Here is a 46,000-nt window from a genome sequence, read left to right as displayed (position 1 = left end):
GATGGCACTGATGAGCGCTTGCGCGAAGAAGCGATGGCACTGATGAGCGCTTGCGCGAAGAAGCGATGGCACTGATGAGTAGCCCTGGTGCCACGATGGAATGTCCGGTCTGCGAGACCGACGTTCCCGCAGGCGAATTCTGCGGGCTGTGCGGCGTGCCCTTGGCAGAACACCGCAGCGGAGACGGACCACACTGGTTGCGCGCCCGCGCGTTCAGTGCGGCATCAGGCCAGCGGCTGATCACACCGGCGCTGACCAGTTCGTTGTTCCCGCACCTGACGCCGCGAGCACGCAGGGTGTTCCTGATGGGCCTCGGCCTGCTGGTGGCCTGCTTGACGATCGCCACCCTGTGCCGTATGCCGGCTGCGCTGATCGCCGTCGCCTCGCTGGGCCTCCCCCTGATTTTCGCCCTCTACTTGCGTGAATCCGGTGTTTCCCATGACATTCCGTGGCGCACTCTGCTGCTGACGGTCTCCCTTGGGGTGATACTGGGAGTGGGCTGGGTGCTGCTCACCGGGGCCGCGGTTGCCCGCGCGTACGGCGTCCCCCTCGGTGCCGGTATCGCCGGGGGACGCATTCTGCGCGACGGCATCGGGGTGCCGTTGGGAAGCATGCTGCTGATGCTCGTTCCGGCTCTGGCGGCCCGCTTCACTTGGCGGGGTCGGCGAGAAGCGTTGGACGGCTATGCCATCGGCGCGCTGGGTGCCCTGACGTTCACCGCGGCGGCAACGCTCACTCGCCTGGCACCCCAGTTCACCACCGGGATGATCAACCGGGTCCGGCCCCTGGAGGGGTTACTTGTCGAGGCCGGCATCCGGGGTATCGCGATGCCGCTGACCGCCGCGGCTGTGGGCGGCCTGATCGGAACGGCGTTGTGGTTCACCCGCCCGGCCAACAAGGTCGACCAGGGTCGCGGATTCGTTCGCGCGACTCTTGTGCTGATCGCGGTCGTGGTGGTTGCCGTCTACGCGGGTCTGGGCTTGATCGACGTCGTCCGTTTACCGCAGTGGTTCCAGTTGGCGTTGCATCTGACACTCACCGGCCTCGCCCTCTTCGCGCTCCGGGTGGGTCTGCACCTTGCCCTGTTGCACGAGGCGCACGACGAGGTGCGTACCGGCGAACCCATCCTGTGTGTCGAGTGCAATCACGTCGTGCCCGATGCACCGTTCTGCGCCAGATGCGGAGCTGCCATGGGGGCATGCTCGCGGCGGTCACGGCAGACGCGCAGAGATAATCGCCCCGTCCGGATTTCCGAGGAGCCGGCGACGGGTCAGATCGTCGTCGGACTGTTGCCGGGGTATTCGACACAGACCGGCACGTTCGAGGCGACCCAGCCACCGAAGACGTCGTTCCGCACGGTGGCGCTGGCTCTGGGTGTCACCATCGTCGTGGTGGCGGTCGGTCTCATCGGCCTCTCCGGGCTCATCTCCACGCCTGCGGCCAAGTACGTCTGCCCGCCCGAGTGCGGCAGCCCGCCGATGAATCGTGCCGTCGAGATCAACCCTCGCTTCACGTCGGCCGACGGGGCGTTCTCGGTGTCCTATCCCGTCGAGGGGGCCGCCTACAAGGTTTCGAGGCGGGCAGACGGTGTCACCGCGGTGCTCGAGGCGGGCGACGGCGGCACGATGCAGTTGTTCAGCCGCCCGGCCGAAGGCCGGAGTGCTGAGGAGATCGCCTACGCGCTGCTGAACCAGACCTACCCCGACACCAAGACGGCCTATGAGATACCGAACACCATGGTCGGCTATCAGCCCGGCTACGGTTTGGCGGCCGACGTCTGGCCGCAGGGTGCGATGAGCAGTTCAACGCGAATGCGCATCATCGTGATGGTGGCCGTCAAGAACGACCTCGCGCTGATCGCGGGGGCTGTCGGCCCATACCGCGCCTTCGGACCGGATTTCGGGTCCGGCAAGCCCTCCGCCGCCAATCTTCAGCTGGCGCTGGACATGGGCAAATACGTCAACAGCTTCAGTTGGCGCGGCGATCCACCCCGCTAGACGGTCCAGCCGTCCGAGATCGTTGCACAAGCAATTTGCCTGTTTGGAGGACTTCGATTTCAGCAACCGCGCATATTCCCCCGGGAGAAGCACATAGCCCAAGAGTGAGTGCGATCTCCCACACTTGGGAACCTCTCAACGGCTAATTAGCTCGTCTGCGCAGGCCTGTCGCCGCTGAGGCCTTTTCGGAAGTTACTGTGCGCCTTTGGTTTTCACCGCCAACCGCCAGGGAAGACGTGGCTCGGGAAGCAGTGGCGTACGTCACGTCAGGCAGGCCGATCCTGCCGCCGGGTAGGCGTTTCAGTCCATGTCGGGGGCCGGAACGCTGCGTCCTGAACCGGATAAGGAGAAACCCCATGACGTCACGCTTATCGAGGCTGCTTGCCCTCACGGTCAGCGTCACGCTGATCGCCTTGATCGGCAGCCTCACCGCCGGCACCGCCTCGGCGCAACCGCGCCCGGGAGTCGGGAAACAGAACACAGTTCAGGTACAGGGCACGGGGCCGAACGGAGCGAAGTTCAACGGCCAGTTCACCGCCCAGAGCGCCAAAGAAGGAGAGTCCGCGACAGGCGCCGTCGTGTCCGGCCAGCTCACAGGAAAGCTGATCAATCCCGGGCAGGGACCGACGACAGCCCAGGACGTCGCGCAGACCGTTGACATGCCGGTGCAGAGCCTGCAGGCGACGTGCCAGGTTCTGAATCTGGTTCTCGGGCCGCTCGACCTCAACCTGCTCGGCCTCAACATTCACCTCGACCAGGTGGTCTTGGATATCACCGCTGATCCCGCAGGTGGCCTGCTCGGCCAGCTGCTGTGCAGCCTCGCTGGTGGCATCGGTGGTCCGCTGGCGCCGATCATCAGTCTGCTCAACCAGATCCTCGCCGCACTCGGCGGGCTCTGACCGCTCTGACGCCACCGTCTGTACCCCTCGGGGTGCAGACGGTGGCTCAGAGCTCCACCTGCGGTGCCGCCGATCGGCGGCGACGGTCACTGTCTCGCATCGGCGACTTCGATCCGGTCTCCACCCGCGCGTTTCGCAAGGTACATCGCGTGGTCGGCAACATCGAGCAGGCGTTCGGTGAGTCGAATGGAGTCAACCGCAGCCTGCGGCGGCAGGGTGATGGTCGCGACGCCGAAACTGGCTGTGAAACCGGCGGGTTCGGCGCGAAGTGCCTCCCGCAGGTCTTGGGCAACCCGCACCGCGCCGCCGGCGTCGCAGAAAGCGACGATCGCGAACTCCTCACCCCCGATCCGCGCGATGACCGAATCATCGGGGCTGACTGCGCGCAGGGTGTCGGCGAGATCCACCAGGACACGATCACCGGCCGCATGCCCCCGCGTGTCGTTGATGGATTTGAAGTCGTCGATGTCGATCATCGTCGCGCAGACCTGGCTGGGACCGTCGGCCGGCACGGTGCCCGCCAGTTGCCGGACCGCCCGTGTCAACCCACGCCGGTTGGCCAACCCCGTGAGCGGGTCGATGTCGGAGACGACCGCGGCTTCACCGAGCAGGTCCACCAAGGTCCGTATGGTCATCGGCACGACTGTGACCGATGCGAGCCGAAGTAAACCGTCTGCCAAGCCGCTTGCCGGGTCGCCCGCCATCCCGACCGTCACGATTCCGACGATGTTGATCGCGGACGCCAGGGTCAACAGGGCCACCAACTGGGGCAGGGTGTGGACACATGCGACATAGCTCGCCGTGACGGCGAAGGCCAGCGTGCCGGTGACGGGTCGGCCAGCGAGCGTGTACGCGATGCAGCAGATGGCGATGCCGGTGTTCAGTACGACGACAATGAACGTCGACTGCCTGCGGGTGGGCCACCCGACAAGCCAGCAACACCCGAACAGCAGCGCGAGAACGCCGCAGATGACGGTGACGATGCGCGTGGCGGTGTCAGGCACTCTCTCAGGGCTCACCGCCAGCAGGATCGGCCACGCGCCGATTGCCACGCATGCCATCGCGACGCCATACCGGGTCAGCCGCCCGTACCCGTTGGCCTCGACGAGCTGTATCAGCCAGTCATAGCGACCAGGTTCGCGCCAGGACCGCGCCAGGGCGGCGAACAAAGAAACACGGCCCCCCACCCGGTCCCCCCATCCCGACTCGACTGCCCATTCCCCGCGGAGTCATTGGAGCACGCGTCACCGGTCACGTTCCGCAGAAATCTGTATCCCAGTACCCGATATGCCGGAGGTTGCGCTATCGGAATCCGATCCGCGCTGAGGCGGACCATGTGCAGGTGGCGACAAGAACGGCACAGGTGACGGAGCCGTCTCGGTCGGGTGGCGATGTGGTGTCGCAGAGTTTCTGGCCGGCCCGCCTGCTGCCATCATCGGACGAGTGGCGCAGCAGACGGTGGAGAAGACCGACAGCAGACTGGCGGCCCGCCTCGCATCGCTGGCTTCGCTGGGCGCGTCGGTCATTCATTTTGCGGTGGTTCCGGCCCACTGGCAGGAGTGGGCCCCCGCGGGCGTGTTCTTTCTGTCGGTCGCGATGTTCCAGTTGGCGTGGTCCTGGATTGTGCTCGTCCGGACGACCACTGCGGTACTCGCCGCAGGAATTCTGCTCAACGTCGGCGCCATTGCGCTTTGGGCACTGTCGCGCACCGCGGGTGCGCCCGTCGGCCCGCACGCCGGACAGGTCGAACTCGTCGCAGGCGCCGACCTGTGCACCCTGATGCTTCAGATCTACGTCGTGATGGGCGCCGGCTGGGTGTGGTATCGCGGACTGCGCGGAGGATCGGTACCGGCAGTAGCCAGTGCGGCGATCCTCCTGGTCGCGGTGGGCGTTGTCACGTTGGCTTCGACGGTCGGCGCTGCATCAGGACTCCGCCACGGCGAGAACGGGCACGGCGAGCACGGGCCGGGGGGCAACCACGCCGACGATCATCACGGTCACGACGCCGAACCCGCCGCTCCCCCGGCCACCATTCGCCGCGTGGAAGTGGCGGTGCCCGCGCCTGCCGGGGCCTCGCCGACGCCTGTCGGCGAGCCGATTCCGGCGGCGGATCCCTTGACCGGTCACGAGGACCACGACCACGCGCACTGACGGCCCTGTCGTCCCGGAGAACTCGGTGGCGGTTCGACGTCGGTGCGAACTCCCGTTGATACACCGTTCTCTTAATTCAGATATTGCTGTACTTTGAGTCCATGGAAACGCTGGTTCAGCGGGATGCGCTCGCCCGGTTCGGTTACGCGCTGTCGGACGCAACGCGGGCGTCGATTCTGCTCAGCCTCCGCCGCGGCGGCCGCTACCCGTCCGACCTCGCCGACGAAATGCAGGTGTCGCGCCAGATCGTGTCCAATCATCTGGCCTGCCTCCGCGGCTGCGGTCTCGTGGTCGCGGTGCCCGAGGGCAGGCGCAGCCGCTATGAACTGGCAGACGCACGGATAGGACACGCGCTGGGCGATCTGCTCGGTCTGGTACTTGCCGTCGACCCGAACTGCTGCCCGGCCAGCGGTGCGCAAGGTTGCTGCTGATGACCTCCCACCAAGGCCTGCCTTCGGGGACAGCCGTCTCAGTCGAGCGGCGCCGCCTTCTGGCGAGACGAATCCGCCTTTTCGTGGCGCTCACCATCAGCTACAACATCGTCGAAGCGGTCATCGCGCTGACCGAAGGCGCCCGCGTCTCCTCCACGGCGCTGGTCGGCTTCGGACTGGACTCGGTCATCGAAGTGTCCTCGGCCGCGGCTGTGGCGTGGCAGTTCGCCGGGCGCGATCCCCAGGCACGCGAGAAGGTCGCGCTGAAGATCATTGCCGCCTCGTTCTTCGGGCTGGCCACGTTCGTCACGGTCGACTCGGTGCGATCACTGCTCGGTTACGGGGTCGCCGAGTCCTCGACGATCGGGATTGCCCTGGCGGCAGTGAGTCTCGCGGTGATGCCGGTGCTGTCGTGGGCACAACGCCGCGCCGGAACGGAGCTCGGTTCGTCGTCGGCGGTCGCCGATTCGAAACAGACACTGCTGTGCACGTACCTGTCCGCCGTTCTGTTGGTCGGACTTCTGTTGAATGCGACGTTGGGATGGTCGTGGGCCGATCCCATCGCTGCGTTGGTCATCGCCGTGATCGCGGTACGGGAGGGCATCAACGCGTGGCGGGGCGATCTGTGTTGCGCTCCCCCGTCAGCCGTCGCATCCGCCGGCGATGCCTGCGATTGCTGCCGGGAGCGAACGGAGCTCATGTGATGCGACTCAACACAGAGGCCAAGCGCCTCTACCAATCCGAGATGACCGCGGCACGCGTGGCGCCGTCGGCTGACCTGCGATGGCACCACCTCGAGCGGGCACACATCGTGTCTCAACCTGACCCCTGGCTGCATACGTGCAACCACGCGGCGATGCTCAAACTCGCACTGGCGCAACGTGACCGCCGCGAATCGGTCGGCCAGGTCCTTCGTTTGATCCTGGCTGCGCCCGGCTCATTCACGGGGCGCTATCCGGAAGGCAACAGCGGCCGGGTAGCCGCCGGACTCCTGACGCCGATGCCGGTTCCGGCCGATCTTGCCGCAGGACTGCGGGACGCCCAGCGCTAGGGACCGGCCTGCAGCGTCCGAATGACTTGCTGCAGTGGCTCTGGAACTGTGGAGACCGCGCCGACGTACGGGTGGGACAGTTCGACGACGAGAAACAGTTGTGCCCCGACGAGCGTGCCGATGATGGCCACCATGGCGTAGTGGTTGGCGGCCTTTTCGACGCCGTAGATGATGGCGCAGCCGAGCAGGAGTCCGCTGGTGACGAAGATGACCGCCCACAGCGACCACGGCGGTCCCGTGTCGGTGCGGGCTTGGAGGATGCGTTCAGCGCGGTTCTTGCTGACATCGTTCAAATTGCTGAATGACGTTGACAACAAGGTCTTCTGCGTCTCTGTGCGCGGCTCTATCGCTTCGTAGAAGGCATACAGTCGGTTCAGCGCGTCGTCGGCCGCCGGATAGGACCGGCCTTCGTTGACTTCGTCCCACTCGGCGATCGCCGCCTGCTCGTACTCGAGCAGGCTCTGGCGAATTCGGTCCCTGTCGGACGGGTCGAAAATGTGGGAGTCCCTGGCCAGTTGGGCGCCGGCGGTCCCCTCGGTGCGCACCAGGTCGTCTGCGTGGCTGATCTGGCCCCACATGGCCGAAACGACGAAACCGATGAAGAAGGCGAAGACGAAGCCCACGACGCCGAAGGCGAACTTGGTGACGTCGTTGTGTTCCTCACCGCGTAGACCGGGAAATCGACGGCGCACCACGATCTGGATGAGGATGGCTACACCGGCGGTGAAGGTGACGATCAGTATCAGCAGCAGCCAGGACGGGACGTGCGAAACCAACCACTGACTCACATGCCCCCCTGGTTTCCTGCGCAGTCGTCCGCTCGATCGACGTGCGGCGTTCCGACTCTAGACGCGAGGCGTCCGTAATCAGAGGCAATCCCGTCTTCTCGGGCGGCAGTCCTGGCGCGGCACGGTCATCGAGGCGGCGCCGTGACCCCGAGTTCGGACAGCAGTCTGCGCACTCGTTCTTCGATGTCGTCGCGAATGGGCCTGACATCGTCGATGCCTCGCCCGGCCGGATCGCTGAGTTCCCAGTCTTCGTAGCGCCTGCCGGGGATGTAGGGGCATTGATCCCCGCATCCCATGGTGACCACCACGTCGACCGCTTCGACGACCTCGGCGGACCAGCGCTGTGGTTGTGCCTCGGAGATGTCGATGCCTCGCTCCGCCATGACGGCGACGGCGGCGGGATTGACGCAGCAAGCGGGCTCTGAGCCTGCCGAGTAGACGATCGCCCGATCACCGGCGAGGTGGCGGAAAAAGCCCATCGCCATCTGGGAGCGCCCCGCGTTGTGCGTGCACAGGAACAACACCGCGGGCAGAGGGTCAGTCACGGGTCAGCGTCCATCCGCGGTCGCGTTGACATCGAATCGTGTTCGTAGACGAAGTGATACGTACACCAGCGCGACCAGGACAGGAACCTCGATGAGCGGCCCGACGACCCCGGCCAGCGCCTGGCCGGAGGTGGCGCCGTAGGTTGCGATGGCCACCGCGATAGCGAGCTCGAAGTTGTTGCCGGCCGCGGTGAAGGCCAGCGTGGTCGTGCGCCGGTAGCCCAGGCCGAGGGCGGCACCCAGGAGGTATCCCCCGCCCCACATGACGGCGAAATAGAGGAGCAGCGGCACGGCGATACGCACCACATCGATTGGGCGGTCGGTGATCTGCTGCCCCTGCAGGGCGAACAGGATGACGATCGTGAAGAGCAGGCCGTACAAAGCCCACGGTCCGATCGCGGGGAGGAACCGCGTCTCGTACCACGAACGCCCCCTGGTCTTTTCGCCTATGCGCCGCGACAGATACCCGGCCAGCAGCGGGAACCCGAGGAAAATGAGCACCGATTGTGCGATCTCCCAGGGGGAAGCGCTGATCGAGGCGGTCTCGAGCCCCAGCCATCGCGGCAGGACCGCGAGGTAGAACCAGCCGAGCACGGCGAACATGACGACCTGGAACAAAGAGTTGAGTGCGACGAGGACGGCGGCGGCCTCGCGATCACCGCAGGCGAGGTCGTTCCAGATGACCACCATCGCGATGCAGCGGGCCAGGCCGACGATGATGAGGCCGGTTCGGTACTCCGGAAGGTCGGGGATCAGCAGCCAAGCCAGGGCGAACATCAGCGCGGGGCCGACCACCCAGTTCAGAACCAGCGAGCTGACGAGGAGCTTACGGTCGCTGGTGACAGTGTGGAGACGGTCGTAGCGCACCTTGGCCAGCACCGGATACATCATCACGAGCAGGCCGAGCGCTATCGGGATCGAAATACCCTGCAGCTGAGCGCTGTTGAGCGCCTCATCGAAGCCGGGGACGAGCCGACCGAGCAGCAGACCGGCGACCATCGCGAGGCCTATCCACACCGGCAGGAACCGGTCGAGCGTCGAGAGCTTTCCGACGACAGCGGTGTCGGTGCCCAGACCTGCCGACCGGCTCATCGCGTGGCGCTGGGCGGGGCGTCGACCGCCGACGTACAGCAGGGTCCGTCGGAGGCGTCGTCCTGCAGGGCGGTCGGCCCGCCTCCGAACGTGTCCGAGTCACCCAGGACGGTGTAGACCTCCCACTTCTCCCCCGCGGGGCCGGTGACCCACACCTTGTCCTGGGTGGCAAAGCAGCATGTAGTCCCGATCTCCTCTTCGGTGAACATGCCTTCGGAGGTCAGGCGGGCGATCTCGGCATGGACTGCATCGCTGGACTCGACCTCGATGCCGAGATGATTGAGAGTGCCGCCGTGACCGGGGTTTTCGATGAGAACCAGCTTCAACGGCGGCTCGGCCACCGCGAAGTTCGCGTAGCCCGGCTTGATCTTCGCAGGGACGACGTCGAACAGTTTCGAATAGAACGCGATGGCCTCATCGAGGTTGTCGACGTTGAGGGCGAGTTGTGCGCGGGACATGGCAACCTCCGTGAACCTATGCGACGTATATCGAATTGGCACGACCCACAATGGCAACCTCTTCGATATATGTCAACAATGTGTGGCAGACTGAGGCAATGCCGAAGGCACTGCCGGTCATGGACATCTCCGAACCTGTCTGTTGCTCGCCGGTGGCTGCCGGCCCCGTCGCCGACGACGCCGCCCTGGAGATCGCGCTGCGATTGAAGGCGCTCGCCGATCCCGTCCGGGTGAAACTGGTGTCGCTGTTGTTCAGTTCACAGGAGGGCGAAGTCTGCAATTGCGACCTCGCCATTGCCGTTGGCCTGAGTGAATCGACTGTCAGCCACCATGTTTCGCAGCTGCGCCGCGCCGGGCTCGTCGAATCGGAACGTCGCGGGATGAATGTCTATCATCGCCCGCGCAGAGAATCCCTGATCGCGCTCTGCACTGTGCTCGACCCGAACTGCTGCCGCTGACGCCCGCTGCGTCGCAGCATGGGCGTTACGGCTCTATCGGTGATCATCGGCGGTTGGGAGGATGGCGACCGTGACCGCAGATCTCCCCGACGACGACGCGCCGTGCCCGACTTCCGCCCCAGCGGGCTTCGGCGCGGCGGCGGCGGCAGTTCTGGTGTTCACCTCGTCGGCCGCCGTCCTGGTTGTCGAGATCACCGCTTTGAGACTTCTGGCGCCGTATCTCGGCTTGACGTTGGAAACCAGCACGCTGGTGATCGGGATCGCCCTGTCGGCGATCGCGCTCGGCTCGTGGGCGGGAGGACGCATCTCCGACCGGGTCGATCCGCGACGGCTCATCGGCCAGACTCTCGGAGCCTCCGGGGTGGTCGTCGCCTTCACTCCGGCCGCGGTGCGGGCTGCCGCGGAGTGGGCGCCGCCGACCTTGTTGCTGGTAGCGACGCTCACGATATTGTTGCCTGGCGCCCTGCTGTCAGCGGTGACGCCGATGGTGACCAAGCTGCGCCTGACCGACCTGACCGAGACGGGCACCATCGTGGGTTCGCTGTCCGGGGTGGGCACCGTCGGAGCCATCATCGGCACCGTCATGACCGGCTTCGTCCTGATTGCACGGGTGCCCGTCAGCGCGATCCTCGTCGGACTCGGACTGGCACTTGTGTTGAGCGGCATCGTCTTCGAATGGCGGCTGCGGGCGTGGAATCGTCTCAACGCGGTCGGGCTCACGGCGGCCGTGGCACTGGCGGGACTCGCGGCCTACAGCGCACCGGGCGGATGTGATGCCGAAACTCAGTATCACTGTGTGCGGGTCGTTGCGGATGCCGACCACGAGGGCGGACGCACCCTCGTCCTCGACGGCATTCGCCATTCGTATGTGAACATCGAAGACCCGGAAGTACTGCAGTTCGCCTACGTGCGCGCGATCGCCTCAGCCGTCGAGACTGCATTCCCCGGCGCCGACCCGCTGCAGGCCTATCACCTCGGCGGCGGCGGGATGACGTTTCCCCGGTATCTGTCCGCGACGCGCCCGGGCACCCAGAGTCTCGTGTCGGAAATCGATGCCGGTGTGGTGAGCATCGACCGGGAGGCATTCGGGGTGGAACCAGACAGCGGGATCGCCGTCCGGGTCGAGGACGGCAGGATTGCCCTTCGCCGGCTCCCTTCGGAGAGTCGCGATGTGGTCGTCGGCGACGCGTTCGGTGGAGTGAGCGTGCCGTGGCATCTGACGACGCGGGAAGCCTTGGAAGACGTCCGCCGAGTGTTGACGGATGACGGCGTGTACGTGGCGAACCTCATCGACCACGCGGATCTGGAGTTTGTGCGCGCCGAAACAGCAACCTTGGCAACAGTTTTCGCGAACATCCTCGTCATGGGCGAGCGCAGGAACCTCGGCATCCCCTCGCAGACCGGAGTCGACGGCGGCAATTTCGTGATCCTGGCATCCGATCGTCCCGTGGATCCGGTGGCCGTCCAGTCATCGCTCGATGCGCGATCGACGGCATGGGGCGTCCTTTCCGGCGACGAGCTCACCGCGTGGATCGACGATGCGGCGATCTTGACAGACGATTTCGCCCCGGTCGATCAGCTCCTCACGCCCAACCGGCCACAAACGTAAGGCGTCGATCGCGCCCAGTTCACGATGTCGCGGCCGGCCCGTGAGAGTGCGTCACCGGGCAGGCTGCCGGCAGCGGGCCCCGTCGTCAGCCCGACAACGCCTTTTCGATCGCGGAACCGAGGTCGGAGTACGACCGCAGCTGTAGCTGTTCGCCGTTGACGAAGAAAGTAGGTGTGCCCTGCACCCCGAGCGCGGTGCCGTCGGCTATGTCCTCACGAATTCGGTCGAGCGTGGCCGGGGAGTTGTACGCCTCTTCCCATGCCGCCATATCAAGGCCGAGCTCGGCAGCGAATCCGCGGAAGACATCATCGGCAGGTATCTGCTTTTCACCCCACTCGGCCTGGGTTTCGAACATCTTCTCGTACATCGCTTCGAACTGACCTTGCTGGGCTGCTGCTTCGACGGCGCGTGCAGCGCGCTCACCGTTGAAGTGGCCTGGCATCGGAAAATACCGAGCGACGAAATTGACTCGTTGGCCGTACTCGGCCCGCAGCTTCTCTACCTCCGGGAAAGCCGCCCTGCAACCTTCGCACTCGAAGTCCAGGAACTCGACGAACGTCACTGCGCTTCCGGGCGCCGAATTGAGCCGGTGGCTGTTGTCACGGACTACCTGCGGCTCGCCCCCGGCCTGAGAGCTCGCGGCCCCCTGCCCGTCCCGCGCGGAAAAGTACACCCCGGCTCCGATGGCCACCGTGGCGGCAATGAAAACAGTGAGCAAGATGCGTGTCATCGGATTCATGCGCGCAATTCCTTTCCGGTCCGCGGACGTTCGCACCCTGGCAGCGATCTACGGAGTTGCTACGTAGTTACAGCCACCATCATGCCCGAAAGTCATGGCCGGGCGATTTTCGGTTCCTCACCTTCGTGGCCGTCGTCGCGCCGAATACCGCGTCGGGCGTGATCTGCAGGCCTCGATCACGGGGGCCGCCACCGGTGCCCATCCCGGGGCTGCGAAGCCGGCGCCCGTCTCGAAGGCGTGGTCCGTGCTTCGATGGCCTGGCGCGAATGACAACGACCCAGCCTCCGCGGGAAGATGGCGCACTAAACAAGTCTGGATCGGTGGCGGAAACTTCGGGCCCCGTGGCGCGGACTATATCCCTCCGCACCACTCGCGTATCCCCGACACAATCTAGCCGTCGCCAACGGCCGTCAGCTCGCCGCGGAACTCAGATCCGTTCGCGACGAGCGGAACTCAAGAATCGCCGCCCGCCGCGACTCAGCGGTGCATCGCGTCGCAGACTTGCTCATCAAGTACCCGGTCTTGAACGCGCTTCCTCCAACGCGAGCTGGACATCAGAACTGGCCACGCGCGCCGATACATCGACCCATTAGCAGAGGCAGGGATAATCGTCGAGTTCATCGACCACGCACGCAATAGAGCTTGGCGTGCGCCCGAAGTGCTCAGTGCGCTCGACTCATTCGCGGCGAGGGCTGGGAGTCGGAATCTCCCCCAATAGGCATGGGTTCGTCTTGCGTTGCTCACTTCCGCCCGGCTCTCAGCGATACCTTCACCAATACCTAGTCACTGTCGCCCGCGTCAGGTCGCGACGGAGCGACCAGCCCAAGCGCGACTCCGAGGGGCCCTAGCAGCAAGAACGTGCACCAGAAGAAGTGCCAGGGGCGATAGTCAGGCGCCACTATGAGCGCAATCGTTTCAGCTATGCGAAGGCTGCACTCTTGACGCAACGCGGATGCCAAAGATTACGGGGTGGCGGCCGGCGAAGGCGCTGCATAAGCACTTCTATATAACGGGAGGGTCATTTTTCCTTCGCGAGCTCGACAGGGGCTGCATCCTGATGCTGCCGCTTGAGTCTGGGGTGGGGGTGAGCCACTGAATGCGCTCTGCAACCCTTTTCGTCGTATTTCCGCTCGTCTATGCCCTGTCTGTAGTAGCTGGGCGGGCGACGCGGCTGGGTGGCGGCGAGGTCGCGCTGTTGTGGCCGGCGGCGGCGGTCGGGGTCATCTGGTTGCTATCGGCGAGGCAATGCGGCAGGTGGGAACGGGTAATGAATATCGCCCTTCTGGCTGGCGTTGCGTTCGCGACCAATTTGGCAACCGGCGCGTCAACACCTCTGAGCTTGTGGTTCGTCCTTGTCAACGTTGTCTTGTCGGTTGTCACCGTCGAGATATTGGCTCTTGGCCGGGGCAAGGTCGCGCTTCGCGACCCCGCCGACTTCGCCCGTCTCGTCGTTGCCGTAGCAGCTGGCACCTGTTCGGCCGCGGTGCTGGCGACGGGGTACTTCACACTCGTTCTCGATGCGCCGGTGTGGGAGACGTTCGGTCTCTTCGCGGTACGCAATGGGGCGACAGCGCTTCTCGGACTGTCCATTTGGTTGAGTTTGCGCAACGAGCCCACCCGCCCGAGACGCTACAACCTGGCATCGGCCGGCGAGGCACTACTTGTGGGCAGTGGGCTGGCGGCTGTGTTCTTCTGGACGTTCTGGTTGAATGCCGGACTTCCGATAGCTTTCATATCGTTGGTGCCTGCCATGTGGGTAGCGCTGCGGTACACCACGACGGTAAGCACCGTGTTCCTCCTGATTGCAGGCGCGTGGATCGTATACGCGACGCTGTCAAATAGGGGGTTCGTCGCCGATGATGTTCAAACGCGGGCGCTGCTGGCACAAGGGATGGTCTGCAGCCTGACTCTTGTTGTGCTGACGCTGTCGCTCTACCGCGACTCGCGTGCACGACTGATCGCGCAACTCGAACAAGCACGCGATCGGGCAGATCATCTCGCCACCCATGACTCTCTGACCGGACTGGCCAATCGCGCACTATTCACCGAACGGGTAGAGCACGCCCTGGCGCAAGTACGCGAAGGAGTTTCGGGTGGCGTGGGCTTGATCTTCCTCGACCTCGATGGCTTCAAAGCAGTCAATGACACCTGGGGACATGCCGAAGGCGACGAAGTGCTCTTAGAAGTGTCAGCTCGGGTGGAGGCGGCAATCGAACCGACTGACACCGCGGCCAGGCTGGGCGGCGACGAGTTTGCGGTGCTGTGTCCTGCGACATTCGATATTGAGCGGTTAGAAGTTATCGCACAACAGCTTCGAGTCGATCTACGCCGACCTATCACGCTCAGCACTGGAGACACCTATGACCGACTTTCGGTCAGCGTGGGCGTCGTGACGGAACACGCGTGGTGTGACGCGGAGACCCTCCTGCGTCGGGCAGATACGTTGATGTATCACGCGAAACGAAGCGGCAAGGATTGCGTAAGTATTGACCCTTCATCGGGCAGGGGTTTCCAGCCACGAACAATGGCGCCGAGTCGGCCCGACGTGCCGAGGTCATGAAACCGGCTCTGTCGCCTACTATTTGCCGCCCGCGCAACCGGCACGTTTGCGCGAACCGCGATCGGCAATGACCGTGGCCGACGGCTTGGTCCCACACGTTTAGCCCCATCATGAGGCGACAGCGGCTTCTGCCATGCCGTAAGAGGGGGCCGATTTGACCACTGACCTGCGATTGCTTGTGGTGGTCCCGGCTGGGTTCGAACCAGCGACCTTCCGCGTGTGAGGCGGACGCTCTCCCACTGAGCTACGAGACCGGGATATTCGACGAATCGAACGAGGCAGAAGATTAACACGCGGCGGCGTGCTGCCGAGAATCCGGAGGCCGACCCGCTCAGGATCCTCCGGCAACATCGGCCGAGTCGGCTGACCACAGTCGCTGCCGGAATGGCCGTCCTTCGCCTTCCCCATCGCCCTCGTCAGCCGTTTCGAGCAGCGGCACGCCAGGCGAGCAAGTGATTTGTGTCTGCCCAACTGCGTGGACTATCGTTCTGCTTCGCGACGGGCGACGATCTCGCCCGTGGCGCGCGGATGTAGCGCAGTTGGTAGCGCATCACCTTGCCAAGGTGAGGGTCGCGGGTTCGAATCCCGTCATCCGCTCGAGGATGCAGTGGCATCAACCCCAGCGGTGGAGTGGCCGAGTGGTGAGGCAACGGCCTGCAAAGCCGTGCACACGGGTTCGATTCCCGTCTCCACCTCCAAGGATGTACCCGCGCGATTAGCTCAGCGGGAGAGCGCTTCCCTGACACGGAAGAGGTCACTGGTTCAATCCCAGTATCGCGCACCAATACCGCCACAGCTCAGACCCGGTAAACCCGGGCAAGAACATTCCAAATGGGCCAGATATGGGCTAAGACAGTGCAGAGCTACCGGCTACACGGAAGGTAGCTCGCCTCATTCGCCCACCACACGGTCCACGAGGTCCAGCACCCCGCCTCGCGTGTCCAGCGTCGAGCGCGGGGATTCTGCTTTCCGCCCAGATGACGGGTCCGCGGATTCCCGAACTCAGATTTTCACTTGAGGGTGACGACGCGTCACGCTCAAAATTGAAGGCGGCTGCCCTGCCAGGGAACCGCCCTCGATGACCTTCACCCTCTGCCAGGGGTTTCAGTATCAGTCACAGGGAAAGTGCCTCCGTGAGAAATCAACGCACAGTTCACCCATTAGAAGTCCCCATGCCAGCCGGAGCCACCCCGGTCAGCGATTGGGAGAAGTGCAATTCAGATCCAATCCTGTGGCGCCTGATTGAAGGCCCCCGGCGCACCATCACCGATAGCAATATCGACGTGCGCGTCTTCACGACGCATCTCGCCGACGGCACCTTCGACAACGGCGACGTGCTCGGCGAAGGCCCGGACATCCACATCGCCGGGTATGTGACCAACTCGGACCAGGCCCGCGAACGCGCTGCGGCGCTCCTGGAAGCCGCCGCTGAGGCCGATGCGTAGGTGACTCGGTGAGCAAGCCGACTCGCGCCCTCTCGTGGTGCACGAACGATCGACGCAACCGCCGAGAACACACCTGGACCGGCGGAGTCGACGGCACAGACGTGTGCGACCGTCCTCGACGGCGCGCCTTCGTATGGACGTCCCTCCAGGACGGTCACGACAAACCCATCCTCGTGGGCGTAGAAAGCGCCGAAGAGGACATTGGCGGCGAGGCGTGGCTCAGCGTTGCGGCTGCGGAAGACCTTCGTGATGCACTGTCTATCGCCATACGGAACGCCTGAGAGGGGGCCGGAGCTGATGCGTTTACCCCACGTGCGCCGGGTTGAACGTTGACCCGGGTCAAGGGTCGCGTTTGAAACGCGACACTCTGCTCCCCTTCGGCCCGTCACCTCATCGGAGGGAGGCGGCGGCCGAACCCTTAGCGCTTCGGTGACGACGTGGTTTGACCCGCTCAGGATGCAGCTGAGTACACGAAACAGTCACTCCGCATGATTCGTGGAGGGCGGTTCCGAACGGTGACCTCCCCGCGTACCCGGTCGGCAAGGCGGGCCGTCCTACAGGCTCACCGCAGTCGACGTCGATAGGTGGATGATGTCGCGTGCTTACGAGCCGCTGATCGTTGAGCCTTCGGCGACTAGTCCGGGTAAGGCTGGACAGTCGTAGAGGCCCGGTGTTGTGGGCGACGCGTGACACAGCGAATGTCGACGGCGCCTCGGCCACCGGTCGCTGCAGCGTGATGGCGCCCTGGATGTCTTCCTGGGTCATCTGCCACCGTTCGGCCCGCTCTGAACCCGGAGAATCGCGTGGTTGAGCCGCCGCGGAGGTGGCGGTGAAGCCACTCCAGGTCAGAACGGGCTGCGGAGCCGCGCAGAAGCAAGGCGGCTTCCTCGTCGGAGAAGGTTCGGATGGTCGCCCGGTCATTGTTTAGTGTGCTGACGGTAAAGGGACATCTCAGATGCACGTCCAAGGAGCACAATTTGCTAGCTGCAGCCACCGAAGCCGCTCCGGCCACAGGCGCCGCTACCACGATCGCAATCATTAGCCTCGTGACAGCTCTGTTCGGCACGTTGGCTGTACCAATTATTCAAGGCATATTGACGTCGAAACGTGAAGCGCGGGTGCGCGTCGAAGAGCGTCGGCACGCTGCCTACTTGGATGCGATGACCTTCGCGCAAATCGTCGAGGAAACGGTCGACGACCTGGTCGAAGATCCGGTATACCGATCGAATCGCAAGCTGCCTGAGGCACCGGATCGTCTCCTCGTGCGTGCTCGCCTCGAGTTAGTTGCACCAGTAGGCGTGACCAGAGCATTCGACGCCCTCACCCGCGCCTGGGATGCGTTTCGCTTCAATCTGAATGAAGCAGGTCCAATCGAGGTAATCGGCGATGAACCTACATGGCAGGTCAGTGATGACGCCGAAGACGTTAAGCGACTGCGCCAGGCCCTTACCACGCTCAAACTTGAGCTGAAGACAGCACGATGACGTAAACGGAACGCCTCGCAGGGGGGCTAGTTGGCGGGCAGGTTGTGCATGAACTGTCCACAGTTCGGGCAGACCAGCGTCAGTCGGTCCGGCTTGGCCTGGCGCCCCCCGAACGTCTGGCCGAACGATTGATGATCGTGGATTTCAGCCTCGGCGCCACAACCCTTCGGGCAAGTCATCGTCTCCATCTACCAATAGTGCGCCGCGTAGCCAGGATCGAGGTTGGATCAAGCCAACGGGATGGGAACCGTCTGGGGGAGAATGACTGTTTGGTTGACCGCGAAGCCGCCGTGGAGTGCGCGACGGTTTCTGCGTGGACGATCCGCCACGCCGTGAAAGACGGTGACCTGCCGTCGTATGCGGTGGGTAAGGGTGGCCCGCCGTAGCGTCTGACCGCTGGGGATGTGGACGCGTGGATGAGAAGCAATCCGCACGAACCATGGCAGTACCCACGGCGACTGGACTAGCTCGATAGTCCCGTCCATCGGCGGCCCCCAAGTGCACGCCGCTCAGCTTGCCGGGCTGCGGGTCCGGCCGGTCAACTCACGCCCATCTCCTTGGCTTCGATGCAGTAGTTGACTTAAGCCTCCTGGTCGTCACCCTTGAGGTTCAGGTACGCGGCTTCCCGTTCGCATGCATCTTGGTAGGGACTCTCAGATGCCCCGGCGATGGCGGTGATGACGAGTATCACTGCCGTAATTGAGCCGATGATTATTGCGGTTCGCTTGTTGCCGGTGGCGTTGTTCCAAAACGCACGCCAACCTTCGTAAAGTCCTCCGCCCGTAGTTGGCAATGCCGCAAAAAGGTTGTCCCGGCGCCGATGTCGGCGGCCGTTTGGCTCCGCTCTCGCGCCTTTCGCGTCGGCCGTGCCACTCCGCTGCGTCCCAATACACCTCTCTTGATTCGTCGTTTGGGTCCGGATACCAGCCGACTCGATTTGGTGCCACTTCAAACCCCCGTGCTGTTCCCGTCGCCACGCTTGGCGCTTTGGCAACGATTCCATCCGAGACAAACACCGACAAGACCGTTACGGTTCGCCCTTGTGGTTCGGTGGGCGACAAAGGCGGAAGCAGCGGTGCACGTCCGCATCTCAGAGCTGATCGCCGAAGCTATCCGCGATGGAGATCTTCCGGCGTATCGGGTCGGAAAAGGTGCCCGCGACTATCACCTGGACCACGAAGAGGTTGACGCGTGGCTCAAGGCACGCGCCTGGGAGCCACAATGTTCCCTACCATGTACCCATTGGCGGAGGCCGCCCGGATGCTGCAAGTGTTTAAACTATCTGCGGTCGAAGCTGCGGGACGGCACGTTCGCGTGGGTAAAGATTGCAGGCCGCTGGCGAATGACCGAAGAGCAAATTCTGGCCGCCATCGAGACGTGCGGCACCGCCGTTCGCCCACCGGCGCCCATTCCGCCATCAGGGCTGTCTCGACGGTCCCGCGCCTTCCGTCGGCAAGGACGCGGTGAATGACAACCAAACCGTGCGGCCGCAATGAAAGACGAGGACCCCTGTGAGCCCACTGCTCGTTCAAAACCTCGTCGGTCGAATACACCTCTATTCCGCAGCAGCGATCACCGCCCAGTTCTACAACAGAAGCTCAGGCGCAACGCTGAAACCGCGGTACGGCACAACCTTTCACTTCGTCGGCCAAACGCGCAGCTACTTCGTGACCAACCGACACATACTTGACTACAACTATCGAACGACCAAGCCCCTACTGTCATCCGCCCTCGAATCCGTAAGCATTAGGGGGTTCACCCAGCCCGAGGACGCCGGGAGAGACACCCAGCCGTGGACTTACTCCCACGCGGATCCGAGCATCACCTTCCCCGATGACGACGACATTGACCTCGCTCTCATCAGCATTCCCCTCTCATCAAAGGAAGCGTCCGTCGCACCCGTCGGAGGCGGCGCAATCCCACACAGTTTCGCGGGGCGATGGCTAGCAAAGACACACGAAGTAAACTCGCTTCTTCCTGGCGACCAAGTATTCATTGCGGGCTATCCCGGTCTAGAGGGCGAGATAAGTGAACGACCCCTGATAGTGAGTGGGATCGTTTCGAGCGACCCACGCTATCCAGCAACCTTCGCGGGTAGCAGGATTTCGCGGAGTTCCGTGCTGTGCCACTCGTTTAGTTGGGGAGGAATGTCGGGTGCACCCGTATTCGGCTTCTCCAAGGAAATCGGCCGTACAGCGATAGTCGGCGTCAATGCCGGCCATATCGCAAGCAACGACGTCAGCGGCGGCGTTATCTCACACTTTGTTCGGTCAGATGCCTTGGTCGCTCTGCTCGCTACAGCTGACGGTTCGTGAAGCACGCCCGTTAGATTGTCGGTGTCGACCGCTACCTTCACCCTCTATGAGTGATACTGCCCGGACGGCAATCACTGCGGCGGCGTATGCAACTCCTCCAGGTTGTCTTCCAGTTTGGGATAGGGCTGCATCATCACTCCGGGTATGCCCTGAACTCGACCGGACAACAAGTACAGCTCAGATCTGACAAACGGATAAAGATCATCCGAGACGCGCTGAGCAAAAATCTTCAGCTCATCCACTGACGCCCCGGCAAGTGTCGAATCATCGACCTCGGCCTTCGCGCCCGCTTCCTGCGCCGCCTCCTGTTCCTCGGACATATAAAGTCCGAGCACCGAAACTCGCGCAAAGTACGCGTCCCGCTCTGCTTGAGCGTGCATCGTGGCCAGCACCGTGCCGCCGATCCAAGGAGCGAACGCGATCCCGCCGCTTCTATCGGTCGCCAGCCACTCGGGTCGCTCGACAGAGAAGGCCGGGTGGCGCAGTTGGAAAAGCAGTTGGCTGGGATCGACATGCCGCAGCGTTAAGGCGTCAAGCTTCGTAATCTCGGTCATGCCATCAACTTCTGAGTTGCGAGGCTGCGCACGCCCGCTCCGTCGTCTGATGTCTCATCGCCGGTCCAGCCAGCTGGGAAGACCAACTGGTCCTGAAAAGGACTCTTGCCGCTGAAGAAGTTCGCAGCCGAGATGAACCAGATTGCCGGTTGAAATCCTTCGTGCAGGGAGAGGCGGCGCGTCGCGCTATCGCGTTCACCGGCGCGATAGCTGAGGAAAACGTTGGGCGAGACCCTGAATTGCACATTAAATTCGCGGACCGGGGCGCTGTCCTCCCAATTCATCTCAAGGTAGGCGAATCCGTCCTCAATTCGTCGGACTGTCCCCGTGAACTCCATGTCCTCTGCCGAGTCAATGGCCAGCACCTCATCGCCGACAAGCAATTCTTCCGACGCGCGCCGCAGATTTGCGCGGACGAGCCCGCCTTGCAGGCCGCGGCTAAAATCTACGTTTACCGATTTCATCGATCGCTCACCTCGGCTTCCTCTTGGGCGTTGGGTTCGGGATAGGTTCATCAAAGCACCGGATGAACTTCTCTAGTTCTGATTCTTCCACTGGCTCCGTGAACGTGAGGCTGTGGTGCGTGGCCGCCTGGTCATTCGACACGTCCAGCGCGATATCAAATCCTGAGTTTTGGAGTCTTCCAGCGGTAGAGACTTGGATCTTGTTGTGCGGTATCTCACTCACGCGGCAAAGCTCCTGCAGCGACATCCCGTCCTCCTCCCCTGTCTTGCTGATATCAGCGAACAAAGAGATGCACGCCCCATCCCCGTCCTCGATAGCTTCTTGAACCTTTCCAAGAAGAGTCGCCACGTCACGCACGCTGCCGGCACGAACGACCGTCGCCGCCGGGTGAAGTGCCATACAGGGAATCTACTAAGAAGCAACCGCCTGCTTGTCCGCTTAGCGGCGCTATGGGCAAGACTCCTTGAAGGAGCTCAAGCCACAGGTGGCCAGTGGTGTCGCCGCGGACCGTGCACCCATTTGGGGTGGCCCAGTAGCGCAGCATCGCTGCCAGATCGGTGGCGCTGGCGTGGGCTTGCGCTTCCGAGCGCGGCGTTTAGCGTCCCGCCCGACGTCTGCGGGGAAAGCCGTCATGATGTCGCGCCAATCCATCGGGACGGCACTGTCGATCGCACCAGACTGCTGGAAGTACGTCGCGAGTTCGGGGAGGGTGCGGTCAGTCAGGAGGCGAGTCCGAACAGGTTGGGGCAGGACTCTCAGTCGATGATTTCAGCGATCATTACCTTGTTCCGGTCAATTGGGTTTGTCACTTCGGCACAGGCCTTAAGCTTCGCCGCAGCCGTGGGATATTCGCGTCACGGGCAGCTCTGAACGCGTCCTGGGTGAACCGCCAGGGCGTTGAAGTTGATGCTGTAGTCGATGACATCGCGAAATGTATCGGGTCGCCCACAGCGCGCCACTCTCTCACCGGTCCGAAACGTTCCCCACGCGTAGCGATCAGTTCAAATACGATGCGGCGTCCGCTCGCGCGGCCAGATACCGCTGCATCGCCGGCCCGGTCTCGACTCGGACCCGCAGCATCCGCCTGTACCCGCGCATCCACAGCTTCGGCAGCACCAGCGATTCGCCCTCGGCGTAAGGGGTGGGATCGCCAGGTTCAGCGAGCGACCCGCAGTAGAGCGCGTACATGTACTCAGCGCGCTTCGACGTCACCCGTCAAGCTTGCAGCCCCGTCGACCCGGTCCGTCGGACCCACGCCGACGGCGAGGACCACGAGTCGACCGCCGTCCGGCACATCGCCCGCAGCATCCGGCACGTTCCCCCGTCCACAGATTCGCCAGGCCCAACGACCCCCCTGTCCAACACCGCTCCGCCACAGCCATTCTCGGATCACGCCCGCCCACATGACCCGACCCGTCCGGGCGCGTCGACAGCCGCGTCGCGAAGGACCGCGAAGCACCCCTGGAGCTCGCTCCTATTCGAACATATGATCGATGGATGGCGATGCAGGAGATCGGGCACGGCGGCCAGCCCCTCCGCACCGTCTTCCGCCGCGTCCACCCGCCCCGCGTCGTGCTCGTCGACCTCGTCGCCCTGTTTCCGCGCGAACCTCACTGCGACGGCAAGTACCACCCGAAGGGTTTGCAGATGGACTCCATCGTCGAGGGCCGGCTCGCCTGTTGGGGCTTGAGCGAACAGGGACGGTGGTGGGGACTGGTGACGTACCGGGTGAAGCACGGAATCGAGAAGGATCCGGTGACGCACTGGGTTCCGGCGTCCGTGCTCAAGCTGAAGTGAGCGCACGTCGAGCGTGAACACAATGGTCATTTGACGTCTGTCACACGTTCACCGAGTTGTCGCTGGATCGCGGTCAGGCGGTGCTAGTTCGGCATTGACGGGGACACTCGATTGCAGCACGCTGAGCTCCGTGATCGCGTTGAGTGAACAGCAGATCATCGACCAGCTCGCGGAGCGCCTGGCCGATGCACATGACAAGGTCGAGCCGGCTCAGGTCGCGCGCGTCGTCCACGAGCAATACGCCCGCTTCGAGGGCCGCCCCATCCGAGACTTCGTTCCGCTTTTCGTCGAACGGCGCGCCACTGCCGAACTGGTCAAGCTGAGCCTCTGACGCGCGCCACCCGCGCCCGCACGGACCGCTCCTTCGCCGAATCGTTGCCGCTTTCGCAGCACAGACCTAAGTCGCTATTAGGTCATTCTCAGGTTCGGCCCATAACTTCGGTGGTGTTCGGTTGAAAGACCGACCTCCAGACGAACCCGATACGCTCGGCCCGCCACCAACCCCCCCGGGTGGCGGGCCGAGATCGTTGTGGGGCCTGAAAGCTTCCGGCACCCCCGTCGAACCAGCTAATGTCGCAAGACGCCGGTACGGTTTCGACGACGCAGGGGTGGACGATGATTCGCAAGATGCTCGCGGCGACCGCAGTTGCTGCAGCCGCACTGTGTTCGGCTCCCCCCGCCGCCGCAGACCCGGGCCCGATCTACTGGGACGATTCCGGCCGCTACGACACCGACGTGCCGGGAATGAACTACGACGCGCACCTGACCGGCCCCTGCACGAACATGGACCGCTTCACCTACGGCCGTGGCCCCGGCGGCGAGGCATTGCAGTGCCGGTGGATTCCCAACCAATGGCCGCCGGTTTACACAGGCTTTTGGCAGACCAGCTACGAACTGTTCGGGGTTCGCGAGATCGGCAGTCGCTGCCCGAAGCCGCAATCGGCGGCACAGGCCCCCGACGGTCGCCCGCTCGTGTGCATGGGTGACCAGGGCTGGCAGGCCGGCAAGTTCAACGGGGTCGGCTTCACGCCGATGTGACAGCGCTAGGAGCTGCGCAGCGTGCGACTCGGTTCGGTGCCGAACACCTCTTTGTAGGCGCTGCTGAACCGGCCGGGATGGCTGAAGCCACAGCGTCCCGCGATGGATGTCACGGTGTCGAACGCCGGGTCGGCTGACAAGAGCTCTCGGTGGGCTCGCTCCAAGCGGATCCGCCGGAGGTATTCCAACGGCGTGGTGTCGAGGTGCTCGCGGAACGAATACTGAATTGCCCGCGGCGTGACATCGGATGCCGCGGCTATATCGCGGATGGTGATGTCGTATTGGGCGTTCTCATGGATGAAGTCCAACGCCCGGCGCAGCATCCGTGGCTGCATCGTGGTTCTTTCATTGCCCCGCATCGTCTGCTGGTTTCCCAGAACCGCAGCAGGATGAAACCCTTCAGTGACTCAGACCACTGCATGGCACCATCGGTGCATGACAGAACGCATCGAGGTGCCTCGAACAATTTCCGCGTCAGCTGCCGACATCTTTGCTGTGCTGTGCGACCCGCAGGGCCATGTTGCCATCGACGCCACCGGGATGTTGCAGGACGCCGACGGTGAACCCGCCGCCGCGGTCGGCGATTCCTTCGTGGTCCACATGGACCGCGAAGCGCTCAATGACTACCCGGAACTCGGCCGCTACGACGTCACCGTCCAGATCACAGAGTTCGAGCAGGACACGCTGATCGCCTGGACGATCCTGGGGCAGATCCGGCCCCAGATCGGGCATGTCTACGGCTACCGTCTCGAACCCGCCGAGACCGGCACCCTCGTCACGTCGTTCTACGACTGGTCCGGCATCGATCAGCACTGGCGTGACGCCGACATCTTTCCCGTCGTCTCGGAACTGGCTCTGCGCGCGACGCTGGGCATCCTCGACCGAACTGTCCGGCGCGGATACCCCCGCGGGCCATCGTCAACCAGAGGTTGACGAATACTTGTCGTCAACCTACGGTTGACGCATGAACGATTCGGCCAAGATCAGTCACCCCGTCCGCCTCGACGACCTCATCGAGGTCATCAAACGCGTTCACGACGAACCACTGGAACAGCTGACGGATGCGGTGTTGGCTGCCGAAGCCCTCGGCGAGGTGGCCGACCACCTCATCGGCCACTTCGTCGACCAGGCACGCCGCTCGGGAGCGTCCTGGACCGAGATCGGTAAGTGCATGGGTGTCACAAAGCAGGCGGCGCAGAAGCGGTTCGTCCCGAAAACGCCTACCGATGCGGCCGCGCTGGATCCCAGCGCGGGGTTCAGCCGCTTCACCGAACGCGCCCGCAACGTCGTCGTCCAGGCGCAAAACAAGGCTCACGAAGCCGGGAACGCCGAGATCCTGCCCGCCCACCTGATCCTCGGCCTCTTCCACGACCCGACCGGGCTTGCGGCGCGACTGGTTGCCGACCAGGGCATCGATGTCACCGCCGTCGGCGATCGCGTCACGCTGCCGCCCCGCGGCGACCGCGTGCCGGCGCTGATCCCGTTCGACAGTCGCGCCAAGAAGGCGTTGGAGCTGACGTTCCGGCAGGCACTTCGATTGGGGCACAACTACGTTGGCACCGAGCACATCCTGCTTGCCCTCTTCGAGGAAGAGGACGACGACGGCGTGCTGCACGGCCTCGGCATCGACTTCGAGCGTTTCGAGCGTGAGCTGGTGACGGCGCTGGAGGCTCTGACCAAGAAGTGATCTCACGTCCGGGCCCGTCTGAGCGTCTTCATGATGTGGAGGTGCGTCCGTTCGAAGAGGTAGTGGCCCGCCACGGCGCCACGGTGCTGCGGGTATGCCACGCAGTCGTCGGTCCCGTGGAGGCAGAGGACGCATGGTCTGAGACCTTCCTGTCGGCGTTGAAGGCCTATCCCGAGCTGTCCGAGGACGCCAACGTCGAAGCATGGCTGGTGACGATCGCACACCGAAAGGCGCTCGACGCCGGCCGGGCGCGATCACGGCGGGCAGTGCCGACGGACTCACTGCCCGAGCGCCCCGACGCGCGCGCCGACCCGCAGGCACGCGATCCCGACCTGTGGACGGCGCTGCAGCGGCTGCCTGACAAACAACGCCATGCGGTGGCCTATCACCACATCGCCGGCCTGCCTTTCGTCGAGATCGCCGTCATCCTCGGCAACTCCCCCGACGCCGCCCGCCGGGCCGCCGCTGACGGCATCAAGACCCTCCGCACGCACTACCGCAAGGACGAAACATGATGATCGACATCGCATTTCAGGCACCCGTCCCCGACGAGGGCGATACGCTGCGGCGTCTGCACGACCAGCTGGTGGTATCCGCCGATCAGTCCGGACTTCTCGACGTCGCCTACCGCACCATCGACAGCCCCGTCGGGACGCTGCTCCTGGCGGCTACGCCGGCTGGTCTCGTCCGAGTCGCCTTCGACATCGAGGACCACGACGCCGTGCTCCACCGGCTCGCGAAGGCCCTCAGCCCGCGCATCCTGCACGCACCTTCGAAGCTGGATAGCGTCGCCCACCAGATCGACGACTACTTCGCCAAGCGCCGCAGGAGTTTTGACGTCGCCGTCGACCTCAGCCTCGCTGCGGGATTCCGGCGCAGCGTTGTGGAGCACCTGCGCGACATCGAGTACGGCCGGCGCGAAAGCTACGCCCAGGTCGCCGCCGCGGTCGGCAGCCCGCGTGCGGTGCGCGCCGTCGGAACCGCGTGCGCTCACAATCCGCTGCCCGTGGTGGTCCCGTGTCACCGCGTCGTGCGCTCCGACGGGACGGCCGGCCAGTACATCGGCGGACCGCTCGCCAAGGCTGCCCTGCTGGAGTTGGAGGCGGGGTGAGGGAATGAATCAGTGTCCGCCGCGGTAGAACCTGCCATGAGACTCAACGACGCCGCCCGCGAACTCATCGGCAAGGGCGCCGACGCCACCCTCGTCACCGTGAACCCCGACGGCAGCCCGCAAGTCACCCTCGTGTGGGTCGCGCTGCAGTCGACCCCCGACGGCGACGAACTGGTGACGGCACACCTGTCGGAACACAAAAAGGTGCGCAACGTGCGCCGCGACCCGCGCGTGGGTGTCACGATCATCTCGCCCGACGGCCCCGGCGAGGTGATGCGGCCGTACCTCGCGATTAACGGCACCGCCCGAATCGTCGAAGGCGGTGCACCCGAAATACTCGCCGAGCTCGCGCAGACCTTGGCCGCGCCGGGCATCGAGTTCCCGCCTGCGGATGCGCCGGGCGGGTTCGTAACCCGTATCCGGATCGATAAGGTCGGCGGCGTCGGTCCCTGGCAGCCCTGACACCCAAGACCATCCAGCGGCGCTGCGCGGTGTGCGATCATGCCAAGCATGCGTCGCTGGCTGGTACTTCTGACCGCAACCCTGGCAACACTGGCTGGTGTCACCGCGGCTCCGGCCTCGGCTGCCGAGATCCCCATCGGTCGACTCGGAGAGACGTTGCGGGTCGAGTTCGAAGGCCTGATCGCCGATGTGTCGGTCAACAACATCGTGCCCACCGCCCCGCCTCCTGGCTTCGGCTATCCCCCGCGCGCTCCGCGCTATCAGGTGTTCCGCGCCGACGTGACGATCACCCCGGTCAAGGTGCCGACGCCCTATGCGATGGCGATCACGTTCCAGTTCCGTGGCGTGACACCCACCGCTGATGCCTACGAACCGCGCAACAGCGACGCCCCTGACGCGTTGCAGCGCATGATGCAGACCGCGGTCCCCGGCCAGACGTTCACCGGCGGCGTCTGGTGGGACTGCTACCGCGACCTCGTCTCCAACGTCGTCCTGCTCGACAAGATCACCGGACTCCGCCTGGCACAGTGGAACGTGGCCTGAGAGTCGTCCGGGCCGAACCGTCCCACGTAAGCGAACTCGCCGACGTCGCAGCGCGCACCTTCCCGCTCGCGTGTCCGCCGTCGGTCGGGCCCGACGACGTCGCAGCCTTCGTCGCCGAGAACCTGTCGCGGCCGCGGTTCGACGCCTACCTCGCCGACCCACACCGCGCCGTCCTCGTCGCCGTCGATGACGGTCGAATCCTGGGCTACGCAATGATGATTCGCGGCGTTCCCGATGACCCCGACGTGTCCCAGGCCGTCGTGGCGCGTCCGGCGCTGGAGCTGTCGAAGATGTATGTCGTGCCCGAATCGCACGGCGGCGGCGTCTCCGCGGCGCTGATGACCGCGGCGCTGGAGCACGCGACGACGCTTCCGGTGGCGTCGGTCTGGCTCGGCGTCAATCAGCGCAACGCCCGTGCCCAGCGCTTCTATGCCAAGTACGGATTCACCGTGACAGGCACCAAGACCTTCCGCCTCGGCGAGCACTACGAGCAGGACTACGTGATGGTGCGGCCGGTCTGACCGGCTGCCGTCAGAGCCAGCAGCCGCGACGTGGCGCGTAGATATTTCTTGCGGAAGCCACCAGCGAGCATCTCCTCGCTGAACACGGTGTCGAGCTTCGCGCCGGAGGCCACCACCGGAATGCCGGCGTCGTAAAGCCGGTCGGTCAGCGACACCAGCCGCAGCGCCACGTTCTGATCGTCGAGTGGATGCACGCCGGTGATGAAGACGTGCGTGACCCCCTCGATCAACGTCAGATATCGCGACGGGTGCATCGTCGCCAGATGCGCGCACAACGCGTCGAACTCGTCGAGCGTCGCACCGCTGACCTCCGCCGCCCGCGCGGTGACCTCGTCATCGCTCGGTGGCGTCGGGGCCGGCGGCAGATCACGCTGCCGGTAATCCGGACCCTCGATGCGCACCGTCGTGAACATCGCAGCGAGCGTGTTGATCTCGCGCAGGAAGTCCTGCGCGGCAAACCGGCCCTCCCCCAGCTGCTCGGGAAGCGTGTTCGACGTCGCCGCCACCGACACCCCGCGCTCCACGAGCGCCGACAGCAGCCGCGAGATCAGCGTGGTGTTGCCGGGGTCGTCGAGCTCGAACTCATCGATGCAGAGCAGCACATAGTCCGACAGCAGCTCGATGCACTCGACGAAACCGAACACCCCGGCCAGCTGCGTGAGTTCGCCGAACGTCGCGAACGCGCGCTTGTATTGCGGGGCCGCGCCGACGGCGTAGTACGACGAGGCCAGCAGGTGCGTCTTGCCGACCCCGAACCCGCCGTCGAGGTAAACCCCGACACCGGGCAGCACTTCGCGCTTGCCGAACAACTTCTTCTTGCCCGACCGGCGCGCCACCGCCTGCTCGGCGAATCTCCGGCATGTCTCCACCGCCGCCGACTGGGAGGGCTCCGAGGGGTCCGGCCGATAGGAATCGAAGCTGACATCGGCGAATGTGGGCGGCGGGATCAGCTGAGCGATCAGTCGTTCCGGTGTGACGCTGGGATGCCGATCGACCAGATGTTCGACATCGCTGGACCCTTGCATGCAGGCACCATAGCGGCGTGCTGTGATTTGACGTATGTCCGGCGACGATGACGGGACGCACTTCACATTCCTGGGGCGAGCCGGGGAGCTCACGGCGCCCGAGCTCGCGCAGCGCTACCGCTACCCCGACGGTCTGCAGTCATGCTGGGTGCGCGCCAACATGATCACGTCGGTGGACGGCGGCGCGACCAGCGACGGCAAGTCCGGCGACCTCGGGAGCGCCGGGGACCGCGCCGTCTTCGCCGCGTTGCGCGAACTCGCCGACGTGGTCGTCGTCGGCGCGTCGACGGCGCAGGTTGAGGACTATTCCGGCGTGCAGTTCGGTGCCGCCGAACGGCTCGCCCGACAGCACCGCGGCCAGGCCGAAATCCCGCCGATCGCCGTGCTGAGCCGGTCAGGCCGGATCGACAGGGACGCCAAATTGTTCCACCGCACCGAGGTGACACCACTGATCCTGACGTCCGCGGCCGCCGTCGACGACACCCGGCAACGTCTGGGCACGCTCGCCGAAGTACTCGATGCGTCCGGCCCAGAACCGGACTCGGTCGATCTGTCCACCGCGCTCAGCCTCCTCGCCGACCGTGGATTCCTGCGGGTACTCACCGAGGGCGGACCCGGCATCCTCGGGCTGTTCACCGATGCCGATCTGCTCGACGAGCTGTGCGTGACCGTCGCTCCGCTGTTGCTCGGCGGCAAGCCCGCCCGCATCGTCACCGGGCCCGGCGAAGTGCGCAGCAACCTGCGACTGCAGCACGCCCTGACCGACGACGAGGGCTATCTGTACCTGCGCTATGTCCGTGAACGCGCGGCGCGCGGGGACGAAGCGTTCTGATCGCCAGTCAGTACTGTGGTGCCCATGCGTCGAGTGGTCCTGGCTGTCGTGCTGTCGCTGGTGCTGGCGGCCTGCTCACCGGGCCTGGCCGCCAACCCGCGATACGCCACCGACTCCGGGGCCGGCCCCCAGGGCGCTCCGGAGACCAGCGACCAGCCCGCCGGTCCGCCCGCCGTCGAGGTCCCCAAGAACGATCTGTCCTGGCGTGATTGCACGGGCCGGATGTTCGCATCGGCCTCGCTCCAGCCGCTTCCCGGCGTGAAGCTCGACTGCGCCAGCTACGACGCCGACCTCGACCCGATCAACGGCGCCTCAGGGACCGTCAGCATCGGCGTGGTCCGTGCGACCTCGGCCCAGACACCCGCCGACGCCGGGCCCCTGGTCATGACGACCGGATCGGATCTGCCGTCCTCGGTTCAGCTTCCGGTGTGGCTGTCGCGCGCAGGAGCCGACGTTCTCAAGCAGAACCCCGTCGTCTCGGTCGACCGCCGAGGCATCGGCATGTCCGGCGAGCTGGACTGCCGTGACCTGTTCGACCGTCAGGAGATGTTCGAGCAGGCCCAGTTCCAGTCCGGCGACGACCCCGTCGCCAACCTCGGCGCGATCACGATGACGGCGACGACGAGCTGCACCGACACCATCGCCCCCGGCGACTCGGCCTACGACAACGCTCACGCGGCCGAGGACATCGAACGCCTTCGCACCACCTGGGACGTGCCCGCACTCGCCCTGCTCGGCGTCGGTAACGGCGCGCAGGTCGCGCTCGCCTACGCGGGATCGCACCCGAACAAGGTGGCCCGCCTGGTGCTCGACTCCCCACTGCCGCTCGGCATCTCCGCGGAAGCCGCCACAGAACAACGCGTCAAGGGTGAGCAGGCCGCACTCGATGCATGGGCCACCCAGTGCCTCGCCACCAACTGCCCCCTCGGGCCCGACCCCAAGGCTGCCGTCGACTCGTTGCTCGCCGACGCCCGCGCCGGCCGCGGACCCGGCGGCGCCTCGGTGGCCGCCGTCGCCGATGCCCTGTCGACGGCGCTGGGCTTTCCGCGCGGGGGCCGTGTCGACGCGGGCAACGAGCTGGCGCTGGCCATCGCCGACGCCCGCTCCGGCAACACCAACCGGCTCAACAACCTCATCAACCAGGCCGAGACGCTGCGCCAGACCGACGGACAGTTCGTCAACACGTGCAGTGACGCGCTCAACCGGCCCACCCCCGACAGGGTCAGAGAGCTCGTGGTCGCCTGGGGGAAGATGTATCCGCAGTTCGGCACCGTCGGTGCACTAGACATGGTCAAGTGCCTCAACTGGCCCAGCGGCAGCGCCCCGAAGGAGCCCAGCGAGCTCACGATCCCGACCCTGCTGCTCGGCGTCGCCAACAATCCGATCGTCGGCAACGAGGGCGTGGCCGCCGTCGCCGCCACCGCCATCAACGCGGGCTCGTCCAACCGGCGGGTGATGTGGCAGGGCATCGGGCACGGTGCCAGCATCTATTCGTCCTGCGCGCTTCCCCCGGTCATCGAGTACCTCAAGTCCGGCGAGCTGCCGTCGACCGACACGTACTGCCCGGCCTGACGGCATTCTGGGAACGCTGAGGTACCGTGCGGGGCGTGCGTGATCTTGTGCTGACCGCGTTCCGGCCCCGCACGGCCCCGCCGAGCACCGCGTCAGTGCTGCGGTCGATCCTGTGGCCGCTGGCCATCATGGCGGTGATCCATCGCAGCTACGTGCTCGTCTTCAACCGCTACATCACCGACGACTTCGCGCCCGTCTACCGCGCCGTCATCAACTTCAAGTTCGGCTGGGACATCTACAACGAGCACTTCAACCACGTCGACCCGCACTACCTCTACCCGCCGGGCGGCACGCTGATCATCGCGCCGTTCGGCTACCTGCCCGAGGTTGCGTCGCGGAACTGGTTCATCTTCTTCAACGCCGTCGCGATCATCCTCGCCGGCTATTTCCTGTTGCGGCTCTTCAACTTCACGCTGTCTTCGGTGGCCGCGCCCGCACTTCTGCTGGCGATGTTCTGCACCGAAAGCGTCACCAACACTTTGGTGTTCGGCAACATCAACGGTGTCATCCTGCTGCTGGAGGTGCTGTTCTTCCGCTGGCTGCTCGACGGTAATCGCAGTCACGAATGGTGGGCCGGTGTGGCCATCGGGCTGACTTTGGTGGTCAAGCCGCTGATCGCACCGTTGCTGCTGCTGCCGCTGCTCAACCGGCAGTGGCGGGCCCTGGTGACAGCGTTCGTCGTTCCGGTGATCTTCAATGCCGTCGCGTGGCCGTTGATCAGCGACCCGATGAGCTTCGTCACCCGCACGGTCCCCTACATCTTCTCGACCCGTGACTACTTCAACAGCTCCATCCTCGGCAACGGCCTCTACTACGGCCTGCCGATGTGGCTGATCATGACACTGCGCATCCTGTTCGTCGTCCTCGGCGTGATCGCTCTGTGGCTGCTGTACCGCTACTACCGGACCCGCGACCCGTTCTTCTGGATGCTGACGTCCTCCGGGGTGGTGCTCACGACGTCGTGGCTCGCGCTGTCGCTGGGACAGGGCTACTACTCCATCGTGTTGTTCCCGTTCCTGATGACGGTGGTACTGCCGAACTCGGTGATCCGCAACTGGGTCGCGTGGCTGGCCGCGTACGGGTTCCTGACCATGGACAAGTGGCTGCTGTGGCAGCTGCCGTCCACCGGGCGGGCGTTCGAGTACCTCAAGATCACCTACGGCTGGTCCCTGATGGTCGTCGTGATCTTCTGCGTCCTGGTCTTCCGCTACCTCGACGCCAGGAACGACGGCCGCCTCGACGACGGCATCGATCCCCCATGGATGAAAGAGCTCACGCCCGCGGGCCGGCCGGCCGAGTAACCTGGCAGCATGACAGCTCCCAAGCTGGTGCTCAGCGACGACCAGTGGCGCGAACGGCTCACCCCCGAGGAGTTCGCGGTGTTGCGGCAGGCAGGCACCGAGCGTCCCTTCACCGGCGAGTACACCGACACCAAGACCGAGGGCGTCTATCAGTGCCGCGCGTGCGGGGCCGAATTATTCCGCAGCACAGAGAAATTCGAATCCCACTGCGGGTGGCCCTCGTTCTTCGACCCCGCCGACTCGGAGTCTGTGATCCTGCGGGCCGACGATTCGATGGGCATGCGACGGGTGGAAGTTCTCTGCGCGAACTGCCACAGCCATCTCGGGCACGTGTTCGAGGGCGAGGGTTACCCGACGCCGACCGACCAGCGCTACTGCATCAACTCGATCTCGCTGCGCCTGGTACCCGCAGGGTCGTAGTCCGCGCACACACTGCGCTTGTGCGATTCGAGCAGCTTCTCGATCCCCGATGCCGGTAGCGGAGGACTGTAGAGAAAGCCCTGAGCGACCTCACACCCGTACTCCAGCAATTGATTTGCCGTCTCGGCGTTCTCGACCCCTTCGGCGACAGGCGTGACGCCCAACGCATGCGCGAGGTCGACGACGGCGCGCACGATCGCCGCCGACGCCGGATGCGTCAGGACAGGTGCGATGAACTCCCGATCCAGCTTCACCTCGTCCACGGGGAATTCGCGCAGGTACCACAACGCCGAGTAACCGCTGCCGAAGTCGTCGATGGCGACCCGAATTCCCTTGTCGCGCAGCTTGTTGAACACCATCCGCGTCTTCCCCAGATTGTCGAGCAGCAGATCCTCGGTGATCTCGACGGTCAGCGCTCCCGGCGGCAGATGCCGCCGGTCCAGCGCATCGATGATCTGCTCGGGGAGTTCGGGGTCGCTGATCGAGGGCGCGAAGACGTTGACAGCCACCGGAACACCCAGTCCCTTGCGGTACCACCGCGCCGCGTCGTCGAGGGCATGCTCGAGTACGACCGATGTCACCGACCGCATCAAGCCGTGCTGGCGGACCAGCGGCAGGAATTGATCGGGCGTCAGCAGACCGCGCCGCGGGTGCGGCCACCGCACGAGGGCCTCGAGCCCGCACACCTCATAGGTGCGCAGATCGAACTTCGGCTGATACACCACGCTGAGCTCGAAATGCTCGATGGCATGACGGAGTTCTTCCAACAGCCGTTCCGACCCCTGCTCGGCCGGCTCGCCGTTGTGTCCGGCAGGGTCGCGACGCTGCTCGGCCGTCAGCGAGCCCATGTCCAGGCTCGGCTCGAACACCACCAGCTCGTGCGACAGCGCCCGCTTGGCGGTGTTCATCGCGATGTCCGCCTGGTCCAGCAGTTCGTCTGCCGTGATGTCGGAATCCTCGGCGGGCGCGATGGCCAGACCCACGCTGGGCCGCACGACGAGGTCTTCCCCGGCGATGTGGAACGGCCGCTCGAAGGCCCTCATCACCCGGCGGGCGAGGGCGCGGGCCGTGTCGGCGTCGCCCTCCAGCAGCACCGCGAACTCGTCTCCGCCGAATCGCGCGACCGTATCGGTGCTGCGGACCGTGCTGGCCAGACGTTCGGCCACCCTCACCAACACCGCGTCTCCGGTAGGGTGGCCGTAGTTCTCGTTGACAGCCTTGAAACGGTCGAGATCCATCACCAGCACGCCCACTGCCATCGAATGCCGCTGATGCAGGCGCACCGCATACGACAGGCGCTCCTGGAACATCGCCCGATTCGCCAGGCCGGTCAGCGGATCCCGCAACGCCTGGTCGGCCACCTTCCCGAGGAGGCGGCCGTTGTCGGCGAGGACGAGGAACTGCCGGATCATGACGGCGAACACTGTGACAGCCGCACCGATGAACACAGGGCCGAGCCCGGCGATCAGCACCGGTGTGCAGATCGCCGCCGACGCGATGACCGGCACGTAGGGCAGCCAGACCGCGGCACGCGACATGGGCGCTTCCGCACGGTTGCGCTGGAATGCGCTGCGCGGGGCCACCAGCGCCGAGACGCCCAGGCACAGGAAGCCCCACGCCCATCCGATCGCGATCGCGTGGTGGGCGTCGTAGCCGTCGACTGCCGTCAGATACGCAAAAGCGGTGTCCGACAGCATGATCAACACCAAGCCGACGGTCAACGCTGCAAGCATCGGCCGCTTCGCCGCCGGCGCCCGGGAAAGCAGGAGCGTCGCCATGGTGATGAGCGCGATGTCGACCACCGGGTACGTCAGCGCCATCGCCACCGCCGAGGATGACGCCGAGCGCGCCTCGTACACCGGCGCGAGGAACGTCACCCACACCGGGCAGAAGACCGCGGCGCCGACGATGAGCCCGTCGAGGGCGATCCGCACCTGGATGCCCGGCGGATGGGCGGACAGCAGCAAGACCAGACACAAGCCGGCGCCGACCAGGAACAGGGTGTATCCGGCGTCGGCCCACGACGGGAACGGCTGCTCGGCAGAGACGACATCGTAGTAGCACCAGGCTGCTTCACCGGCGGCCCACCCACCGGCTCCGACCGCCATACCAGCCCAGCCCGCGCGCGCCCTGCCGCGGGCCTTCACCGACGCCAGGGCAGCACACACCGTCGCGAAGGCGGCGAAGAACACCAGGCCCGCGTCATCGACGATCCGGATGACAGGTGGTCCGCCCCAATCGTTGAGCAGCCATGTGGCATACCCGACGCCAACGATCGCTGCGCCCGCCGTCACCCCCCGTAGGTTCGGCATGCGGGGAGTTTAGCAACCAGAATTCGTCGACCGAACCACGGCAGATTCTGCTCGGCAAAATTTGCCAGTTCGTTCGCAATCCGTACTAATGCGAGTTCAAAAACGGATTATTGTCGCGAGTAAAGATTACGGATATTAGCGGGAGCGTAAGAATGCGACTTGATGGCGCAAAACTGGCGAAGGTCACGGCAGGGCGGTGACGAGCTGTTCCACCGAGACGCGCGGCCCCGTGAAGAACGGCGTCTCCTCCCGGACGTGGCGTCGCGCATCCGTGGCACGCAAGTCCCGCATCAGATCGACGATCCGGTGCAACTCCGGCGCCTCGAAAGCCAACAGCCACTCGTAGTCGCCCAACGCAAAGGCCGGCACCGTGTTGGCGCGAACGTCTTTGTACCCGCGGGCGGCCATCCCGTGCTCGGCGAGCATGCGGCGACGTTCCTCGTCGGGCAGCAGATACCAGTCCAGGGACCGCACGAACGGATACACGCAGATGTAGGCTCCCGGTTCCTCGCCTGCCAGGAAGGCCGGGATGTGGCTTTTGTTGAACTCGGCGGGACGATGCAAAGCCACATTGCTCCACACCGGTGTCGATGCGCGACCCAATGTGGTAGTTCGGCGGAAATCCGAATAGGTGGCCTGCAAAGCCTCGACGTTCTCGGCGTGCGTCCAGATCATGAAGTCGGCGTCTGCGCGCATCCCGGCAACGTCGTAGAGCCCACGGACGACGACGCCCTTGTCCTCCTGGTGTTTGACGAAGGTCGCCGTCTCGTCGACGACGGCCGCCCGCGCGTCCTCCTCGGCGCCCAGGACACCGGGCTGCACGGCGAACACCGAGAACATCAGGTAGCGGATCGTGGAGTTCAGTTCGTCGTAATCGAGCTTGGCCATGCGCCCATCGTGCCACCGCGGCACGTTCAGGTGACGACCAGTGCCGCCGCCGCCCTGGCGGCCGATGCCAGACAGGCGGGCACGCCGATACCGTCGAGATAAGCACCGGCCACCGCGACGCCTTCCGGAAGACCGGAGCGCACCTCGGACACCAGTTCGGCATGGCCGGGGCCGTACTGGGGCATCGCGTCGATCCAGCGAGCCACCCGGGAGTCGACCGGCTCCACCGAGATCCCGAACAGGGCCTCCAGATCCTGGCCCGCCCACGTGAGCAGGTCCTCGTCGCCGGTGCTGCGCGCGAGGTCGTCACCCAACCTGCCGTAGGACAGGCGCACCATTTCGGCGCTGCCCCGCCGGCCCCATTTGCGCGACGACAGCGTGACCGCCTTCGTACGCAGCCTCCCCCGCCCCGCCACCAGCACGCCGGACTGCTCGGGCAGCGGAGTGCCGCCGGGAAGCGCAAGCGCCACCACCGCCGCCGAGGCGACGGGGATTCTGCGCGCCGCCGCGGCGCTGCGCGGCGCCAGCTCGGCGACCAGCGCAGGCAGTCGCGGCGCGGGCACCGCGAGCACCACCGCGTCCGCCGACCACCGACCACCCTCGTCGTCGACGAGTTCCCAACCGCGCGCCGCGCGATGCAGTGCCCGAACCGCGACCTGGGCCCACTCGATCCCCGACCGGCGCACGAGTTCGTCGATCAGCACCTGGTAGCCGCCGTCGATCGCCCCGAACACCGATCCCGGCTGGGGCGGCGGCAACGCCGCCGCGACGGCCTGGGTGAGGCTCTGCGCCCCGCCGTCCAGCGCAGCGGCCACGGTGGGCGCGGCGGCGCGGATGCCGATGGTCGCCGCGGACCCGGCGTAGACGCCCGCCAGCAGCGGGTCGACCGAGCGCACCACGACCTGTTCGCCGAACCGGTCGCCCACCAGGTCGGCGACCGAGGGATCGGCGCCTGCGCGCCAGGAGAACGGCCGTCGGGGCTCGTCGAGCATCCACCGGATCGTCGCGTCGTCCACCAGGCCGGCCAGTGCCGAAGGGCGCGACGGGATGCCGTTGACAGTGTCCTTCGGCAGTTGATGGAGGCGGCCCTCGCTGTAGATCAGCGGCCGCGCACCCGTGGTCGTGATCTGCCTGCCGGCCAATCCCAGCTCATTGAGTAGCGCCGGCACCTCGGGCCTGCGCGCGACGAACGCCTCCGCCCCGACGTCGAGAGGCTGGCCGCACAGCCGCTCGGTGCGCAGCACACCACCGAGCCTGTCCGCGGGGTCCAGCAGGGTGATGGACGCGTCGGGGCCGGCGGCCACGCGTAGCCGGTACGCGGCCGCCAGACCCGAAATACCGCCGCCGACAACGCAATACCGTGCGCGGCTAGGCGCGTTCACAGCTGGTGCACCAACGCGACGGCGTCGGTGATGATCGCGGGATCGGTGGCGGGCAGCACACCGTGACCGAGGTTGAACACGTGCCCGTTCGCGCCGGCGTCGACGGCCCGCCTGCCGTCCTGGACGACGGCGCGCACGGCGCGCTGCACCACGGGCCAGCCCGCGAGCAACACGACCGGATCGAGGTTGCCCTGCAGGGCGCTGCCCCGCTGGACTCGCGCTGCGGCGTCGGTCAGCGAGGTGCGCCAGTCCACGCCGACGACAGCGGGCACACCGTGCCCGACGACCGCTTCGGACATCGCGCCGAGCAGCTCGGCCGTGCCGACACCGAAGTGGGTCATCGGAACACCGAAGCTCGCCAGCGATGCGAACACCCGGGCACTGTGCGGCAGCACATAGGTGCGGTAGTCGGCCAGCGACAGCGTGCCCGCCCACGAGTCGAACACCTGGATCGCGTCGACCCCGGCCTCCAGCTGCGCCCGCAGGAACGCGATGGTGACGTCGGTCAGCGCTGTCATCAGTGCGTGCCAGGTGTCGGTCTCGCCGAGCATCATCGCCTTGGTGCGCTCGTGGTTACGGCTGGGCCCGCCTTCGACCAGGTAGGACGCCAGCGTGAACGGGGCGCCCGCGAAGCCGATCAGCGGGACGTCGCCCAGTGCGGAGGTCAGCTGTCCGATCGCGGTGCTCACCGGGGCGACCTGCTCGGGCTCGAGCGGACGCACCGTGGCGACGTCGCCTGCCGTGCGGATCGGATGCGCGATCACCGGGCCCACGTCGGGGACGATGTCGAGGTCGATGCCTGCCGCACGCAGCGGCACCACGATGTCGGAGAACAGGATCGCGGCGTCGACGCCGTGCCTGCGCACCGGCTGCAGTGTGATCTCGGTGATCAGATCGGCATCGAAGCAGGCCTGCATCATGGTGTTCTTGGCCCGCAGTTCCCGGTATTCGGGCAGCGACCGGCCGGCCTGCCGCATCATCCAGACGGGGACCCGCGCCGGCTTGCGACCGGCGACGGCGGCCAGGTAGGGGGATTCGGGCAGCTCGCGGCGCGTGTTCATCGCCCACCATGCTGCCATGCCCCGTTCTGGCCGAATCGGCGCGCCATGAGCACAGACCTGCCCAAATGGGCTAGCGTCAAACGCCGTGACCACCGCCGAACCGGCTCAGTTCCGCGACGCGGTGGCGGCGATGAATGCCACCACCGTCCGACCGGAGATCGAGCTCGGCCCGATCCGGCCCCCGCAGCGTCTGGCGCCCTACAGCTACGCGCTGGGCGCCGAGGTCAAGCATGCCGAGACCCCGATCATCCCGGAGCGCTCCGAGGGCGACGCGTTCGGCAGGCTGATCCTCCTTCACGACCCCGAGGGCGCCGAGGCCTGGGACGGCACGATGCGCCTCGTCGCCTACATCCAGGCCGACCTGGACTCCACCGAGGCCGTCGACCCGCTGCTGCCCGAGGTGGCCTGGAGCTGGCTCGTCGACGCGCTCGAGCAGCGCGCCGAGCACGTCACCGCCCTGGGCGGCACCGTCACCGCCACCACCTCGGTCCGCTATGGCGACATCTCGGGGCCGCCGCGTGCGCACCAGCTCGAGCTGCGCGCCTCCTGGACTGCGACCGACATCGAACTCGGCCCCCACGTCGAGGCGTTCTGCGAGGTCCTCGAACATGCCGCGGGGTTGCCGCCCGCCGGGGTCACCGACTTGGGCTCACGTACCCGCGCTTGATCCCGATGTCCGAATCCGAAACAGTTGGCTCGTCGCTGGGAATCGACGCCCCCGAGGCGGCCGAGCCCGAGGCCGAGCCGCTTCTCGCGCCCCGCGACGGGGTGCCCAACGTGTCCTCGAGCAGACACGAAATCGCCCGCGCGGCAGAACTTCTCGCGTCAGGCACCGGACCGTTCGCGGTGGACGCCGAGCGCGCCTCGGGATTCCGCTACTCCAATCGCGCCTACCTGGTACAGATCCGGCGGGCCGGCGCTGGCACGGTCCTGATCGACCCTGTGAGCCACGGCGGCGACTCGGTCGAGGTGCTGGCTCCCGTCGCCGAGGTTCTCGCCGGAGACGAATGGGTGCTGCACGCCGCCGATCAGGACCTTCCCTGCCTTGCCGAGATCGGCATCCGCCCGTCCGCCCTGTATGACACCGAGCTTGCGGGCCGGCTCGCCAACTACGAGCGAGTCAACCTGGCGGCCATGGTCCAACGACTTCTCGGATTGCAACTGACCAAGGGCCACGGCGCGGCGGACTGGTCGAAACGGCCACTGCCCGAGGAATGGCTCAACTACGCCGCACTCGACGTGGAAGTTCTCGTCGACCTGCGTGACGCCGTCGCCGCCGTCCTCGCGGAGCAGGGCAAAACCGAATGGGCCAGACAGGAATTCGAGTATCTGCGCACCTTCGAAGCGGCCCCCACCCGGCGCGACCGATGGCGCCGCACCTCAGGCATCCACAAGGTCCGCGACCCGAAAGCACTGGCGGCGGTACGCGAACTGTGGACGACGCGTGACCAGATCGCGCGACGGCGAGACATCGCGCCGGGGCGGATACTGCCCGACAGCGCGATCATCAGCGCCGCGACCGCGAATCCCGACACGGTCGAAAAGCTCACCGAGCTACCGATTTTCGGCGGAGCCAAGCAGCGGCGCAGCGCCCAGGTGTGGCTGGACGCGCTCAACCGGGCCCGCACCAGCGAGCCGCCCGATGCGCAGGAGCCGTCGAACGGACCGCCTCCTGCGTCTCGGTGGGCCCGTCGCAAACCTGAAGCCGCCGCGCGGCTCGAGGCGGCGCGCGCCGAACTGACCGAACTCGCACAACAGGTTTCGGTCCCCGTCGAGAATCTGCTGTCACCCGAGCTGGTGCGCAGGCTCTGCTGGGACTGGCAGGACAACGACGATCCGGCAGCTGCCGTCGACGCCTTCCTGGCCAGCTCGACGGCACGGCAGTGGCAGCGTGAGCTGGCGGTGCCCGCACTGGCGAAGGCGTTAGCCTCCGCCTGAAGCGAGTTTGATCGCTGCGGCCTCGACTGTGTCCTCGGAGAGCAGGACCTCCAATGCCGCGTCGCCGAGCGGAATGAAGCTGTCATGGCTGGCAACCCGAGCCATCGCGCCGGTGTAGCCACTGTCGACGAGCGCGGTCAGGACGCCCTCGCTGACCCCGCCGGCGGCTCGCGTCTCGTCGACGACGAGAACCCGGCCGCTCACCTCCGCCTCCGCGAGGATGTCCGCCACCGGAAGGGGCGACAACCAGCGGAGGTCCACCACCCGCGCGGCGATCTGCCTGTCGGCCAATCGACGCGCGACGCGCAGGCTCATACGCACGCCGTTGCCGAATGTCAGGATCGTCAGATCCCGACCGTCGCCGTACGTGCGGGCACGACCGATCTCCGCGACTGTCCCGCCGTCCGGGGTGAGCCAGAGGTCGTCGCCGTCCTCGTACAGGTCGCGGGTGTGGTACAGCGCGATCGGCTCGAGGAACAGGCAGACGATCCCAGCAGCGCGTGCGGCGCAGACGCACGATCGCATCATCGCCGCGGCGTCGTCCGGACGGGCCGGTGAGGCGACCACCACTCCGGGGAGGTCGCGGATCGCGGTGACGCTGTTGTCGTTGTGGAAGTGGCCGCCGAAGCCCTTCTGGTAGCCGTAGCCGGCGATGCGGACCACCATCGGGTTGCGGTACTGCCGGTCGGAGAAGAACTGCAGCGTCGCGCCTTCACCGCGGATCTGGTCCGCCGCGTTGTGCAGGTAGGCCAGGTACTGGATCTCCGGAATGGGCAGCAGGCCCGAAACACCTGCGCCCAATGCCAACCCGAGGATGGACTGTTCGTCGAGGAGGGTGTCGAACACCCGGGCGTTGCCCGCCTTGGCCTGAAGGCCTCGGGTCACGCCGTACACCCCGCCCTTGCGGCCGACGTCCTCGCCGAAGATCAGCGTCTCGGGATGATCGGCCAGCACCTCGCGCAGCGCACGGTTGATGGCCTGGGCGACCGTCACCGGGGTGGCGTCATGGGCACGCGGCGGGGAGGCGGCCGCGGCCCTGGTCGCGCCGACCGCGTCGTCGAGGGTGTCGCGCAGTGGTGTCATGACCGCGCCCGGACTGTCCAGTTGCGCCGATTCGGCCACGTCTTCGGCGAGCGCCAACACTTCTGACCGCTTCGCCTCGTAGGCGTCGAGAACCTGCTGCGGTGTGAGTACTCCGGCCGCGATGAGAATGCGCGCCGAACACAACACCGGATCGCGGCCGTAGTCGGCGGTGATCTCGTCGCCTTTGCGGTAGCCCGGCTCGTAGTCCGAGCCGGCGTGGCCCATCAGGCGTACCGTCCGAAGATGGAGGAACGCCGGACGGCGTTGTGAACGAACATATTCGGCGGCCTCGGCGGCAACAGCCAACACCTTGGGCAGATCCGCGCCGTCGGCGGTGAAGTAGCGCAGGTCGGCGCGGCCGCTGTAGGTGCGGGCGATCCAGCCCTGCGGAGTCTTGACGCTGATGCCGATGCCGTTGTCCTCGCAGACGAACAGCAACGGCAGCGGCATGCGCTGATATGCCGTGTGCATCGCGGTGTTCACCGCGCCGACCGCAGTCGAGTGATTGGCCGACGCGTCGCCGAAACTGCACACCGCCAATGCATCGGCGGGCCACGGGCTCTCGGCCCCGATCTTGCGCGCCCGCGCGATCGAGAACGCGACGCCGACCGCGCGCGGCAGGTGCGAGGCGATGGTCGAGGTCTGCGGGATCACCGCGAGATCGTGCCTGCCGAACACCTTGTGCCGCCCACCCGAGATCGGTTCGTCCGTGGCGGCGACCAGACCGAGCAGGACGTCGCGCAGCGGATCACTGCCATCGACCTGACCCGCCCGCGCGAGGAAGAACGCGCCGGACCGGTAATGCAGCAGCGCAGGGTCGGTGGGGCGCAGTGCCGCGGCGACCGCGGCGTTGCTCTCGTGACCCGACGATCCGATGGTGTAGAAACCCTTCCCCTGCGACCGCAACCAGCGAGCCGCCAGGTCGAGGTGCCTGCTTCCGAGTTGCGCGTCGAAGATCTCCAGGCAGCGTTGCGCCGAAAAACCCTGCAGTGCGTCTGTTTCGGCGTGTTGCGGCGGGGAAAACGACCCGACGGTCGCGCGGAAGTATTCGTCGATCGGTTCTGCCACGGCGACTCCTCGGTGTCAGCGGAACGCGCCGGTGCCCGTGAGGGCCTGCCCGATCACCAGGGTATGCATCTCGCTGGTGCCCTCGTACGTCAACACCGATTCGAGATTGTTGGCGTGACGCATCACCGGATACTCGCCGGTGATGCCGCTGGCCCCGAGAATTGTGCGGGCGGTCCGGGCGACGGCGATGGCTTCGCGCACGTTGTTCAACTTGCCGAGGCTGACCTCCTCCGGGCGTAGCCCGGTGGCGTCCTTGGCTCGACCGAGGTGCAACGCCAGCAGATATGCCTTGCCGTATTCGAGTGTCATATCTGCGAGCTTTTGCTGGGTCAACTGGAATCCGCCGATGGGCCGATCGAACTGCTGACGTGACTGCGCGTAGGTCAGGGCGGTCTCCAGGCAGTCTCTGGCAGCACCGACCGCACCGAACACGATGCCGAAACGGGCTTCGTTGAGGCAGCTCAGAGGTGCCCGCAGACTGGTGGCCCCGGGCAGTCGGGCGCTGTCGGGCAGGCGTACCCCGTCCAGCACGAGCTCGCTGGTCACCGAGGCACGCAGTGACATCTTCGACTTGATGGCGTGCGCGGTGAAGCCAGGCGTGTCCGTGGGAACGGCGAATCCGCGCACGCCCTCGTCGGTGCGCGCCCACACGACGGCGACATCGGCCACCGAACCGTTGGTGATCCACATCTTGCTGCCGTCGAGAATCCAGTCGTCCCCGGAACGCACGGCGCGGGTGCGCATCCCCGCGGGATTGGATCCGAAGTCGGGTTCGGTCAGTCCGAAGCAGCCGATCTTGCGTCCTGCGGCCATATCCGGCAGCCACTGCTGCTTCTGCTCTTCGCTGCCGAATGCGTGCAGTGCGAACATCGCCAGCGAGCCCTGAACAGAGACGAGGGAACGGATGCCCGAGTCCCCGGCCTCGAGTTCCAGACAGGCCAGACCGTAGGCGACTGCCGACGTTCCGGCACACCCGTAGCCGTCCAGATGCATGCCCAGCAGCCCGAGTTCGCCGAGTTCGGCGGCGAGCTCGCGGACGGGAAGCTCGCCCTCCTCGTACCAGCGCGCGACCTCTGGCGTGATACGTGATTTGACGAGAGCCCGGACGGCATCCCGGATCTGGCGTTCTTCGTCGTCGAGCAGTCCGTCGAGGCGCAGCAGCACATCGGGAGTGGTCGGACCGGTGTGCGGCATCGGTTGGCCGGACATGGCGTCTCCTAGGGTCGTCGGTGGATGGTCAGCAGCAGCCGGAGGCGTGCGCCCCGACAGGAAGGGCGCGGGGCGGTTGGGGCCGCGCCGGCGCACCCCGCCAGGTGACGGAGCGGCTCGGCGGTGGCGTCTGCTCGCTGCGCTGCGCCACCAGCGGGACGCCGTCGACGAGCACCGACGCAATTCCCGGCAGGTCGCCCAGCGCGAAGGATTCCAGCGCATCGGTGGCCATCGAGCCCGTGATCGGGCCCAGCACAACGAGATCAGCGGGCATGCCCTCGGCGATCAAGCCGGTGCCGAGCCCATGGGCGCGGGCTGTTTGTCCGGTGGCCGCGGCCACCGCGGCGAGCGGGTCGACGCCACACACCGAAGCAAGGAAGCAGACCGCCCGCAGCATGCCGCGCGGGATGACCCCGGTGCCGCCCGGGGTGTCGGTGCCGAGGGTGAGACGGTCGAGCCTGCCCCGGCGGATCAGTTCCTCGGCGACGATGGTGGTGGCGCGGTAGTTGTTCGAGCTGCACACCTCGACGTGGGTGTCGGGCAGGCCGTCGATGATCGCGATGATGTCGGCGTCGGGCGGCGGGATGGGACCACCGGAGATGTGGCCGACGACATCCGGGCGCACGGCCAGGACCACATCGGACCCGGCGACCTTGCTCGACCCTGACCGCGACACCCCGCCGGAGTGCAGCTTCACGGTCATCCCGCGTTCGTGGGCCCACTGGACGTAGCGCTGAGCCTCGCCGTCCCCCAGGCGGTTCCAGTCGTAGAAGATGAACTTGAGTTGATCGATCCCCTCGCGGTGGGCGCGATCGAAATGCTCTTCGGTCATGCCGGGCACCAGCAGCACCGTGCCCGCGTTGACCTTGACACCGGACGGCCGCATCCGGCCGGTGGTGTGCTTGGACGTGATGGCGATGCTGAGCACCAGCTCGGGCGTCAGGGCGTCGAAGGCGAGCCCGGGAATGTGGAGCTCGCCTGCCGACACCATCGACGTGGTGCCACCGTGCAGGTAGTTGTGTATCCAGCCGATCGCATCCTGGGCCGGCGTCCACTCTCCGAACGTCGGGTGCACGTGACCGTCGACGAGGCCCGGCATCACGGTCAGGCCTCCCGCGGACAGCACCTGATCGGGCGCGGCCGCATCCACGCCGATGCCGACGATGATCCCGTCCTCGATGACGAGCGTGGTGTCTCGCAGCGGCGGGACAGCGGCATCTCCGTGTACCAGGAGGCCGATGTCCTCCACGAGCAACGTCGTCACCTGAGCCTCCTCGATTGGATTTTGTATACACTATCCGACCCGTCTTTCTCGCGAAAGCCGGTAGCGCCACCACGGTTCCTGATCCACGCCAGCGCTGCCGGGCTGAACACCACCAGGACGACGATCACGGCTCCCGCGACGTTCATCGCCAACCGCACACCGCCCTCGTACCACGGGAACAGATCGGGATATTCACTGATCATCAGCAGCACCGGCGGGCCCGTCACCGCCCACCACGTGTAGTTCACCGGCCGCAGCGCCATCGCGAGCGTGAACAGCACGACGGTCAGCACCGCGACCACCGGCACCGACGGATGCGCACCGAGCAGCACCGCGGCGATGAGCGCGCCCACCGTGTTTCCCGAAAGTCGCTGCGCCAGGCGAACTCCGGTGTCGATGGCAGCAGGCTGTACCGTCAGGACGACGCTGGTGACGAGCCAGTGCC

The 46,000-nt window shown here is 65.8% G+C and carries 49 protein-coding genes and 4 tRNA genes (1 of these 53 only partly in view); 31 read left to right on the top strand and 22 right to left on the bottom strand.

The window, feature by feature from the left end:
- Nucleotides 1–74 precede the first annotated feature (74 nt).
- Nucleotides 75–1,997: a DUF2339 domain-containing protein gene (locus tag ACAG24_RS26700; RefSeq protein ID WP_370475414.1), complete on the top strand. Its 1,923-nt coding sequence runs from the start codon at nucleotides 75–77 to the stop codon at nucleotides 1,995–1,997.
- Between the two features lie 356 nt (nucleotides 1,998–2,353).
- Nucleotides 2,354–2,896, top strand: a complete 543-nt coding sequence (locus ACAG24_RS26695; RefSeq protein WP_370475413.1) for a hypothetical protein — start codon at nucleotides 2,354–2,356, stop codon at nucleotides 2,894–2,896.
- Nucleotides 2,897–2,982: 86 nt separating this feature from the next.
- On the opposite strand, the gene ACAG24_RS26690 is transcribed toward ACAG24_RS26695, so the two are convergent.
- Complete coding sequence (locus tag ACAG24_RS26690; RefSeq protein ID WP_370475412.1) at nucleotides 2,983–4,083, bottom strand: GGDEF domain-containing protein; 1,101 nt, start codon at nucleotides 4,081–4,083, stop codon at nucleotides 2,983–2,985.
- A 256-nt stretch (nucleotides 4,084–4,339) separates the two neighbouring features.
- Between ACAG24_RS26690 and ACAG24_RS26685 the strand changes: the two genes are divergently transcribed.
- The 4 genes from ACAG24_RS26685 (at nucleotide 4,340) to ACAG24_RS26670 (ending at nucleotide 6,529) form a co-directional block, all read left to right on the top strand.
- On the top strand, nucleotides 4,340–5,047 hold the full coding sequence (locus tag ACAG24_RS26685) for a hypothetical protein (protein WP_370475411.1): 708 nt from the start codon (nucleotides 4,340–4,342) through the stop codon (nucleotides 5,045–5,047).
- A 101-nt stretch (nucleotides 5,048–5,148) separates the two neighbouring features.
- Nucleotides 5,149–5,478, top strand: a complete 330-nt coding sequence (locus ACAG24_RS26680) for an ArsR/SmtB family transcription factor (protein ID WP_370475410.1) — start codon at nucleotides 5,149–5,151, stop codon at nucleotides 5,476–5,478.
- Complete coding sequence (locus tag ACAG24_RS26675; protein WP_370475409.1) at nucleotides 5,478–6,182, top strand: cation efflux transmembrane domain-containing protein; 705 nt, start codon at nucleotides 5,478–5,480, stop codon at nucleotides 6,180–6,182. Before ACAG24_RS26680 ends, ACAG24_RS26675 begins: the two co-directional genes overlap by 1 nt.
- Nucleotides 6,182–6,529: a DUF3703 domain-containing protein gene (locus ACAG24_RS26670; protein ID WP_370475408.1), complete on the top strand. Its 348-nt coding sequence runs from the start codon at nucleotides 6,182–6,184 to the stop codon at nucleotides 6,527–6,529. Before ACAG24_RS26675 ends, ACAG24_RS26670 begins: the two co-directional genes overlap by 1 nt.
- Here the strand turns inward: ACAG24_RS26670 and ACAG24_RS26665 are convergent.
- The 4 genes from ACAG24_RS26665 to ACAG24_RS26655 all read right to left on the bottom strand — a co-directional run bounded on the left by ACAG24_RS26665 (nucleotide 6,526) and on the right by ACAG24_RS26655 (nucleotide 9,412).
- Nucleotides 6,526–7,317, bottom strand: coding sequence for a bestrophin-like domain (locus ACAG24_RS26665; RefSeq protein ID WP_370475407.1), 792 nt, complete (start codon nucleotides 7,315–7,317; stop codon nucleotides 6,526–6,528). The two genes, ACAG24_RS26670 and ACAG24_RS26665, sit on opposite strands and share 4 nt — an antisense overlap.
- A 125-nt stretch (nucleotides 7,318–7,442) precedes the next feature.
- Nucleotides 7,443–7,862, bottom strand: coding sequence for an arsenate reductase ArsC (locus tag ACAG24_RS29570; protein WP_445206231.1), 420 nt, complete (start codon nucleotides 7,860–7,862; stop codon nucleotides 7,443–7,445).
- Between the two features lie 3 nt (nucleotides 7,863–7,865).
- A complete protein-coding gene (arsB, locus tag ACAG24_RS26660) occupies nucleotides 7,866–8,954 on the bottom strand; it encodes an ACR3 family arsenite efflux transporter (protein WP_445206230.1) in 1,089 nt (362 codons plus the stop codon).
- Nucleotides 8,951–9,412, bottom strand: a complete 462-nt coding sequence (locus ACAG24_RS26655) for an ArsI/CadI family heavy metal resistance metalloenzyme (RefSeq protein ID WP_370475406.1) — start codon at nucleotides 9,410–9,412, stop codon at nucleotides 8,951–8,953. Before ACAG24_RS26655 ends, arsB begins: the two co-directional genes overlap by 4 nt.
- A gap of 98 nt (nucleotides 9,413–9,510) precedes the next feature.
- Here ACAG24_RS26655 and ACAG24_RS26650 point away from each other — a divergent pair, with 98 nt between their 5' ends.
- Both ACAG24_RS26650 and ACAG24_RS26645 read left to right on the top strand, forming a co-directional pair.
- Nucleotides 9,511–9,870: an Rv2640c family ArsR-like transcriptional regulator gene (locus tag ACAG24_RS26650; RefSeq protein WP_370475405.1), complete on the top strand. Its 360-nt coding sequence runs from the start codon at nucleotides 9,511–9,513 to the stop codon at nucleotides 9,868–9,870.
- A gap of 61 nt (nucleotides 9,871–9,931) precedes the next feature.
- Complete coding sequence (locus ACAG24_RS26645; protein WP_370475404.1) at nucleotides 9,932–11,479, top strand: fused MFS/spermidine synthase; 1,548 nt, start codon at nucleotides 9,932–9,934, stop codon at nucleotides 11,477–11,479.
- An 85-nt stretch (nucleotides 11,480–11,564) separates the two neighbouring features.
- Here the strand turns inward: ACAG24_RS26645 and ACAG24_RS26640 are convergent, their stop codons facing one another.
- The gene (locus ACAG24_RS26640; RefSeq protein ID WP_370475403.1) at nucleotides 11,565–12,218 is read right to left on the bottom strand and encodes a DsbA family protein; all 654 of its coding nucleotides are present in this window, start codon (nucleotides 12,216–12,218) and stop codon (nucleotides 11,565–11,567) included.
- 1,096 nt (nucleotides 12,219–13,314) lie between these two features.
- Here ACAG24_RS26640 and ACAG24_RS26635 point away from each other — a divergent pair.
- A complete protein-coding gene (locus tag ACAG24_RS26635; protein ID WP_370475402.1) occupies nucleotides 13,315–14,778 on the top strand; it encodes a diguanylate cyclase domain-containing protein in 1,464 nt (487 codons plus the stop codon).
- 179 nt (nucleotides 14,779–14,957) lie between these two features.
- Here ACAG24_RS26635 and ACAG24_RS26630 read toward each other — a convergent pair.
- Nucleotides 14,958–15,032, bottom strand: a tRNA-Val gene (locus ACAG24_RS26630).
- A gap of 270 nt (nucleotides 15,033–15,302) precedes the next feature.
- Here ACAG24_RS26630 and ACAG24_RS26625 point away from each other — a divergent pair.
- The 5 genes from ACAG24_RS26625 (at nucleotide 15,303) to ACAG24_RS26605 (ending at nucleotide 17,707) form a co-directional block, all read left to right on the top strand.
- Nucleotides 15,303–15,375: transfer RNA gene (locus ACAG24_RS26625), tRNA-Gly, on the top strand.
- Nucleotides 15,376–15,402: 27 nt separating this feature from the next.
- A tRNA-Cys gene (locus tag ACAG24_RS26620) sits at nucleotides 15,403–15,476 on the top strand.
- Nucleotides 15,477–15,487: 11 nt separating this feature from the next.
- Nucleotides 15,488–15,562, top strand: a tRNA-Val gene (locus ACAG24_RS26615).
- Between the two features lie 388 nt (nucleotides 15,563–15,950).
- A complete protein-coding gene (locus tag ACAG24_RS26610) occupies nucleotides 15,951–16,223 on the top strand; it encodes a hypothetical protein (RefSeq protein ID WP_370475401.1) in 273 nt (90 codons plus the stop codon).
- A 1,046-nt stretch (nucleotides 16,224–17,269) separates the two neighbouring features.
- Nucleotides 17,270–17,707 carry a hypothetical protein gene (locus ACAG24_RS26605; RefSeq protein WP_370475400.1) on the top strand — a complete coding sequence of 146 codons (438 nt, stop codon included), beginning with the start codon at nucleotides 17,270–17,272 and terminating at the stop codon, nucleotides 17,705–17,707.
- Nucleotides 17,708–17,733: 26 nt separating this feature from the next.
- Here the strand turns inward: ACAG24_RS26605 and ACAG24_RS26600 are convergent, their stop codons facing one another.
- Nucleotides 17,734–17,895 carry a hypothetical protein gene (locus tag ACAG24_RS26600; protein WP_370475399.1) on the bottom strand — a complete coding sequence of 54 codons (162 nt, stop codon included), beginning with the start codon at nucleotides 17,893–17,895 and terminating at the stop codon, nucleotides 17,734–17,736.
- 1,323 nt (nucleotides 17,896–19,218) lie between these two features.
- Here ACAG24_RS26600 and ACAG24_RS26595 point away from each other — a divergent pair.
- Nucleotides 19,219–20,022 carry a trypsin-like peptidase domain-containing protein gene (locus tag ACAG24_RS26595; protein ID WP_370475398.1) on the top strand — a complete coding sequence of 268 codons (804 nt, stop codon included), beginning with the start codon at nucleotides 19,219–19,221 and terminating at the stop codon, nucleotides 20,020–20,022.
- 71 nt (nucleotides 20,023–20,093) lie between these two features.
- Here ACAG24_RS26595 and ACAG24_RS26590 read toward each other — a convergent pair whose 3' ends face one another.
- From ACAG24_RS26590 to ACAG24_RS26575, 4 genes are all read right to left on the bottom strand, one after another.
- Nucleotides 20,094–20,576: a hypothetical protein gene (locus ACAG24_RS26590; protein WP_370475397.1), complete on the bottom strand. Its 483-nt coding sequence runs from the start codon at nucleotides 20,574–20,576 to the stop codon at nucleotides 20,094–20,096.
- Nucleotides 20,573–21,040, bottom strand: a complete 468-nt coding sequence (locus ACAG24_RS26585; protein ID WP_370475396.1) for a hypothetical protein — start codon at nucleotides 21,038–21,040, stop codon at nucleotides 20,573–20,575. The genes ACAG24_RS26590 and ACAG24_RS26585 overlap by 4 nt, the downstream gene beginning before the upstream one ends.
- 7 nt (nucleotides 21,041–21,047) lie before the next feature.
- Entirely contained in the window at nucleotides 21,048–21,440 is a 393-nt protein-coding gene (locus tag ACAG24_RS26580; RefSeq protein WP_370475395.1) for a hypothetical protein, read from the bottom strand.
- 597 nt (nucleotides 21,441–22,037) lie between these two features.
- Nucleotides 22,038–22,253, bottom strand: coding sequence for a ribosome modulation factor (locus ACAG24_RS26575; protein WP_370475394.1), 216 nt, complete (start codon nucleotides 22,251–22,253; stop codon nucleotides 22,038–22,040).
- Nucleotides 22,254–22,544: 291 nt separating this feature from the next.
- Between ACAG24_RS26575 and ACAG24_RS26570 the strand changes: the two genes are divergently transcribed.
- The 3 genes from ACAG24_RS26570 to ACAG24_RS26560 all read left to right on the top strand — a co-directional run bounded on the left by ACAG24_RS26570 (nucleotide 22,545) and on the right by ACAG24_RS26560 (nucleotide 23,876).
- Nucleotides 22,545–22,838, top strand: a complete 294-nt coding sequence (locus ACAG24_RS26570; protein WP_370475423.1) for a hypothetical protein — start codon at nucleotides 22,545–22,547, stop codon at nucleotides 22,836–22,838.
- A gap of 130 nt (nucleotides 22,839–22,968) precedes the next feature.
- Complete coding sequence (locus ACAG24_RS26565) at nucleotides 22,969–23,169, top strand: three-helix bundle dimerization domain-containing protein (RefSeq protein WP_370475393.1); 201 nt, start codon at nucleotides 22,969–22,971, stop codon at nucleotides 23,167–23,169.
- 284 nt (nucleotides 23,170–23,453) lie between these two features.
- Entirely contained in the window at nucleotides 23,454–23,876 is a 423-nt protein-coding gene (locus ACAG24_RS26560; RefSeq protein ID WP_370475391.1) for a hypothetical protein, read from the top strand.
- A 5-nt stretch (nucleotides 23,877–23,881) separates the two neighbouring features.
- Here the strand turns inward: ACAG24_RS26560 and ACAG24_RS26555 are convergent, their stop codons facing one another.
- Nucleotides 23,882–24,211 (bottom strand): helix-turn-helix domain-containing protein, encoded by a 330-nt coding sequence (locus tag ACAG24_RS26555; RefSeq protein ID WP_370475390.1) that lies wholly within the window; start codon nucleotides 24,209–24,211, stop codon nucleotides 23,882–23,884.
- A gap of 100 nt (nucleotides 24,212–24,311) precedes the next feature.
- Between ACAG24_RS26555 and ACAG24_RS26550 the strand changes: the two genes are divergently transcribed.
- The 7 genes from ACAG24_RS26550 to ACAG24_RS26520 are packed head-to-tail and all read left to right on the top strand — an operon-like array spanning nucleotide 24,312 to nucleotide 28,200.
- Nucleotides 24,312–24,809: an SRPBCC family protein gene (locus ACAG24_RS26550; RefSeq protein WP_370475389.1), complete on the top strand. Its 498-nt coding sequence runs from the start codon at nucleotides 24,312–24,314 to the stop codon at nucleotides 24,807–24,809.
- Nucleotides 24,810–24,840: 31 nt separating this feature from the next.
- The gene (locus ACAG24_RS26545; RefSeq protein ID WP_370475388.1) at nucleotides 24,841–25,563 is read left to right on the top strand and encodes a Clp protease N-terminal domain-containing protein; all 723 of its coding nucleotides are present in this window, start codon (nucleotides 24,841–24,843) and stop codon (nucleotides 25,561–25,563) included.
- Nucleotides 25,564–25,598: 35 nt separating this feature from the next.
- Nucleotides 25,599–26,078 (top strand): RNA polymerase sigma factor, encoded by a 480-nt coding sequence (locus ACAG24_RS26540; RefSeq protein ID WP_370475387.1) that lies wholly within the window; start codon nucleotides 25,599–25,601, stop codon nucleotides 26,076–26,078.
- Entirely contained in the window at nucleotides 26,078–26,674 is a 597-nt protein-coding gene (locus ACAG24_RS26535) for a methylated-DNA--[protein]-cysteine S-methyltransferase (RefSeq protein ID WP_370475422.1), read from the top strand. Before ACAG24_RS26540 ends, ACAG24_RS26535 begins: the two co-directional genes overlap by 1 nt.
- Before the next feature lie 36 nt (nucleotides 26,675–26,710).
- Nucleotides 26,711–27,136: a PPOX class F420-dependent oxidoreductase gene (locus ACAG24_RS26530; protein ID WP_370475386.1), complete on the top strand. Its 426-nt coding sequence runs from the start codon at nucleotides 26,711–26,713 to the stop codon at nucleotides 27,134–27,136.
- A 48-nt stretch (nucleotides 27,137–27,184) separates the two neighbouring features.
- Entirely contained in the window at nucleotides 27,185–27,679 is a 495-nt protein-coding gene (locus ACAG24_RS26525) for a hypothetical protein (protein WP_370475385.1), read from the top strand.
- Nucleotides 27,664–28,200 (top strand): GNAT family N-acetyltransferase, encoded by a 537-nt coding sequence (locus ACAG24_RS26520; RefSeq protein ID WP_370475384.1) that lies wholly within the window; start codon nucleotides 27,664–27,666, stop codon nucleotides 28,198–28,200. The genes ACAG24_RS26525 and ACAG24_RS26520 overlap by 16 nt, the downstream gene beginning before the upstream one ends.
- Here the strand turns inward: ACAG24_RS26520 and zapE are convergent.
- On the bottom strand, nucleotides 28,176–29,225 hold the full coding sequence (gene zapE / locus ACAG24_RS26515) for a cell division protein ZapE (RefSeq protein WP_370475383.1): 1,050 nt from the start codon (nucleotides 29,223–29,225) through the stop codon (nucleotides 28,176–28,178). The genes ACAG24_RS26520 and zapE overlap by 25 nt on opposite strands.
- Before the next feature lie 34 nt (nucleotides 29,226–29,259).
- Here zapE and ACAG24_RS26510 point away from each other — a divergent pair, with 34 nt between their 5' ends.
- From ACAG24_RS26510 to msrB, 4 genes are read left to right on the top strand one after another with little or no spacing between them, the layout of a single operon-like run.
- A complete protein-coding gene (locus ACAG24_RS26510) occupies nucleotides 29,260–30,057 on the top strand; it encodes a pyrimidine reductase family protein (protein WP_370475382.1) in 798 nt (265 codons plus the stop codon).
- Nucleotides 30,058–30,081: 24 nt separating this feature from the next.
- The gene (locus ACAG24_RS26505; protein ID WP_370475381.1) at nucleotides 30,082–31,629 is read left to right on the top strand and encodes an alpha/beta fold hydrolase; all 1,548 of its coding nucleotides are present in this window, start codon (nucleotides 30,082–30,084) and stop codon (nucleotides 31,627–31,629) included.
- 35 nt (nucleotides 31,630–31,664) lie between these two features.
- The gene (aftC, locus tag ACAG24_RS26500; RefSeq protein ID WP_370475380.1) at nucleotides 31,665–32,930 is read left to right on the top strand and encodes an arabinofuranan 3-O-arabinosyltransferase; all 1,266 of its coding nucleotides are present in this window, start codon (nucleotides 31,665–31,667) and stop codon (nucleotides 32,928–32,930) included.
- A 9-nt stretch (nucleotides 32,931–32,939) separates the two neighbouring features.
- Nucleotides 32,940–33,350 (top strand): peptide-methionine (R)-S-oxide reductase MsrB, encoded by a 411-nt coding sequence (gene msrB, locus ACAG24_RS26495; protein ID WP_370475379.1) that lies wholly within the window; start codon nucleotides 32,940–32,942, stop codon nucleotides 33,348–33,350.
- Here msrB and ACAG24_RS26490 read toward each other — a convergent pair.
- From ACAG24_RS26490 to hemE, 4 genes are all read right to left on the bottom strand, one after another.
- The gene (locus ACAG24_RS26490; protein WP_370475378.1) at nucleotides 33,302–35,662 is read right to left on the bottom strand and encodes a putative bifunctional diguanylate cyclase/phosphodiesterase; all 2,361 of its coding nucleotides are present in this window, start codon (nucleotides 35,660–35,662) and stop codon (nucleotides 33,302–33,304) included. The two genes, msrB and ACAG24_RS26490, sit on opposite strands and share 49 nt — an antisense overlap.
- 183 nt (nucleotides 35,663–35,845) lie before the next feature.
- Nucleotides 35,846–36,550 carry a hydrogen peroxide-dependent heme synthase gene (gene hemQ, locus ACAG24_RS26485; protein ID WP_370475377.1) on the bottom strand — a complete coding sequence of 235 codons (705 nt, stop codon included), beginning with the start codon at nucleotides 36,548–36,550 and terminating at the stop codon, nucleotides 35,846–35,848.
- A gap of 26 nt (nucleotides 36,551–36,576) precedes the next feature.
- On the bottom strand, nucleotides 36,577–37,932 hold the full coding sequence (locus tag ACAG24_RS26480) for a protoporphyrinogen oxidase (RefSeq protein ID WP_370475376.1): 1,356 nt from the start codon (nucleotides 37,930–37,932) through the stop codon (nucleotides 36,577–36,579).
- On the bottom strand, nucleotides 37,929–38,993 hold the full coding sequence (gene hemE, locus ACAG24_RS26475; RefSeq protein WP_370475420.1) for a uroporphyrinogen decarboxylase: 1,065 nt from the start codon (nucleotides 38,991–38,993) through the stop codon (nucleotides 37,929–37,931). The genes ACAG24_RS26480 and hemE overlap by 4 nt, the downstream gene beginning before the upstream one ends.
- Before the next feature lie 85 nt (nucleotides 38,994–39,078).
- On the opposite strand from hemE, the gene ACAG24_RS26470 reads away from it, so the two are divergent.
- Nucleotides 39,079–39,660, top strand: a complete 582-nt coding sequence (locus ACAG24_RS26470) for a DUF3000 domain-containing protein (protein ID WP_370475375.1) — start codon at nucleotides 39,079–39,081, stop codon at nucleotides 39,658–39,660.
- Nucleotides 39,661–39,665: 5 nt separating this feature from the next.
- The gene (locus tag ACAG24_RS26465) at nucleotides 39,666–40,931 is read left to right on the top strand and encodes an HRDC domain-containing protein (protein ID WP_370475374.1); all 1,266 of its coding nucleotides are present in this window, start codon (nucleotides 39,666–39,668) and stop codon (nucleotides 40,929–40,931) included.
- On the opposite strand, the gene ACAG24_RS26460 is transcribed toward ACAG24_RS26465, so the two are convergent.
- From ACAG24_RS26460 to ACAG24_RS26445, 4 genes are all read right to left on the bottom strand, one after another.
- Nucleotides 40,917–43,004 (bottom strand): thiamine pyrophosphate-dependent enzyme, encoded by a 2,088-nt coding sequence (locus tag ACAG24_RS26460; protein WP_370475419.1) that lies wholly within the window; start codon nucleotides 43,002–43,004, stop codon nucleotides 40,917–40,919. The two genes, ACAG24_RS26465 and ACAG24_RS26460, sit on opposite strands and share 15 nt — an antisense overlap.
- Before the next feature lie 93 nt (nucleotides 43,005–43,097).
- Nucleotides 43,098–44,276 carry an acyl-CoA dehydrogenase family protein gene (locus ACAG24_RS26455; RefSeq protein WP_370475418.1) on the bottom strand — a complete coding sequence of 393 codons (1,179 nt, stop codon included), beginning with the start codon at nucleotides 44,274–44,276 and terminating at the stop codon, nucleotides 43,098–43,100.
- Nucleotides 44,277–44,319: 43 nt separating this feature from the next.
- Nucleotides 44,320–45,555 carry an amidohydrolase family protein gene (locus tag ACAG24_RS26450; RefSeq protein ID WP_370475373.1) on the bottom strand — a complete coding sequence of 412 codons (1,236 nt, stop codon included), beginning with the start codon at nucleotides 45,553–45,555 and terminating at the stop codon, nucleotides 44,320–44,322.
- Nucleotides 45,552–46,000: the end of an FUSC family protein gene (locus ACAG24_RS26445; protein ID WP_370475372.1), read on the bottom strand. The gene runs 631 nt beyond the window's last position; the window shows 449 of its 1,080 coding nt (coding positions 632–1,080); the start codon falls outside the window, past its right edge — the gene reads right to left on this strand; it ends in the stop codon at nucleotides 45,552–45,554. Before ACAG24_RS26445 ends, ACAG24_RS26450 begins: the two co-directional genes overlap by 4 nt.

The organism is Mycobacterium bulgaricum, assembly GCF_041287165.2.
Lineage (GTDB): Bacteria > Actinomycetota > Actinomycetes > Mycobacteriales > Mycobacteriaceae > Mycobacterium > Mycobacterium bulgaricum.
The sequence above is the reverse complement of the archived record's forward strand: the minus strand, read 5'-3'. Positions and strand labels throughout refer to the sequence as shown.

What these genes read in the sequence shown, in the direction of transcription:
- ACAG24_RS26635 (WP_370475402.1), top strand. Translation starts at nt 13,315, where the DNA reads ATGCGCTCTGCAACCCTTTTCGTCGTATTTCCGCTCGTCTATGCCCTG.
- ACAG24_RS26610 (WP_370475401.1), top strand. Translation starts at nt 15,951, where the DNA reads ATGCCAGCCGGAGCCACCCCGGTCAGCGATTGGGAGAAGTGCAATTCA.
- ACAG24_RS26695 (WP_370475413.1), top strand. Translation starts at nt 2,354, where the DNA reads ATGACGTCACGCTTATCGAGGCTGCTTGCCCTCACGGTCAGCGTCACG.
- ACAG24_RS26525 (WP_370475385.1), top strand. Translation starts at nt 27,185, where the DNA reads ATGCGTCGCTGGCTGGTACTTCTGACCGCAACCCTGGCAACACTGGCT.
- ACAG24_RS26535 (WP_370475422.1), top strand. Translation starts at nt 26,078, where the DNA reads ATGATCGACATCGCATTTCAGGCACCCGTCCCCGACGAGGGCGATACG.
- arsB (WP_445206230.1), bottom strand. Translation starts at nt 8,954, where the DNA reads ATGAGCCGGTCGGCAGGTCTGGGCACCGACACCGCTGTCGTCGGAAAG.
- ACAG24_RS26590 (WP_370475397.1), bottom strand. Translation starts at nt 20,576, where the DNA reads ATGACCGAGATTACGAAGCTTGACGCCTTAACGCTGCGGCATGTCGAT.
- ACAG24_RS26580 (WP_370475395.1), bottom strand. Translation starts at nt 21,440, where the DNA reads ATGGCACTTCACCCGGCGGCGACGGTCGTTCGTGCCGGCAGCGTGCGT.
- msrB (WP_370475379.1), top strand. Translation starts at nt 32,940, where the DNA reads ATGACAGCTCCCAAGCTGGTGCTCAGCGACGACCAGTGGCGCGAACGG.
- ACAG24_RS26655 (WP_370475406.1), bottom strand. Translation starts at nt 9,412, where the DNA reads ATGTCCCGCGCACAACTCGCCCTCAACGTCGACAACCTCGATGAGGCC.
- hemE (WP_370475420.1), bottom strand. Translation starts at nt 38,993, where the DNA reads ATGAACACGCGCCGCGAGCTGCCCGAATCCCCCTACCTGGCCGCCGTC.
- ACAG24_RS26530 (WP_370475386.1), top strand. Translation starts at nt 26,711, where the DNA reads ATGAGACTCAACGACGCCGCCCGCGAACTCATCGGCAAGGGCGCCGAC.
- ACAG24_RS26650 (WP_370475405.1), top strand. Translation starts at nt 9,511, where the DNA reads ATGCCGAAGGCACTGCCGGTCATGGACATCTCCGAACCTGTCTGTTGC.
- ACAG24_RS26585 (WP_370475396.1), bottom strand. Translation starts at nt 21,040, where the DNA reads ATGAAATCGGTAAACGTAGATTTTAGCCGCGGCCTGCAAGGCGGGCTC.
- ACAG24_RS26640 (WP_370475403.1), bottom strand. Translation starts at nt 12,218, where the DNA reads ATGAATCCGATGACACGCATCTTGCTCACTGTTTTCATTGCCGCCACG.
- ACAG24_RS26455 (WP_370475418.1), bottom strand. Translation starts at nt 44,276, where the DNA reads ATGCCGCACACCGGTCCGACCACTCCCGATGTGCTGCTGCGCCTCGAC.
- ACAG24_RS26645 (WP_370475404.1), top strand. Translation starts at nt 9,932, where the DNA reads ATGGCGACCGTGACCGCAGATCTCCCCGACGACGACGCGCCGTGCCCG.
- ACAG24_RS26680 (WP_370475410.1), top strand. Translation starts at nt 5,149, where the DNA reads ATGGAAACGCTGGTTCAGCGGGATGCGCTCGCCCGGTTCGGTTACGCG.
- ACAG24_RS26675 (WP_370475409.1), top strand. Translation starts at nt 5,478, where the DNA reads ATGACCTCCCACCAAGGCCTGCCTTCGGGGACAGCCGTCTCAGTCGAG.
- hemQ (WP_370475377.1), bottom strand. Translation starts at nt 36,550, where the DNA reads ATGGCCAAGCTCGATTACGACGAACTGAACTCCACGATCCGCTACCTG.
- ACAG24_RS26700 (WP_370475414.1), top strand. Translation starts at nt 75, where the DNA reads ATGAGTAGCCCTGGTGCCACGATGGAATGTCCGGTCTGCGAGACCGAC.
- ACAG24_RS26465 (WP_370475374.1), top strand. Translation starts at nt 39,666, where the DNA reads ATGTCCGAATCCGAAACAGTTGGCTCGTCGCTGGGAATCGACGCCCCC.
- ACAG24_RS26570 (WP_370475423.1), top strand. Translation starts at nt 22,545, where the DNA reads ATGCAGGAGATCGGGCACGGCGGCCAGCCCCTCCGCACCGTCTTCCGC.
- ACAG24_RS26670 (WP_370475408.1), top strand. Translation starts at nt 6,182, where the DNA reads ATGCGACTCAACACAGAGGCCAAGCGCCTCTACCAATCCGAGATGACC.
- ACAG24_RS26490 (WP_370475378.1), bottom strand. Translation starts at nt 35,662, where the DNA reads ATGCCGAACCTACGGGGGGTGACGGCGGGCGCAGCGATCGTTGGCGTC.
- ACAG24_RS26510 (WP_370475382.1), top strand. Translation starts at nt 29,260, where the DNA reads ATGTCCGGCGACGATGACGGGACGCACTTCACATTCCTGGGGCGAGCC.
- ACAG24_RS26545 (WP_370475388.1), top strand. Translation starts at nt 24,841, where the DNA reads ATGAACGATTCGGCCAAGATCAGTCACCCCGTCCGCCTCGACGACCTC.
- ACAG24_RS26560 (WP_370475391.1), top strand. Translation starts at nt 23,454, where the DNA reads ATGATTCGCAAGATGCTCGCGGCGACCGCAGTTGCTGCAGCCGCACTG.
- ACAG24_RS26550 (WP_370475389.1), top strand. Translation starts at nt 24,312, where the DNA reads ATGACAGAACGCATCGAGGTGCCTCGAACAATTTCCGCGTCAGCTGCC.
- ACAG24_RS26505 (WP_370475381.1), top strand. Translation starts at nt 30,082, where the DNA reads ATGCGTCGAGTGGTCCTGGCTGTCGTGCTGTCGCTGGTGCTGGCGGCC.
- ACAG24_RS26555 (WP_370475390.1), bottom strand. Translation starts at nt 24,211, where the DNA reads ATGCAGCCACGGATGCTGCGCCGGGCGTTGGACTTCATCCATGAGAAC.
- ACAG24_RS26600 (WP_370475399.1), bottom strand. Translation starts at nt 17,895, where the DNA reads ATGGAGACGATGACTTGCCCGAAGGGTTGTGGCGCCGAGGCTGAAATC.
- zapE (WP_370475383.1), bottom strand. Translation starts at nt 29,225, where the DNA reads ATGCAAGGGTCCAGCGATGTCGAACATCTGGTCGATCGGCATCCCAGC.